This window comes from Catellatospora methionotrophica (assembly GCF_011297335.1).
GTDB lineage: Bacteria > Actinomycetota > Actinomycetes > Mycobacteriales > Micromonosporaceae > Catellatospora > Catellatospora methionotrophica.
Genome location: NZ_JAAOTJ010000031.1, coordinates 1 through 51933 on the forward strand (window position 1 = coordinate 1; position 51933 = coordinate 51933).

The 51933-nt window shown below is 72.4% G+C and carries 36 protein-coding genes; 17 read left to right on the forward strand and 19 right to left on the reverse strand.

All coding sequences use genetic code 11. From position 1 onward, the window contains the following. Positions 1–862 (reverse strand): ABC transporter substrate-binding protein (locus HAV40_RS35275; RefSeq protein WP_166388645.1); only part of this gene is annotated, 862 nt, incomplete at its 3' end. A 697-nt stretch (positions 863–1559) separates the two neighbouring features. Here HAV40_RS35275 and HAV40_RS35280 point away from each other — a divergent pair. The 3 genes from HAV40_RS35280 to HAV40_RS35290 all read left to right on the forward strand — a co-directional run bounded on the left by HAV40_RS35280 (position 1560) and on the right by HAV40_RS35290 (position 5842). Beyond that, on the forward strand, positions 1560–3752 hold the full coding sequence (locus HAV40_RS35280) for a discoidin domain-containing protein (protein ID WP_166388646.1): 2193 nt from the start codon (positions 1560–1562) through the stop codon (positions 3750–3752). Between the two features lie 178 nt (positions 3753–3930). Next, positions 3931–5133 (forward strand): DUF1996 domain-containing protein, encoded by a 1203-nt coding sequence (locus HAV40_RS35285; RefSeq protein ID WP_239087065.1) that lies wholly within the window; start codon positions 3931–3933, stop codon positions 5131–5133. A gap of 154 nt (positions 5134–5287) precedes the next feature. Beyond that, the gene (locus HAV40_RS35290; protein ID WP_166388648.1) at positions 5288–5842 is read left to right on the forward strand and encodes a DUF305 domain-containing protein; all 555 of its coding nucleotides are present in this window, start codon (positions 5288–5290) and stop codon (positions 5840–5842) included. Positions 5843–5981: 139 nt separating this feature from the next. Here the strand turns inward: HAV40_RS35290 and HAV40_RS35295 are convergent, their stop codons facing one another. Next, positions 5982–7034, reverse strand: a complete 1053-nt coding sequence (locus HAV40_RS35295) for a LacI family DNA-binding transcriptional regulator (RefSeq protein WP_166388649.1) — start codon at positions 7032–7034, stop codon at positions 5982–5984. A gap of 231 nt (positions 7035–7265) precedes the next feature. On the opposite strand from HAV40_RS35295, the gene HAV40_RS35300 reads away from it, so the two are divergent. Next, positions 7266–7769: a DUF2199 domain-containing protein gene (locus tag HAV40_RS35300; RefSeq protein WP_166388650.1), complete on the forward strand. Its 504-nt coding sequence runs from the start codon at positions 7266–7268 to the stop codon at positions 7767–7769. Positions 7770–7929: 160 nt separating this feature from the next. After that, positions 7930–12816: a diguanylate cyclase gene (locus HAV40_RS35305; RefSeq protein ID WP_166388651.1), complete on the forward strand. Its 4887-nt coding sequence runs from the start codon at positions 7930–7932 to the stop codon at positions 12814–12816. An 8-nt stretch (positions 12817–12824) separates the two neighbouring features. On the opposite strand, the gene HAV40_RS35310 is transcribed toward HAV40_RS35305, so the two are convergent. The 4 genes from HAV40_RS35310 to HAV40_RS35325 all read right to left on the reverse strand — a co-directional run bounded on the left by HAV40_RS35310 (position 12825) and on the right by HAV40_RS35325 (position 19828). Next, positions 12825–14150, reverse strand: a complete 1326-nt coding sequence (locus tag HAV40_RS35310; RefSeq protein ID WP_166388652.1) for a lactate 2-monooxygenase — start codon at positions 14148–14150, stop codon at positions 12825–12827. An 81-nt stretch (positions 14151–14231) separates the two neighbouring features. After that, positions 14232–15056 carry a hypothetical protein gene (locus tag HAV40_RS35315; RefSeq protein WP_166388653.1) on the reverse strand — a complete coding sequence of 275 codons (825 nt, stop codon included), beginning with the start codon at positions 15054–15056 and terminating at the stop codon, positions 14232–14234. 136 nt (positions 15057–15192) lie between these two features. Continuing rightward, entirely contained in the window at positions 15193–18057 is a 2865-nt protein-coding gene (locus HAV40_RS35320; RefSeq protein WP_166388654.1) for a hypothetical protein, read from the reverse strand. After that, on the reverse strand, positions 18044–19828 hold the full coding sequence (locus tag HAV40_RS35325) for an HSP90 family protein (RefSeq protein WP_166388655.1): 1785 nt from the start codon (positions 19826–19828) through the stop codon (positions 18044–18046). Before HAV40_RS35325 ends, HAV40_RS35320 begins: the two co-directional genes overlap by 14 nt. Before the next feature lie 133 nt (positions 19829–19961). Here HAV40_RS35325 and HAV40_RS35330 point away from each other — a divergent pair, with 133 nt between their 5' ends. Further along, positions 19962–21113 (forward strand): pyridoxal phosphate-dependent aminotransferase, encoded by a 1152-nt coding sequence (locus HAV40_RS35330; protein WP_166388656.1) that lies wholly within the window; start codon positions 19962–19964, stop codon positions 21111–21113. A gap of 16 nt (positions 21114–21129) precedes the next feature. Here HAV40_RS35330 and HAV40_RS35335 read toward each other — a convergent pair whose 3' ends face one another. The 3 genes from HAV40_RS35335 to HAV40_RS35345 form a co-directional block, all read right to left on the reverse strand. Further along, the gene (locus HAV40_RS35335; RefSeq protein WP_166388657.1) at positions 21130–21645 is read right to left on the reverse strand and encodes a mycothiol transferase; all 516 of its coding nucleotides are present in this window, start codon (positions 21643–21645) and stop codon (positions 21130–21132) included. Between the two features lie 82 nt (positions 21646–21727). Continuing rightward, positions 21728–23182 (reverse strand): Re/Si-specific NAD(P)(+) transhydrogenase subunit beta, encoded by a 1455-nt coding sequence (gene pntB, locus HAV40_RS35340; RefSeq protein WP_166388658.1) that lies wholly within the window; start codon positions 23180–23182, stop codon positions 21728–21730. A 2-nt stretch (positions 23183–23184) separates the two neighbouring features. Then, complete coding sequence (locus HAV40_RS35345; RefSeq protein ID WP_275413535.1) at positions 23185–24783, reverse strand: Re/Si-specific NAD(P)(+) transhydrogenase subunit alpha; 1599 nt, start codon at positions 24781–24783, stop codon at positions 23185–23187. 221 nt (positions 24784–25004) lie between these two features. Here HAV40_RS35345 and HAV40_RS35350 point away from each other — a divergent pair, with 221 nt between their 5' ends. Further along, on the forward strand, positions 25005–25910 hold the full coding sequence (locus HAV40_RS35350) for a DMT family transporter (RefSeq protein WP_166388660.1): 906 nt from the start codon (positions 25005–25007) through the stop codon (positions 25908–25910). Positions 25911–26319: 409 nt separating this feature from the next. Next, positions 26320–27621, forward strand: coding sequence for a fibronectin type III domain-containing protein (locus tag HAV40_RS35355; RefSeq protein ID WP_166388661.1), 1302 nt, complete (start codon positions 26320–26322; stop codon positions 27619–27621). A gap of 8 nt (positions 27622–27629) precedes the next feature. Here the strand turns inward: HAV40_RS35355 and HAV40_RS35360 are convergent, their stop codons facing one another. Then, complete coding sequence (locus tag HAV40_RS35360) at positions 27630–27812, reverse strand: hypothetical protein (protein WP_166388662.1); 183 nt, start codon at positions 27810–27812, stop codon at positions 27630–27632. Positions 27813–28117: 305 nt separating this feature from the next. On the opposite strand from HAV40_RS35360, the gene HAV40_RS35365 reads away from it, so the two are divergent. The 5 genes from HAV40_RS35365 (at position 28118) to HAV40_RS35385 (ending at position 34882) form a co-directional block, all read left to right on the forward strand. Beyond that, entirely contained in the window at positions 28118–29212 is a 1095-nt protein-coding gene (locus tag HAV40_RS35365; RefSeq protein ID WP_239087064.1) for an NsdA family TPR-like regulatory protein, read from the forward strand. Positions 29213–29311: 99 nt separating this feature from the next. Next, positions 29312–32440, forward strand: a complete 3129-nt coding sequence (locus HAV40_RS35370; protein WP_203672232.1) for a DEAD/DEAH box helicase — start codon at positions 29312–29314, stop codon at positions 32438–32440. Between the two features lie 71 nt (positions 32441–32511). Then, positions 32512–33378, forward strand: a complete 867-nt coding sequence (locus HAV40_RS35375) for a PAC2 family protein (protein ID WP_120315654.1) — start codon at positions 32512–32514, stop codon at positions 33376–33378. 253 nt (positions 33379–33631) lie between these two features. Next, positions 33632–34444 (forward strand): GntR family transcriptional regulator, encoded by an 813-nt coding sequence (locus HAV40_RS35380; protein ID WP_166388675.1) that lies wholly within the window; start codon positions 33632–33634, stop codon positions 34442–34444. Positions 34445–34513: 69 nt separating this feature from the next. Next, on the forward strand, positions 34514–34882 hold the full coding sequence (locus tag HAV40_RS35385; RefSeq protein WP_166388663.1) for a hypothetical protein: 369 nt from the start codon (positions 34514–34516) through the stop codon (positions 34880–34882). 66 nt (positions 34883–34948) lie between these two features. Here HAV40_RS35385 and mshC read toward each other — a convergent pair whose 3' ends face one another. Next, complete coding sequence (mshC, locus tag HAV40_RS35390) at positions 34949–36190, reverse strand: cysteine--1-D-myo-inosityl 2-amino-2-deoxy-alpha-D-glucopyranoside ligase (protein ID WP_166388664.1); 1242 nt, start codon at positions 36188–36190, stop codon at positions 34949–34951. A gap of 88 nt (positions 36191–36278) precedes the next feature. Between mshC and HAV40_RS35395 the strand changes: the two genes are divergently transcribed. Together HAV40_RS35395 and HAV40_RS35400 are read left to right on the forward strand one after the other, a co-directional pair. After that, the gene (locus HAV40_RS35395; protein WP_166388665.1) at positions 36279–36875 is read left to right on the forward strand and encodes a DUF3090 family protein; all 597 of its coding nucleotides are present in this window, start codon (positions 36279–36281) and stop codon (positions 36873–36875) included. Between the two features lie 112 nt (positions 36876–36987). Further along, entirely contained in the window at positions 36988–37764 is a 777-nt protein-coding gene (locus tag HAV40_RS35400; RefSeq protein ID WP_275413537.1) for an SCO1664 family protein, read from the forward strand. 204 nt (positions 37765–37968) lie between these two features. Here the strand turns inward: HAV40_RS35400 and HAV40_RS35405 are convergent, their stop codons facing one another. After that, positions 37969–38274 carry a GNAT family N-acetyltransferase gene (locus HAV40_RS35405; protein ID WP_166388667.1) on the reverse strand — a complete coding sequence of 102 codons (306 nt, stop codon included), beginning with the start codon at positions 38272–38274 and terminating at the stop codon, positions 37969–37971. 128 nt (positions 38275–38402) lie between these two features. On the opposite strand from HAV40_RS35405, the gene HAV40_RS35410 reads away from it, so the two are divergent. After that, positions 38403–41498 carry a DEAD/DEAH box helicase gene (locus HAV40_RS35410; protein WP_239087063.1) on the forward strand — a complete coding sequence of 1032 codons (3096 nt, stop codon included), beginning with the start codon at positions 38403–38405 and terminating at the stop codon, positions 41496–41498. A gap of 8 nt (positions 41499–41506) precedes the next feature. Next, complete coding sequence (locus HAV40_RS35415) at positions 41507–42703, forward strand: Lsr2 family DNA-binding protein (protein ID WP_166388668.1); 1197 nt, start codon at positions 41507–41509, stop codon at positions 42701–42703. A 4-nt stretch (positions 42704–42707) separates the two neighbouring features. Here HAV40_RS35415 and HAV40_RS35420 read toward each other — a convergent pair whose 3' ends face one another. Genes HAV40_RS35420 through pucD form a run of 7 tightly spaced genes read right to left on the reverse strand, consistent with a single transcriptional unit; the run spans position 42708 to position 51771 of the window. Continuing rightward, on the reverse strand, positions 42708–43841 hold the full coding sequence (locus tag HAV40_RS35420; RefSeq protein ID WP_166388669.1) for an XdhC family protein: 1134 nt from the start codon (positions 43839–43841) through the stop codon (positions 42708–42710). Next, positions 43834–44385, reverse strand: coding sequence for a nucleotidyltransferase family protein (locus HAV40_RS35425; RefSeq protein ID WP_166388670.1), 552 nt, complete (start codon positions 44383–44385; stop codon positions 43834–43836). Before HAV40_RS35425 ends, HAV40_RS35420 begins: the two co-directional genes overlap by 8 nt. A gap of 3 nt (positions 44386–44388) precedes the next feature. Next, complete coding sequence (gene alc / locus HAV40_RS35430) at positions 44389–45459, reverse strand: allantoicase (RefSeq protein WP_166388671.1); 1071 nt, start codon at positions 45457–45459, stop codon at positions 44389–44391. Then, on the reverse strand, positions 45456–46757 hold the full coding sequence (gene allB, locus HAV40_RS35435) for an allantoinase AllB (RefSeq protein WP_239087062.1): 1302 nt from the start codon (positions 46755–46757) through the stop codon (positions 45456–45458). The genes alc and allB overlap by 4 nt, the downstream gene beginning before the upstream one ends. Further along, on the reverse strand, positions 46754–47980 hold the full coding sequence (locus tag HAV40_RS35440; protein ID WP_239087061.1) for a DUF6986 family protein: 1227 nt from the start codon (positions 47978–47980) through the stop codon (positions 46754–46756). The genes allB and HAV40_RS35440 overlap by 4 nt, the downstream gene beginning before the upstream one ends. Further along, entirely contained in the window at positions 47980–49500 is a 1521-nt protein-coding gene (gene aceB, locus HAV40_RS35445; RefSeq protein ID WP_166388673.1) for a malate synthase A, read from the reverse strand. Before aceB ends, HAV40_RS35440 begins: the two co-directional genes overlap by 1 nt. Continuing rightward, the gene (gene pucD, locus HAV40_RS35450; protein ID WP_338076455.1) at positions 49501–51771 is read right to left on the reverse strand and encodes a xanthine dehydrogenase subunit D; all 2271 of its coding nucleotides are present in this window, start codon (positions 51769–51771) and stop codon (positions 49501–49503) included. Positions 51772–51933 lie beyond the last annotated feature (162 nt).

The window sequence follows — 51933 nt, forward strand, 5'->3', positions numbered from 1 at the left end:
TGTAGGCCATCATCCACGACGGGCACGCCAGGGTCACGAACGAACCCTTCGCCATACCGGCGTTCCAGTCAGCCGACCACGGAGCGATCTTCGCCGACAGACCCTTGTTGATCGCATCGATCGTCAGGTCCCAGGCCTTCTTCACACCGGGGTTCGTCTCCACGACGACCTTGTCGGCGTCGTAGATACCCACCGGCTGCTGGCCCAGAACGGACCGGTACATGATCGTCGGGCCGTCCATCCACGCGGAGCCCTTGATGTTGGCGTTCTTGAACTTCACACCCGTGGCGATGTACTCCTCCCACGTCGGCCACAGCTTCGACACGGCCTCGCGGTCGGTGGGCAGGCCCGCCTTCTCGAAGATGTCACGCCGGTAGCACATCGCCATACCGCCGACGTCGGTGCCGAGACCGACGACCTCACCCTTGGCCGAAGAGCCCTGCTGCCACTTCCACGCCGGCCACTGCGCCTTGATCTCAGCAGCACCGTAGTCGTTCCAGTTGTAGAACTTGCCCGGGTTGGCCGTGAACTGACCCGCCCAGCCCTCCTCGATCGCCTCGATGTCGGCGGCACCGGTGTTGGTCGCCAGATGCGCGGCCAGGTTCTTGTGGTGATCCTCGGCCTTGGTGATCCGCTCCACGATCTCCACATTCGGGTTCGCGGCCATGTACTCCTTGTACAGGTCCTTGTACCCGAACTCACCGAACGTCGCGATGGTGAGCTTGACCTTCTCACCCGGCTTCGCCGGATCGTCACTGCCACCACACGCGGCGGTGCCCAGCACCAGCGCGGCGGCGAGCAGCGGAGCGGCCACGGCCGCGAGACGGCGCCGTGGGCCGGCGCCGGATAGTGCTGAACGCATCGGAGCTCCTCCAGGAACAGGTATAAGGCACGTGCACGAGCAAGAACCGCTGGTCACTCAGAGTTGATCATCCAGAGAGCGCTCCCTGGTTATGGCCTCTGAATTTCGTCCCCCGCCGGGCGACTGTCAAGATGCCGTTGCCGTCTCGTTACAAAGCGCGACCCCCGCGGCAGCGCCGGACAGGCTGCCCGGCCTGCGGACGAGCCCGCTGGGCGGGCCACCGCCGAGTGTCGTGACCAGGCAGTCGTACCGCGACATCCGTTGCCCGGCATCGATCGTGCCGATTTGGCAGCCGCCCCCGGCCCGGCAGCAGGGTCTCCTAGCTGCCCATCCTGACGTCACCACCGCGTTTCGGGAACGTTAACGGCGCTTGCCGCGACGGCCTGGACAGTGACCGCCATTGACATCCGGCCGGTCCTGGACGATTCTGCTGAGAGAGCGCTCCCCCACATGTTTGTCCGACTTGACGCCCATTCGGGCAGCAGGTCGTTGCACGCGGCGACCCGCCGTCCTTCGGCGTCGCCATGCCACGGGACCGGGCATCAGCCCCGACACACCGGTCCCGCCGGCGGGCGGCGTCGCGTGCGTACCGGAAGCGCCGCCGCAGGTCATCGGATCCGCGATCGGCGGGAGCGCCTCCGGGCCTTCCGCGAGGAGCACGGCCCTCGCGGTCTCGAGCCATCCCACAGGAGATGACATGAGATCCGTCCCGAACGCGGCAGCCCCGCCGCGCTCCGTCCCCACCTCCCGCACGCGCTGGTACGCCGTACTGGCCACCTTCGGTGCGGTGCTCGCCTCGTCCTACCTGGCCGTGGTCGCCGGTTCGGCCAACGCGGCCGACCCGCTGATCTCCCAGGGCAAGACGGTCACCGCCTCGTCGGTCGAGAACGCCGTGTTCCCGGCCACCTCCGCGGTGGACGGCGACAACGGCACGCGCTGGTCCAGCGCGTCGTCCGACCCGCAGTGGATCCAGGTCGACCTGGGCGGCACCGCCACCATCAGCCAGGTCGTCCTGCGCTGGGAGGCGGCCTACGCCACCGGGTTCCAGATCCAGGTCTCGGCCACCGGCACGGGCGGCTGGACCAACATCTACAGCACCACGACCGGCACCGGCGGCGTGCAGACCCTCACCGTCAGCGGCTCCGGCCGCTACGTACGCATGAACGGCACCGCCCGCGCCACCATCCACGGCTACTCGCTCTACGAGTTCCAGGTGTACGGCGTCATCGGCGGCGGCACCGGCTGCTCGGGCAACGCCGCTCTGGGCCGCCCGGCCAGCGCCTCGTCGCAGGAGGGCGCGTTCGCCGCGGCCAACGCCGTCGACGGCAGCGCCGGCACCCGCTGGTCGAGCGCGTTCAGCGACCCGCAGTGGCTCCAGGTCGACCTGGGCAGCACGCAGAACATCTGCGGGGTGACCCTGACCTGGGAGGGCGCGTACGCGCGGGCCTTCCAGATCCAGGTCTCGAACGCGGCCACCGGGCCGTGGACGAACATCTACGCCACCACCACCGGCACCGGCGGCACGCAGACGCTGACCGTCTCCGGCTCGGGCCGCTACGTGCGCATGAACGGCACCGCGCGGGCCACCGCGTGGGGCTACTCGCTCTGGGAGTTCGCGGTGCGCACCGGTGGCACGCCGAGCAACCCGCCGTCGTCGCCGCCCCCGGCCTCGCCGTCGGCGTCGCCGTCCACCTCGCCGTCGCCCAACCCGGGCGGGGAGGTGCTGCTGTCGTACAACAAGCCTGGTTTCGCCTCGACCTCGCAGGACGACGGCGCGTGCTGGCAGTGCTTCCCGCTGCGGGCGTTCGACCTGGACCCGGCCTCGCGCTGGGCCACCTCGGCCTGGACCGACCCGGGCTGGATCTACGTCGACCTGGGCGCGACCGCGCAGATCAAGCGGGTCGTACTGCAGTGGGACCCGGCGTACGCCACCTCCTACCAGCTGCAGACCTCGGCTGACGCGGTGAACTGGACACCCATCTACACCACCACCACGAGCACCGGGTTCAAGCAGAACATCACCGTCAACGGCACCGGCCGCTACGTGCGCATGTACGGCACGGCCCGGTCCAACGGCTACGGCTACTCGCTCTGGGAGTTCCAGGTCTACGGCACCGGCGGCGCCCCGACCACGCCCCCGGCGCAACCGGCCAACCCGACGTTCCCGGCCACCAACCTGGTCTTCTCGGACGAGTTCAACGGGGCGGCGGGCAGCAAGCCGGACGGGTCCAAGTGGACCATCGACACCGGCACCGGCCAGAACGCCGAGCTGCAGTACTACACGAACAACAACAACGCGAACATGAACGGCGCGGGCCAGCTGGTGATGGAGGCCCGTCGCGAGGCCGCGGGCGGGATGCAGTACACCTCGCACCGGATGAACACCGGCGGCAAGTTCACGTTCCAGTACGGCCGGGTCGAGGCCCGGGTGAAGGTGCCCAAGGGCAACGGCTTCTGGCCGGCCTTCTGGATGATGGGCGCCGACTTCCTGCCGCCCACCAGCCGCCCGTGGCCGTACAACGGCGAGATCGACATCATGGAGATCCTCGGCCGGGACACCACCCGCAGCTACACCACGCTGCACGCGCCCGCCTACAACGGCGGCGCGGGCTACGGCCTCGAGAAGGTGTGGGGCATCGACCTGTCGGCCGATTACCACGTCTACGCGGCGCAGTGGGACAGCAACGGGATCCGCTTCTTCGTCGACAGCACGGAGGTGTTCTACGCGAGCAAGGCGACCGTGGAGGCGACCCGCGGACCGTGGGTCTACGACCACCCGCACTACATGATCCTGAACCTCGCCGTGGGCGGTGACTGGCCCGGCTCGCCCGACGCCAGCACGCCGTTCCCGGCTCAGATGCTGGTCGACTACGTCCGCGTCTACAAGTAGCAGACCGCCGGCAGGGGGCCCCGCAGCCCCGCAGGGCCCCCTGCCCCCAACGGAAACCCGTCCGTCCCATTCCCGTAGGGAGCTCACCATGAATCGTCTCGCACCGATTCCTGGCCGCCGGCGGCTACGTGCCGCTGGGCTAATCGCCACCGTCACGGCCGTCCTCGCAACTTACCTGGTGACCACCAGTGTTGGTGCGGCCGCGGCCGAGATCTCGCTCTCACAGGGCAAGCCGGTCACGGTCTCCTCGACCGAGAACGGCGGCACCCCCGGCTCGGCGGCCGTCGACGGCAACGCCGGCACCCGCTGGTCCAGCGCATTCTCCGACCCGCAATGGATCCGCATCGATCTCGGCAGCAGCCAGGCGATCACCCGGATCTTCCTGGACTGGGAGGGCGCGTACGCGCGCAACTTCCAGCTGCAGAGCTCGGCCGACGGCAACAACTGGAGCACGTTCCACACGACGACCAACCACAACGGGGCGGACCAGTCCCTCACCGTCAACGTGACGACCCGCTACGTCCGCCTGTACGCGACCGCCCGTGCCACCCAGTACGGCGTCTCGCTGTGGGAGTTCGGCGTGTTCGGGCAGTCCAGCGGCGGCGGTGGCGGCGGTGGCGGCCCCATCGTCCGGGTGTCGGAGTTCCTGGCCGACTGCCCGTTCACGCACCGGCTGCCCGACGACCCGATCGTCTTCCCGGGTCTGCCCGGCGGGTCGCACATGCACGACTTCATGGGCAACACGTCCACCAACGCGTTCTCGACGTACACGAGCCTGGCCAACGCGGGCACGAACTGCAACCCGATCGAGGACCTGTCGTCGTACTGGGTGCCCACCATGTACGTCGACAACGTGGCGGTCGCCCCGACCGGCACGACCTTCTACTACCTGGGTGAGGGCGTGCGCGACGACATCATCGCGCAGATCCAGTCCCTGCCCGTCGGCCTGCGCATCGTGGCCGGCAACGCCCAGGCCACCAGCGGCGACCAGTCCATCGCGCGCTGGTCCTGCCTGCACCACAACGAGATCCCACCGGGCAAGGACTTCGTCAACTGCCCCGCGGGCTCGATGCTGGAGTCGTACCTCGACTTCCCGCAGTGCTGGGACGGTGTCAACCTCGACTCCGCAAACCACAAGTCCCACATGGCGTACCCCGTCGCCGGGGCCTGCCCGTCCAGCCACCCCGTCCCGGTGCCGAAGCTCCGCCAGGTGCTCCGTTACCCCGTCTCCGGCGATCCCGCCCGGATCCGCCTGTCCTCGGGGCGCGGCTACACCATGCACGGCGACTTCTTCAACGCCTGGCCCGCCGCGGAGATGGACCGCCGGGTCCGCGACTGCATCCGCCCCATCATCAAGTGCGGCGCCAACGGTCGTCCCTGACCTGACCCGCACCTGAGACGACACCGGCCGGGGCGGAACCCCTCTCCCGCCCCGGCCGGTGCCACCCCCTCCCCCAAGTGCGACGATCTCGCGCGGACGTCGGGGGAACGACGACAGTTCCACAAGATCGCCGCTGGCAGCCGGGAGGTCCGCGATGAGATCGATGGTGTACGCGTGCGCGCTGGTGCTCCTGCTCGCGGGCTGTGGCAGCACCGCACCGGCTCCGGTCGTGGCGGTCAGCCCGCCCGCGGTCGCCGAGGCGGGCGCGATCAGCACCGACGTCGCCTGGACGCAGCTGATGATCGCGCTCGATCAGCGCATGCTGGCAGCCCTGGAACTGGCTCCGCAGCGTACGGCGAACCAGGCCCTGGAGACGTTCGCGGCGGACGTGGCCCGGCGGCACGAGGCCGAGGTGGTCCGGTTGCGCGAGCTGTTGCAGGCGACCGGCGCACCGGAGACCAACCCGCACGAGGGCCACGACATGCCCGGCATGATCACCAAGGAGAACCTGGACCTGCTGGCCGGCAAGTCCGGCGCGGCGTTCGACACGATGCTGGCCGACAGCCTGCGCGCCCACTTCGAGCAGTGCCGCATGCTGGCGGGCTCGGAGCAGTCCGCCGGGGCCGACCCGTCCGTCAAGGCACTGGCCGCCTCCGTCGAGACCACCCGCCAGGCCGACCTGGACCGCCTGTCGACCCTGGTCCCGTGACCGCCGCCGGGTCCGCCGCCGGGTCCGCCGCCGGGTCCGGCCGACGGTTCATGATCGCCGCTTCAGGTCAAGATCTGCGGTCTGACGCCAGATCATGACCCGAAACAGCGATCTCCCCTTCCACAGCGCCCCCCACGGATCAGGCGGACTCCCGCTTGATGAGCCGGGGGTGGAAGATGACGGAGCGGGGTTTGGGGTCGGCCTTGCCGATGCGGGACAGCAGCAGGCGCGCCATCTCGGCCGCCATCTCCTCCAGCGGCTGGTGGATGGTGGTCAGCTGGGGGCGGCACTGCAACGCGGCGATGCTGTTGTCGAAGCCGACCACCGCCACCTCGTCCGGCACCCGGCGGCCCAGGTCGCGCAGCGCCTGCAGGGCACCCTCGGCCATCAGGTCGTTGGCGACGAACAGCCCGTCGATCTCCGGGTGCGCGGCGAACAGCTCACGCGCGGCCTGCTCCCCGCTGGCGCGGGTGAAGTTGCCGGCCGCCGACGGCACGTACGCGTGCCCGTGCACGGCCAGCGCGGCCCGGAACCCGGCGAGGCGGTCCTGGCTCGACGGCATGTCCAGCGGGCCCGAGATGGTGGCCAGGTGGTGGCGGCCGATCGCGAGCAGGTGCTCGGCGGCGAGCTTCGCGCCGACCTGCTGCTCGACGTCGACGTAGCTCATCGGCAGCGGCTTGCCGGGCCGGGCCGACAGCACGGCGGGGATGCCCAGGTCGCACAGCTGCTGCGGGAGCGGATCCTCGTCGCTGCTGGAGATGAGCAGGACCCCGTCGACGTGCCCCTGGCGCAGGTAGCGCAGCACGTGGTGGTGGGCCGGGGACTCCGCGGGCATGATCACCAGGTGGATGCCCTCGGGCCGCAGCACCTCCAGCGCCCCGGCGGTGATCCGCCCCAGGAACGGGTCGGTGAATATCCGGTTCAGGAACGGCTCGCTCTGCTCGGTGCGGTCGTCCGGTTCGGACACCACCAGCGCGACCGAGTCGGTGCGCCGGGTGACCAGGGAACGCGCGGCGAGATTGGGCACATAGCCGGTGGCGTCGATCGCCCGCTGAACCAGTTCACGCAGATCGGGGTCGACGGTGGACACGCCATTGATCACGCGGGAGACCGTGGAGCGCGACACCCCCGCCCATTCGGCGACCTCTTCCAGCGTCGGGGAGCGCTGGCCGTCAGGTCGACTAATCGTCATGCTGTCATTTATAGCAGGTATTCCAGGGAGCGCTCTCTCCAAGGTCGTTTATAAATTCTTCGCAGGTCAGCGTCGAAATACAAGGCATGCGCATTGGGCTGGACTGAACCGGTTGACCTAGATCACGACAAGGCGTTCGGCGGCAGGCCTTTCGCCGTTGTCGCGGCGAAACGCGCCGCCGATCGGGCTTCGGTCGATGCCGCGCGGCGCGCCACCGCCTAGAGTCGCCGCATGCGCGACATCACGGGCCACACCTGCCCATCGTGCGGGGGGCGACACGACGACCCGCCGCTGGCCTACCGCACCGCGGCCCCCGCGCACTGGACGGACGCACTGGCCGAGGACCCGAACAGTGAACTCACCCCGGATCTGTGCGTCATCGGGGGACGGCACTTCTTCGTGCAGGGCAATCTGGAGATCCCGATCCTCGGCAGCGCCGACGTGTTCACCTGGGGCGTATGGGTGTCGCTGAGCCCCGCCAGCTTCGCCCGCACCACCGACCTGTGGGACGAACCCGGCCGCGAGTCCGAGCCGCCATACTTCGGCTGGCTGTCAACCGAACTGCCCGGCTACCCCGTCACCACCCTGAACCTGAAGACGAACGTGCACACCCGCCCCGTCGGCCACAAGCCGCTCGTCGAGGTCGAGCCCACCGACCACCCCCTGGCCGTCGACCAGCGCACCGGCATCCCCCTGACCCACGCCCACCACCTCGCCGACCTGATCCGCCACTGACCCCGGGTCGGGGGCGCAGGACGGGACCGGGGGACGGCCGAGGTGTGTCGGCGGGACGCGCGGTCCGGGCAAAGGTTCTATTCTGGTTGTCGAGGGCAATTCGGGTTTGTCGGTCATTTATCGGCGAGGCTGGGGCGTTTGACGGATTCCGGGGCGGACGATGGGCAGCAGCGGCGAGCATCCGGCAGGAGGCCCGCCGTTCGACGCCGACCGGGTCGAGATGCTGCACGACAGCGTCAGGACCTGGGCCTACCGGCTTCGCCTGCCCGCGAACCGGTCCGTGGTGGTCAAGCAGCCGCGCGGGCCTGACGCGCTCAAACGGCTCAAGCACGAGGCCTCGATCCTGCGCCGCCTGCGCGGCGCGCAGGGCGTCGTGCAGCTCGTGCCCGAACCCGTGATCGAGGGCGCGCTGGTGCTCCAGGACGCCGGCGGCACCACGCTGGACCGGCGTCCGATGCCGCTGCCGCTGCCCGAGGTGCTGGCCATCGCCGCGGGCCTCGCCGACGCCCTCGCCGCCGTGCACCACCGCCATGTCGTACACCGTGACGTCTGCCCCGCCAAGATCGTGGTCACCCCGTCCGGTGGTGTGCTCCTGATCGACTTCGAGCTGGCGTCGACGTTCGCCGAGATCCGGCCCGAGTTCGCGCACCACAACGAGATCGTCGGCACGCTGGCCTACCTGGCCCCCGAGCAGACCGGCCGCACCGGCCGACCCGTCGACCAGCGCGCCGACCTCTACGCCCTCGGCGCGACCATGTACGAGCTGGTCATCGGCGAACCGCCGTTCGGCAGCGGCGACCCGCTGCGGCTCAGCCACGCCCACCTGGCCCGGATGCCCGTGCCACCGGCCGAGGCCGACCCCGAGGTCCCCGCCGGGCTGTCCGACGTGATCATGCATCTGCTGGAGAAGGAGCCCGACAACCGTTACCAGACCGCTGAAGGGCTGGCCCACGACCTCGCGCTGCTCCGTGCCGCCGGGCCGGGCGAGTCGCCCCCGTTGCGGGTCGGCGCGGCGGACGTGCCGATGCGCCTGCTGCCGCAGTCGCGCATCATCGGCCGCGACCCGGAGATCCGGGCCCTGGGCGCGGCGTTCACCGACGCGATGACCGGGCTCAGCCATGGGCTGCTGGTCAGCGGCCCGGCCGGGGTCGGCAAGACGTCGCTGGTCGACGAGCTGCGCCCGATCGCGTCCGGCAGCGGCGGCTGGTTCGTGTCCGGCAAGTTCGACCAGCACCGCCGCGACCTGGAGTTCGACGGGGCGGGCCAGGCCGTCCGCGCACTGGGACGGCTACTGCTGGCCGAACCGGAGGAGGAGGTGGCCGACCTGCGGCAGCGGCTGCGCCAGGCGCTGGGGCGCAACGCCGGGCTGCTGGCCGCGGTGCAGCCGGAGTTCGCGCTGCTGATGGACGTCGAGCCGGATCCCACCATCGGCGACGCGCTCTACGCCCAGGCCCGGATGCAGCGCATCGGCGTGGACCTGCTGACCACGGTCGCGTCGCCGAAGCGTCCCATCGTCATGTTCGTCGACGACGTGCAGTGGGCCGCCCGCACCACGCTCGGCTTTCTCGACATGCTGGTCGCCGAGGGCCCGCCGGACGGGCTGCTGCTGGTGCTGGCGTACCGCGACGACGAGGTCGGCGCGACCCACCCGCTCACCGCGATGATCACCCGGTGGCGGCAGCAGGGCGTCGAGCCGCAGCGGATCGTGCTGGGCAACCTGCCCCGGGCCGGCACCGCCGAACTCGTCGGCGACCTGCTGCAGCTCGACCCGGCCGACGCCGAGGCGCTGGCCGAACCCGTCACGCAGCGCACCCGGGGCAACCCGTACGACACGGTCGAGCTGATCAACTCGCTGCGCCGGGCCGGGGTGCTGGTGCTCGGGGACGAGGGCTGGACCTGGGACACCGCCAACCTGTCGCGGCATCTGCGCCAGGCCAACGTCGTCGACCCGTGGACCACCCGGCTGCGCGGCCTGCCGACCCGCACCCGGCTGCTGGTCGAGATCATGGCCTGTCTCGGCGGGCGGGCCGACATGGACCAGCTGTCGATCGCCGACGGGCACCCCGAGCCCGACACCGAGGAACTGCTCGCGCCCGCGCTCGACGAGGGCCTGCTGGTGCTGGAGCCCGCCGAGCCGGCCGACGCGGTCCGGTTCCGCCACGACCGGGTGCACCAGGCGATCCTCGACGGGCTCACCGCGTCGGCGAAGTCGGCCCTGCACCTGGGCCTGGCCCGGCGACTGGCCCCGCATCCCGAGTACGCCGAGGTCGCCGCCCACCAGTACTACGCCGTCGCCGAGCACGTGCACGAGCCGCGGGAACGCCGCCGCGTCAGCGCCCTGCTGGCGTACGCCGCGGAGCAGTCCCTGGTGGTGAGCAACCACGCCATGGCCGAGCGCTACCTGGCCGTCGCCATCGACTTCGCGGACCCGGCCGATCGGGGCAACCTGATCACGCTGCAGACCCGGCGGCACGCCTCGCTCTACAGCCTGGGCCGCCTCGACGAGGCCGACGCGGTGTACGCGGCGATCGACCGGCTGTGCGACCATCCCGCCCAGCACGCCGACGCGACCCTGGTGCAGGTCAGTGGCCTGACGAACCAGGGCCGCGCCGCCGAGGCCGTGGCGCTGGGCCTGGAGATGCTGGGCCAGCTCGGCTTCGCCGCGCCACCGCCCGAACGGGTCGCCGCCGAGATCGACGAAGGGCTCCGCCTGCTGGACCGCTGGCTCGACGGCGACCCCGGCGACGACCTGCGCCGCCCCGAGGTGACCGACCCGGACCTGCTGGCCACCGCCGCGCTGATCAACCGCATGATGGCCCCGGCGTTCTTCAGCGACCAGGACACCCTGGGCTGGCTCACCCTGCAGGCGCTGCGCATGTGGCTGGTCCACGGTCCGATCACGACCCTGGTCGGGCCGCTCGCCCACCTCACCTTCGTGACCGTCGGCCGCCGCGGCGACTACCGCACCGGGCACCGGGCCCTGCGCCGGGTGATCGCCGTCGGCGAGGCCCGCTGCTACGAGCCCGACACCTCCCAGGCCCGCTTCCTGTACGCGCTGAGCACCGGCCACTGGTACGAGCCGCTGGAGGACAACGTGCGGCAGGCCCAGCTGGCCCGCGAGGGCCTGCTGCACGGCGGCGACCTGCAGAAGGCCTGCCACACCTACTACGTCTCGGTGTACGAGCTGCTCGACTACGCCCCGACCCTGGACGGCTACCTCGCCGAGGTCGACGCCGCGCTGGCGTTCGCCACCCGCACCGGCAACGACCAGTCCACCGACGTCTACCTGCCCTACCGGCGGCTGGCCGGCATGCTGCGCGGCGAGCCCAGCCCGGCCGACGACGCGGAGCCGCTGCCCGAAGCCCTCGCGGGCAACCCGGTCGCCGTGTCGAACGTGCACGTCACCAGGGCGCTGGGCGCGGCGCTGCTCGACGACCTGCCCGCCCTGCACCGCCACATCGAGGCCGCCACCGCGCTGCTGCCGGTGAACCCGTCGACCTACCCGGTCGCCCTCGCCCGCCTGCTGCGCGGCCTCGACCTGGCCGAGCAGGCCCGCACCGGGCCGCCGGACGGCCGCGCCGCCCGGCTGGCCGCCCTCGACGACACGGTGGCCTGGTTCGCCGCCCGTGCCGCGGACGCCCCGGTCAACTTCGCCCACACCCTGCTGCTCCTGCGGGCCGAGCGGGCCTGGGCGGGCGGTGACTTCCAGACCGCCGCGCAGTCCTACGACGCCGCCCAGCACGCGGTCGCCGCCCGGGGACGCCCCTGGCACCAGGCCCTGGCGCTGGAGCGCTCCGCCCGGTTCTACCTGGCCCACGGCATGCAGGTGGCCGGGACGAGCATCCTCAACGCGGCCCGGCAGGCGTACCACGCCTGGGGCGCCACCGCGAAGGTCGCCCAGCTCGACCGCACCCACCCGACGGCGCCGTGGCTGTCCGGCCTGCGGCCGCCGACGAGCGGGCAGGTCCCGGACGCCGGGCCGCAGGTCCCGCTGCTGTCGGGCACCATCGACCTGCTCGCCATCCTCGCCGCCTCCCAGGCGCTGAGCTCGCAGACCACCTTCGACGGCGTACGCGCCCGCGTCGTCGACGTGCTCAGCGAGATGACCGGCGCGACAGCGGTGCACCTGCTGCTCTGGGACGACGAGCGGCAGCGCTGGTCGGTGCCCGCGACGCCGCCGGACAGCGGGCGCCCGGCCGTGCCCGCCTCGGTGATCCGCTACGTCGAGCGCACCCGCGAACCCCTCGTCGTCGGCGACGCGACCCGCGACGACCGGTTCTCCCGCGACCCGTACTTCGCCGAGCTCGACTGCTGCTCGCTGCTGGTGGTGCCGATCGTCAACCGGGGCGAGCGGCAGGCGCTGCTGGTGCTGGAGAACCACCTCATCCGCGAGGCGTTCTCCGCCGAGCGCCTGGACGCGGTCCGGCTGGTCGCCGGGCAGCTCGCGGTGTCGCTGGACAACGCGTCGGTGTACGCGTCACTGGAGCGCAAGGTCGCCCAGCGCACCGAGGAGCTGACCACGGCCAACCGGCGGCTCGAGACGCTGTCCACCACCGACGCGCTCACCGCGCTGGCCAACCGGCGGCGGCTGGAGGACATCCTGCACGCCGAGTGGGACGGCGCGCTGCGCCACGGCAGGCCGCTGGCCCTGGCGATGGTCGACATCGACCACTTCAAGCTCTACAACGACCACTACGGCCATCCCGCCGGGGACGAGTGCCTGCAGCGCGTCGCCGCCGAGCTGACCCGCAACCTCCGCGACGGGGACCTGGTCGCCCGGTACGGCGGCGAGGAGTTCGCGGTGGTCATGCCCGGCCTGGACATCGAGGCCGCGCGCCGTACCGCCGAGCGGCTGCGGGCCGCGATCTCCGGGCTGCGCGAGCCGCACGTGCTGGCCCGCTCGGGCATCGTCACGGTCAGCATCGGCGTGGCCGCGATGACGCCGCGTGCCGACCGCGACCCCGACGACCTGGTCGGCCTCGCCGACGTCGAGCTGTACCGCGCCAAGCGCAACGGCCGCGACCAGGTCCGCGCCGCCGCCTCCTGATCGCCGCCTCAGGATGCGGCGAGCAGGTCCGGGGTGATGTCGGCGAGGCTCGCGCAGCCGGTCAGGGCCATGGTGAGGTCCAGCTCGGCGCGCAGGTTCTGGATCACCTGGCGTACGCCGTCCGCGCCCGCCAGGGCCAGCCCGTAGAAGTAGGGGCGGCCCACGCAGACCGCACGCGCGCCCAGGGCCAGTGCCTTGAACACGTCCGCGCCGCCGCGTACGCCGCTGTCGAACAGCACCGGCGCCCGCCCGCCTACCGCCTCGACGACGCCCGGCAGCGCGTCCAGCGCACCGGTCGCGCCGTCGACCTGGCGACCGCCGTGGTTGGACACGATCACCCCGTCGACGCCCGCGTCCAGCGCCCGGCGGGCGTCGTCGGGGTGCTGCAGGCCCTTGAGCAGGATCGGCAGCCGGGTCATGGTGCGCAGCCGGGCCAGGTCGCCCCAGGTCAGGTCCTGCCGCGAGAAGACGTCCAGGAACGTCTCGACGGCGGCGCGCGGCAGCGGCGAGCGCAGGTTGCGCAGCATCGGCCCGGGGTGGGTGCGCGCGATCGAGAACAGGGAGCGCACCGCCGCGGCCGTCACCTTCGGCTTGGGACCGGATCGCGGCTGCCCGGCCCGTTCGGCGGCCAGCCGCAGGAACACCGGGTCGCTGGTGTACTGCGCGATGCCCTGGCCCTGGCTGAACGGCAGCGAGCCCAGGTCCAGGTCGCGGGCCCGCCAGCCGAGCACCGTCGTGTCGAGGGTGACGACCAGCGCCTCGCAGCCGGCGGCCTCCGCGCGGGCCAGGAAGCTCGCGACCAGCTCGTCGGACCTGCTCCAGTAGAGCTGGAACCAGCGCGGGGCGTCGCCCATCGCGGCCGCGCACTGCTCCATCGACCGGGACGCCTGCGTGGACAGGATGTACGGCACACCCTCGGCTGCCGCCGCCCGCGCCACGGCCACGTCCGCCTCGGGGTGGGCCAGTTCCAGCACCCCGATCGGGGCCAGCAGCAGCGGCGACGTGAGCCGCCGGCCGAACAGCTCGACGGAGGTGTCGCGCGCCGACACGTCGCGCAGCATCCGGGGCACGATGCGGTGGCGGTCCAGGGCGCGGCGGTTGGCGTCGGCCGTGGCCTCCAGCCCGGCGCTGCCCGCTACGTACGCGTACGCCTTGGGCGACAGCACCCGCGCGGCGCGGCGCTCCAGCTCGGGAAACGCCGTCGGCACGGCCGGGCGGCCGCCGCTGACGCCGTCACGGTAGATCACGCCCTGGCGGAGTCGGCCCCAGCCGCCCGCGGCCCGCACGGCGGGGTCGAGATCGTCGGCGGAGTTCGGCTGGCCGGAATCGTTCATCGGGTCCTCGCAGGGGGTGCGTCAGCGGTCGCCACAGCCCGACGGCGCGCGGCGGTTCGCAGATCATGCCATCCCGGCCGGTCAGGCCGCGCCATGGCGGGCGAGCACGGCGACCGCGCCCCGGGCCGCCTGGACCGTCTCCGGACCCGCGTCGCCGGGCAGTTTGGGCAGGCCGGCGGTGATGGTCACCTGGTGCCGGAGAACGGGGTGGATCGGGGTGGTGGCGACGAACAGCGTCGCCATGCCGTCGTGGGCGGTGCCCTCGTCGAGGCGGAACACGTACGCCGGGTTCACCACCGGGGTGGCGTGGGTCGCGTGGGCGGCCAGGTCGTCGGCGACACACCACCACGGCTGCGGTTCGCGGCCGGTCCAGTGGTGGTCGCCGAACAGGCCGTGCACCGCCAGCCGGAACCGGTGGCACACCGTCACCGCCTCGCGCAGCCGCTGCTCCAGCTGCCCCAGCGTCTCCCCGGGCGGGGGCGGCGCGAGCAGGTCGTCCAGCCGCCCGGACAGCCACGTGGTCAGCACCTCGTGCAGCACGAACCGCCAGGCGTCGACGGCCGCGCCGGTGGCGAACGTCAGCGCCTCGCGCAGCAGCCGCAGCCGCTCGGCGCAGTCCGGCCACAGCTCCAGTGGCGGCGGGCCGGTACACGGCACCGTCGTCGCGTGGCGGCGGGCCGTGAAGTCGACGACGGCCCGCAGCGGGCCTCCCGCGATCAGGTTCACGTCCTGGCGGTTGTCCGACCACTCCCATTTGGACTGCCCGTCGAGCAGGCTCGTGTACAGCGGATCGGTCAGTCCGTCCTCGAACAGCCAGCCGCCCGGCGACCGGGTCGCGGCCCGGGTGACCTCGGTGACGAACAGCAGCGCGTCGGCGTAGCGCCGGGGCGCGTCGCGCACGTCCATCCGTGCTCCCTCCCTGGCAGACGACTCACACCGTACCCGCCGTCCGAACGCGACAGCGTCCCCGCGAACGGCTGACCCCGGTCAGCGGGCGGGATCCCCATGGTGGTGGACCGGAGGGGTCCACCACCGCGCCGGGTCACTCGGGTTCGGGCAGGTCGTGCTCCGCGCGCAGCTCGCGGGCCTGGCGGGTCTCGCCCTGCTCGTCGAGGGCGCGGGCCAGCCACGCCGCCGCGTCGCGCCGCGCGCCGTGATCGGCGGGCAGCGCGTCGAACGCCCGGCGCAGCTGCGCCTGGCCTTCGGCGTTGCGGCCGGACACGACCAGGACCTGCCCGTGGCGCAGCTCGGCGAGCGCGGCCTCCTCGAACGCGCCGATGGAGCGGAACAGCGCGGCCGACGGCGCGATCCGGGTCAGGGCGGCGTCGTGGTCGGGTTCGTCGTTGTTGGACAGCACCTGCGCCGCCTCGTACCCGGCCATGGCCCGCTCCCAGGCGAAGCCGGCCTGCTGCTCGACGGGCACCCCGGTGACCGCCATCAGCTCCGCGAGCTGCCCGGACAGGGCGACGGCGTCGTCCTTGCGGCCCGCGTGGAACAGGGCCATCACCTGGCGGCGGCGGGCGTGCACGGTGGCCAGGGCGAGGTCGGCCTGCCCGTACGCGGCGGCGGCGGCGCCGAACCGGTCGGCGGCCTCGCCGTCGCGGTCGACCTGCCACAGCAGTTCCCCGGCCCGCTCCAGCACGTCGCCCCGGTAAGCCAGCCGCTCGACGCCGCTGACCAGCTCCAGCAGCGCGTCGAGCTGCCCGATCGCGACGTGTGCCTCGCCGAGCTGCGCGTACGTGCGCGACAGGAGGTCACGCAGTTCCACGACCATGTCGGCGTGCTCGGGGTCGCGCTGGGCGAGGAACCACGACAGCGCCTCCTCGCCGACCTCCGCGGCCTCGGTGAACCGCCCCGTGGTGCCCAGCGCCAGGGCGAGCCGGTGCCGGGTGTACGCGGCGGCGCCCGGCGATCCCTCGGCCTCCATCAGGCACACGTGCTCGACGATGTCGTCGATGAACTCGCCCGCCCGCTCGGTCGTGACGAGCATGAACCCGGCGTTCGCGCGGGCGCTGCGGCGCAGCTCCGGGTCCTGCGCCACGGCCGCGGCCTCCTCGAACGCCGCGATCGCACCGCTGTTGTCGCCGAGGCGGCCGAGCAGGTCGGCCAGCGCCCGCAGCAGGTGCGCGAGCTGGTCGCGGTGCCCGGTGCCGCGCAGCAGTGCCGCGGCCGCACGGATCCGCTGCGCGGCCTCGTCCAGGCGCTCCTGCGCCTGGAGCACGCCCGCGCGCAGGTGCAGCAGGCTCGCGTGGCGGGCCGGGGGCAGCGCGCCCGGCTCGGCCTCGGCCCGGTCCAGCAACGACGAGGCCCGGTCGAGGTCGCCGGAGGCGGCGGCGACCCACGCTGCCCGCACCAGCGCGGCGCGGCGCTGCCGGGGGTCGGTGTTGGCGGCCACGGCCACCTCGGCGGCCTCGTACACGGCCGGGACCAGTTCGCCGTCGCCGGTGAGCTGGAGCACCGCGATCTGCCACTGCAGCCGGGCGGCGTGCTCGCGGGCGCTGTCCCCGGCGCGCGCGAACGCGTCGACGGCCTCGGCGAACGCGTCGGCGGTCGCCTGCAGTTCCTCGTCGGGCAGTGCCACCGCGCGCAGCCGGGCCAGCCGTCCGCGCTGCACGTCGGTCAGCGGCCCGGCGCTGTGCTCGGCGAGCAGCCGCCCGGTGAGCGCACGGCCCTTGGCCTGCTCCTCGGCGTGGAACAGGTCGTCGACGAGATCGAGCAGACCGTCCAGCGGCAGGTCAGCGGGCACGTCGGGCAGTTCGGCGGGCGGCTCGGTGACGGCGGGCACGGGGGCCACCGTCGCGGCGCGGGCGGCGGTCACCGACAGCGGCAGGTACGCCACCAGCGGCTTGGCGTCGAGCAGTTCGGCGATGCGGGTGCTCTGGTAGGAGTTGCCGTTGCGCTCGTCGAAGCGCAGCGACAGGGCGACCGCGCGCTCCCGCAGCTCCCGCCCGAGCGCGGCGACGGTGATCTCCCCGGTGGACCGGCGGACCGGCAGGTCGCCCTGCCCGGCCTCGGCCAGCAGGCGCAGCACCATTGCCGCGGACGCCGCGAACTCCATCTCGGTCTTCGGTGTCGGGGCCTGCGCCAGCCACGGCAGGTGCCGCTCGATCAGTTCCAGGCCGCGCTGGGCGTTGCCGGTCGCGCCGCAGAAGCTCACGTGCGTGGCGACCCGGCCCAGCTCGGCCTTGTTGTCGTCGAGCATCCGGTAGGCGCGCCGGTGCGCGTCGCGGGCCTCGTCGAGGCGACCGGTGCGCAGGTACGGGTACAGCAGCGTGGTCAGGATGCCGTGCGGCTGCTCCGAGCAGGTCAGCCGACCGCTGAGCGCGTCCTGTGCCAGGGCGATGGCGTCCTCGTCGCGCCCGCGCCAGGCCAGGTGGTACGCCTTCGACGACGGGTCGCAGCCCGCGCAGTCGGACAGGGCGTCGCGCGGCGCGGAGTCCCACAGCCGGTACCAGTGGTCGGCCTGCTGCTCGTCGCCCAGGTGCGCGGCGACGTCGTGGCGGTAGGCGTACACGGCCTGCATGCTGTGCCCGCCCGCCTGGTAGCGGCGCTGCATGTCGTCCAGCACGGCCATGGTGCGCTCCAGCGGCAGCTGCGGGAACAGCGTCATCGACGACACCATGTGCTTGAACTGCCACAGCAGCAGGTGCTCGTCGTGCTGGCTGCGCCGGCCGGGGTCGGCGTCGTAGTCGGCCACGCAGCGCGCGAACGTCATCATCGCCTTCATCGGCTCGCCGCTCTGGTGGTAGCCGCTGGTCGCCGCCGCGTGCGCCGCGTACAGCAGGTCGGGGTCGCCCAGCGCCTCGGCCTGGGCCAGCACCTGCTCCACGGCCGCGATCCGGGCGGGGCCGTCCGGGGTCTCCCAGGAGCGGTGGATCAGGTCGTGGACCTCGTCATAGGTCGTCATGGGTGCTCCCGGTGGCGGCATTGGGCAGGGCGAGGTCGATCAGGTCGAGGAACGAGCGGTTCAGCAGGGCCATGTCGGCGGGGCGCAGCGGGTGGTGGCCGTAGAGCAGCGCCTGGCCGTACAGCGAGGACACGGTGACGGCGATCAGGTCCGGGGCGGGCAGCGCGCTCATCCGGCGTACCAGCGGATTGCGGTGGTTGATCACCAGCTGTGGCCGCACCTGCGTCTCGGCGTGGGCGAACGTCGACAGCACGCCCGCCCACAGGTCGTCGGAGACCTCCGCGGTCTCGCGCAGCCGCCGCTGGAACGTGGCGTGCCGGTCGGTCAGGTACAGCGCGGGCATGCTCGGCGGGTCGAACGCGCGGACGACCACCTCGCAGCCCAGCGGGTCCATGGCCCGCTGGGCGGCCGACACGAACGGGCGCAGTCCCAGGTCGGTCACCGGGTCGAGGGTGTCGAAGCGGGTGGACAGGTCGCTCGGGTCGAGCCGGTCCACCATGATCGTGTTGTCGAGCAGCGGCAGCCGCTCGATCAGCTCCGCGTCGAAGGTGTAGCCCCCGTTGACCACGGCCAGCCCCTGCGCCGCGGCGACGGCCGCGAGCTGCCGGAACTCGTCGTTGTTGGCGCTGTAGCGCACGGTGCCGTGGCGGCGGCGGAACTCCTCCAGCGGCATCCGGCCCATGTTGGTCTCCATCGGCCACCACTGGTCGACGACCCGCAGCATCTGTTCGTCGTGCATGGCCAGCGCCTTGACGCCCAGGTGGTGCACGGCCAGGAAGCGGTGCATCCGGTCGGGGTCCTGGCGGGCCAGGTTGACCAGCCAGCCGCGCAGCTGCGCGCCGAGCTGCTCGCGCACCGACTCCAGCAGCCCGTCCTCGTACAGGGCCTCGCGGCTGGCGGTGGGGCGCAGCTCGGACGCGTCGACGATGCAGCGGGCGAAGAACGCCCACTCGGGCAGCAGGTCCTCGGCGCCCTCGGCCAGCAGCATGCGCTTGAGGTAGACGCGGTGGCCCGACTTCGCGGCCGGGTTCGCGGGCGTGGGCAGCACCAGGGCGACCCCGGTCAGCCCCGCCTCGGGCACGTTCAGCTCGATCACGTCGAACGGGGTGAACCCGAACGTCTGCTCGGCGGCGCGGATCTGCTCGGCGCGACCGGCCTGCCAGGGCAGCGTCTCGGCGGTGACCACCTCGCCGTCGACCCGCACCGGGTAGGGCAGCAGCTGGCCGAACAGTGTCGCGAGGTCGCGCACCCGGGCGGCGTCGAGCCAGTCGGTGGCGTCGCGGCGCGGGACCAGCGTGACGGTGGTGCCGATCTCCTGCCGCTCGGGGCCGGGTTTCGTCTCGTAGCGGCCGTCGGCGAAGCCGGTCCAGTACACCGTCGGGTGGCCCTCGTGGCGGGTCTGCACCCGGATCTCGTCGGCGACCAGGAAGCAGGACAGCAGCCCGATGCCGAACTGGCCCAGGAACTCGTGCCGGGAGAAGCCCAGCTCGTCGCGCTTGCCGCTGCGGCCGATGGTGGCCAGCAGCTCGTGCACCTGCTGCTCGGTCAGCCCCAGGCCGGTGTCGTGGATGCGCAGGGTGCCGTCGCCGGTGGTCTGCGGCGACTCCAGCCAGACCGACGCGGGCGCGTTCGGGGCCTGCGCGCGGCGGGCGGTGATCGCGTCCACGGCGTTCTGCATCAGCTCGCGCACGTACACCCGCGGGCTGCTGTACAGGTGGTGACTGAGCAGGTCGACGATGCCGCGCAGGTCGACCTGGAAGGACTGGTTCACCCGGCAGAGGCTACCGGCGCGGGCCCACCTGCGTGAACCGGCCATCAGGGGCGTCCCCGACGGCCGAGGACACGAGCCACGGGTCGCGTATTGGTCCTGTTCACCGTCGTGATGGGCGGGGATCATGGACGTCATGACGATCTCCCCCGGCCCGGAGGCCGCCCGCCCGGCGCGGTTTCCCGCCGCGTCGATGTCAGACCTGGTGGACCGGCCCGTCCGGTACGACCTGGCCGAGAGCACGTCGCCGCCGCTGCGGCTCGGTGAGCTGCTCGACGGCGACGCCTCGGCCCGGCTGCGCGCGCTGGAGATCGGCTACGGCACCAGCCAGGGCGACGCGGACCTGCGCGCCCTCATCGCGGCGGGCGCGGGCGTGACGCCGGACGAGGTGCTGGTCACCGCGGGCGGCAGCGCGGGCATGTTCCTGCTGGCGTTCACGCTGTGCCGGCCCGAGGACCACGCGGTGGTCCTGACGCCGTGCTTCCCGCCGGCACGGGCCGCCCTGGACGCCATCGGCTGCCGGGTGACGCCGGTGGCGCTGAGCTTCGACGACGGGTACCGGCTCGACGTCGACGCGGTCGCAGCCGCGCTCACGCCGCAGACCCGGCTGGTGTCGCTGGCCTCGCCGCAGAACCCGTCCGGGGTGAGCTTCACCGACCAGGAGCTGGCCGACCTGCTCGACCGCATGCGAGGCCTGACCCCGCGGGCGGTGCTGCTGGTCGACGAGACCTACCGGCAGGCCGTCTACGGTGCGGTGACGCCGCGCTCGGCCGCGGCCGTCTCGCCTCGGGTGGTGACGTGCTCGTCGGTGTCCAAGGCGCACGGCGCGCCCGGCATCCGGATCGGCTGGCTGACCGTCACCGACCCCGCGCTGTACGAGGCGCTGCGGTCGGCGAAGTTCCACACCCTGATCACCGGTTCCGGGGTCGACGAGCTGCTGGCTGCCGAGGTGCTGCGCCGCGAGGGGCGGATCCTCGGCGAGCGCCGCGAAGCGCTGGCCGCAGCCCTGGACACCCTCGACCGGTGGGCGGCCGAGCACGCGGACGCGGTCGAGTACGTGCGCCCCGACGGCGGCGCGCTGTGCTGCCTGCGGCTGCGCGCCGACCGCTTCGACGACCAGGCCGTGCAGCGCTTCCACGACGCGCTCGCGGCACGGGAGACCCGGGTCGGGCGGGGCGGCTGGTTCGGCGAGGCCGACCGGGTGTTCCGGCTCGGCTTCGGCCACCTGCCCGCCGACGACTTCCGCACCGCCCTGGACCGGCTGGCCGAGGCGCTGTCCGCTGCCTGAGCGGGACGGGCGGCCGTCAGCGCTTGGCGGCCCGCATGAGGCCGCGCAGGTAGGCGGCCTGGCCGACGTGGGCGACGTCGTCGTTGGCGATGCTGACCAGCCGCGCGCCCAGGGTCACCGGCGGGTCCCAGCGCTCGTCGACGATCCGGTCCAGGTCCTTGGGCTTGAGCCCGATCAACATGTCGCGGGTGCGGGCGGCGACCGCGTCGAAGTACGCGATCAGCAGCTCCGGGCTGTCCGGCCGGACGGCGGCGACCTGCTTGGCGGTATGGCCGTAGCCGGTGTCACCGGGATTGGCCCGCAGCCCGAACCGCTGCGCCCACGGGCCGGTGGCCCACAGCTGCTCCTCGCCGAGCAGGTCGGCGACGTGGTCGTCCTGGATGCGGGTGAGGTGCCAGACGAGCCAGCCGATGGTGTTCACACCCGCCGCCGGGGCCCAGTGCAGCTGCTCGGCGGTCAGCCCGTCGACGGCCTCGTGGACCATCTCCGGAATCCGGTCGTACAGCTCGACGAGCAGGCCGTCCACATTCACCGCGTCAGCCCTTCACCGTCTGCGTCCGCCACCTTCGCACAGTATCGCGAGAGTGGCGGACGCAGACGGTGAAGCGGGAACCTCAGACCGCGACCGGCACCCGCGCGTCGCCGGACTCGCGCTGCGCGCCGACGACCGGGCCGAGCGCGCCGACGATGTCCTCGACCCGGGCCTTGGCGTCGCCGAACAGCATCCGGGTGTTGTCCCGGAAGAACAGCGGGTTCTGCACCCCGGCGTAGCCCGCCGCCATGGACCGCTTGAAGACGATGACGTGCTCGGCCTCCCACACCCGCAGCACCGGCATGCCCGCGATCGGGCTGCCCGGATCGGCGGCGGCCGGGTTGACGGTGTCGTTGGCCCCGATCACCAGGACCACGGACGTGCCCGCGAAGTCGTCGTTGATCTCGTCCATCTCCAGCACGATGTCGTACGGCACGTCCGCCTCGGCGAGCAGCACGTTCATGTGCCCCGGCAGCCGCCCGGCCACCGGGTGGATGCCGAACCGCACCCGTACGCCCCGCGCCCGCAGCCGCCGGGTCAGTTCGGCCACCGGTGCCTGCGCCTGCGCCACGGCCATGCCGTACCCCGGCGTGATGATGACCGAGGTCGCGTCGCTCAGCAGCGCGGCGACGTCGGCGGCCGAGGTCTCCCGGTGCTCGCCGAGGTCGACGTCGGGCCCGGCGGCCTGCTCGGTGCCGAACCCGCCCGCGATGACCGACACGAACGAGCGGTTCATCGCCTGGCACATGATGTACGACAGGTACGCCCCCGACGAGCCGACCAGCGCACCGGTGACGATCAGCAGGTCGTTGTCGAGCAGGAAGCCCGACGCGGCCGCCGCCCAACCGGAGTAGCTGTTCAGCATCGACACGACCACGGGCATGTCGCCGCCGCCGATCGAGGCGACCAGGTGCCAGCCCAGCGCCAGCGCGACCGCGGTGACCGCGACCAGCAGCCCGAGCTGCGGCGCGATCACGAACCACACGGTCAGTGCCACGAACGCGACCAGCGCGCCCAGGTTGAGCACGTGCCGTCCGGGCAGCATCAGCGGCCGCGACGCGATCCGCGCCGACAGCTTCAGGTACGCCACGATCGAGCCGGTGAACGTGACCGCGCCGATGAAGACGCCGACGAACACCTCCGCGTGGTGGATGTGCAGCAGCGACCCGGTCAGCCCGGCCGGGGCCGCGTGCTCGACCTCCAGGTAGCCGTTCCAGCCGACCAGCACGGCGGCCAGCCCGACGAGGCTGTGCAGGATGGCGATCAGCTCGGGCATGCCGGTCATCTGCACGACGCGGGCCCGCCACAGCCCGATCCCGCCACCGACTGCCATGGCGATGACCAGCAGCGCGGCTCCGGCGGCGGTGATGTCGCGGGCGGCCAGCGCGACGGTGGCGGCCAGCGCGACGGTCATGCCGCAGATGCCGTAGACGACACCCGACCGGGCGGTCTCGTGCTTGGACAGCCCGGCCAGGCTCAGGACGAACAGCAGCGCGGCGACGATGTACGCGGCCTGCACGGCGGTGACAGCAGTCATGATCAGCCCTTCGAGAACATGCCGAGCATGCGCCGGGTGACGGCGAACCCGCCGATGATGTTGACGGTGGCCAGCAGGATCGCCGCCGACGCGAGCACGGTCACGGCGAGACTGCCGCCCTGCCCGATCTGCAGCAGCGCGCCGACCACGATGATCCCGGAGATCGCGTTGGTGACCGACATCAGCGGCGTGTGCAGCGCGTGGTGCACCTTGCCGACGACGTAGTAGCCGATGACCACGGCCAGCGCGAACACGGTGAAGTTGCCGACGAACTCCTTCGGCGCGTACGCGGTCAGCCCGAACAGCACCGCCGCGCCCAGCCCCACGTAGGCGAACGTGCGCCCCGGCGACGCGGGACGCTTCACCGCGACCGGCGCGGGCACGGGCGCGGCAGCCGACGGCGCGGCCGACACCTGCACCGGCGGCGGAGGCCAGGTCACCTCGCCGTCGCGGGCCACGGTCATGGACCGCTGCACGACGTCGTCGAAGTCGAGCGTCAGGCGGCCGTCCCGGCCCGGGGTGAGCAGCTTCATCAGGTTCAGCAGGTTCGTCGCGTACAGCTGCGAGGCCTGCGCGGGCAGCCGCGCGGGCAGGTCGGTGTACCCGATGATGGACACCCCGTTGTCGGTGACGACCAGCTCACCGGGCACCGTGCCCTCGACGTTGCCGCCCTGCGCCGCGCCCATGTCGACGATGACGCTGCCGGGGCGCATGCTCGCCACGTGCTCGGCGGTCAGCAGCCGGGGTGCGGGACGGCCCGGGATCAGCGCCGTGGTGATGATGATGTCGACCTCGGCGGCCTGCCCGGCGTACAGCTCGGCGGCGCGCCGGTCGTAGTCGGCCGAGGTCTGCTTGGCGTACCCGTCGCCGCCGCCCTGCTGCTCGGCGGCCACGGCCAGGAACTCCCCGCCCATCGAGCGCACCTGCTCGGCGACCTCCGGGCGGGGGTCGGTGGCCCGTACGATCGCGCCCAGGCTCTTGGCCGCGCCGATCGCGGCCAGCCCCGCGACCCCGGCACCGGCGATCAGCACCTTCGCCGGTGGGACCTTGCCCGCAGCGGTGACCTGCCCGGCGAAGAAACGGCCGAAGGTGTGCGCCGCCTCGACCACCGCGCGGTAGCCCGCGATGTTCGCCATCGAGCTGAGCACGTCCATCGACTGGGCCCGGGAAATGCGCGGCACCGCGTCCATCGCCAGCACGCTGACGCCCCGTGCCGCCAGCGCGGCGACCAGGTCCGGGTTGACGGCCGGTCCGATCAGGCTGATCAGCGTCGTGCCCGCGCGCAGCGTCTCGACCTCCGCCGCCGACGGCGCGTTGACCTTCAGCACGACGTCGGCCTGCCAGCAGTCCTCGCGGCTGCAGATCTTCGCGCCCGCCGCCTCGTACGCGTCGTCGGAGAAGCTCGATCCCCGACCCGCCCCGGACTCCACCTCGACCTCGTAGCCGAGGTCGACGAGCTGGCGCACCACCGTCGGCGTCACCGCCACCCGCGTCTCCGCGGCGGCCGACTCGGCCGCGACACCGAGTCGCTGCGTCGTGGCCGGACCTTCCCTCGTACCCGTGAGCCCGTCCGGCTCCCCCAGGCCATGTTGCTGTCCCACCACGACTCCTGTCGGCATTGACTAGATCAATCGAGATGACAGTCATCGTGTGGCCACGACACAGCGGTCGTCAATGAACGCGCCGAGTAATCGAAGCCACACTTGCCCCCGGCACCCGCCCGGCGAGCAGCGATTCCGCAGCCGAGTTACCAAATCCACACCGCGCGATGCCCGGCACGGTTCGGTCTTCGCCGAACCGTCGCGGACATACCGTTGCGCCCATGACTGCTGCGCGCACTGAGAACCGGCTCCTGCCACTGGCCGCCGCACTGGTGACGGTGCTGCTGTGGGCGTCGGCGTTCGTGGCCATCCGGTACGTCGGGCGCGAGCTGTCCCCCGGCGCCCTGTCCCTGGGACGGCTGGTCGTGGCCGCGCTCGTGCTCGGGCTGATGATGCTGGTCGACGACCGGCGCGCCGCCGTCCCCACGCCCTGGCCGAGCCGCCGTCACTGGCCCCGGCTGCTGATCGTCGGCGTCGTCTGGTTCGGCCTCTACAACATCGTGCTCAACCAGGCCGAACGGCTCGTCGACGCGGGCACTGCCGCGATGCTGGTCAACGTCGGGCCGCTGCTCATCGCGATCCTGGCCGGGCTGCTGCTCGGCGAGGGCTTCCCGCGCTCGCTGATCGGCGGCAGCCTGGTCGCGTTCGCCGGAGTCGTGCTGATCGGCACGGCCACGTCCACGACGGCCGGGGTGGACACGTGGGGCGTGGTGCTGTGCCTGGTCGCCGCGGTGTCGTACGCGGTCGGCGTCGTCGCGCAGAAGCCGCTGCTCGGGGAGCTGTCCGGGCTGCGGGTGACGTGGCTGGCGTGCGTGATCGGGGCGGTGTGCTGCCTGCCGTACGCGCCGGAGCTGGTGCGTGAGCTGGGCGCGGCGCAGCCGTCGACGGTCGGCTGGCTGGTCTACCTCGGCGTGTTCCCGACCGCGCTCGGCTTCACCACCTGGGCGTACGCCCTGGCGCGCACCACGGCGGGCAAGCTGGGCGCGACGACGTACCTGGTGCCGGCGGTCGCGATCGTGATGGCGTGGGTGCTGCTCGGCGAGGTGCCGCCGGGGCTCGCGCTCGCGGGCGGCGCCCTGTGCCTGGTCGGCGTGGCCGTCTCCCGCCGCACCACCCGAACCCGCTGACCGCCACGCCGCCGCTCACCGCACTTTCCATAGACACTGGCCTATCTGATCGAGTTCGATCTACGAAAACTCGATCAGATAGGCCAGCGTCTATCAAAACTAACCGATCGCGAGGGGTGACGAGTTCGGCATGGCGGAAGTCGGCCGGTAACGCAGCGGCGGCGGAATCGGCGCATGGTCCTACATCGCCCCACTTGGCCCCTAAGCCGTTTGTACTTTCCTGCAAACCGTTCGCCGTGGCCTGCCACACCACCAGGCCCCCCGCCATGGGTCGCGAGGTTCGTTCACGACCCGAGGTTTCCTTTCCGCCGAACTGTCGCATATGTTGGTGCCGCTGGCCCCTGACCGGCTCAGCGCTGTTTCCGGCTGGGCTCAACCCTGCCGCGGCACCGATCAGGGGGAGACACGGGTGGCACAGCCACAACCCGGGCAGGTAGCTCAAGCACGCAAACTGGTCGTCCAGTTAGGGCAGTTGCTGACCGACATCACGGCGGGGCGACCCGTCGCCAAGGTGCACCAGCTCCTGCTCGACCAGTTCGACGCCGCCGTGCACGACTACCGCATCGACGCGATGGAGGTCGGCGCACCGGAGTTCGCCGCGACCTGGGACGCGCTGCAGTACGGCCGTGACCTGCCCGTAGGCACCTGGGAGCAGCTGGTGCTGCCCACCGTCGTCGGCTTCAGCAACATCCAGAAGCTGAAACTGAACCTCGAACTGGCCACCTCCTACTGGCTGGCCGCCCGCGCCGCCGTCGACGCGGTCCCGGGCTACCCGGCGGCAGTCGCCGCCCTGCCCGACCTGTCGACCACCGACGACAGCCTGCCCGCCGTTACCGCCGACACGCTCCACCCGAACACGCCACGACGGCCCTGGTCCGGCGACCCCGTCGCGATGCCGGAGCCGTACGCCGTCGAGCACCCCCCGGCCCGGACCGGCCCCGACCGCCGGGTGCTGGTCGCGATCGGGGTCGCCGTACTGGCCACCGTCGCCGTCATGCTGGTCCTGGTCATCAAGCCATCCGGGGACAACCAGCCGGTGTCGCAGCAGGACGGGCTGCCGTCCCCGATGCTGTCGGCGGGAGTCGTGGCCGACGAGAGCGGATCGCCGATCGCCCTGCCGACCGCCCCGCCGTCGGCCAGCCCGCAGCCCTCCCCCATGATCACCAACGAGCCGACGCCGACGCCGAGCTGGACCCCGCCGGCACCGCCCACCACGAAACCGGGCACGACACCGCCGCCGCCCGCCCAGCCGGTCGCCCCGTCAGCACCCACCTCCCTGACCGCGGTCGCCGCCGACGAGCACAAGATCTGGCTGTCCTGGTCCGCGCCCGCCAACGGCGGATCAGGTGGCGTGTCGTACTACCGCCTCCTGCGCGACGGGCAGTTCCTCGGCTGGACCCCGTACACCAGCGCGACCGTCACCGGGCTCTCGTCCGGGACGTCGTACACGTTCGTCGTCATCGCGGTCAACGCCGCCGGACTGGCCTCCGGCAACAGCAACCAGATCACCGCGATGACCGCGTCTCCGCCGCCGCCCCCGTCGCCCTCCTCGATCCCGCCGTCGCCGGTCGACCCGCCGACGCAGTCACCGACACCGGTGGAGACGACAGCCGCGCCCACACCGTCGGCGACCGAGCCGGAGACCCCGCCGACGCTGGAGCCGTCGTCACCAGCCCCGGAGTCCCCGGTAGACCCTGCGGAAGCGGAGTAGGCCCACCTTCACGACACCTGCGGCACCTCTGCGGCGATGGCGGTCGTCGCAGAGGTGCCGTGGCGCGGATGCATCGCGGAAAGACGTACGGTCGCCTTCATGCCATGGTGCTGCGGGCGACCGGGTCGCACGACCGGAAGCCGTACGGTGGCCTCGACGAGTGTCAACCTGGCCAGGAAGCGTTCACGCATCTGCATGCACGTAGCCGCGACCGAACAGCGGCGTGGGTCGATACGACGACGCGATGTGCCGACTGTTCGGCGCGGTCCTTCGGCAGCTACGGGAGCAGACCAGCATCTCCCTGCGCGAACTCCCGAAAGCTGCCTGTACGGCTACAGCCGAATCTCCCGGGTGGAACGCGGCGAACACCTCGTCGACGCAGCCCTGGTCCCGGTCTTGGACCGAGCACTGGACGCGGGCGGGCTGCTGACCGCGCTGCGATCGCTGCTGCCCGGAGGCCGGATCGGCGGCTACCAGTACCGCGAATCTCAAAACCGTGCTGCACCACGGTGGTGGCGATACGGTGACATTGGACCTCAGCTCACCAGCCGGGAGAACGATCAGGGTGAAACTTCCCCGGCGCGACTTCCACGGTCTGCTGGCCGCAGGTGCACTCCGCACGATGCTGCCCGACGGCATCTGCTCCGACGTGACTGAGCGCGTCCATGGCGCGATCGGCAACCCGAGACGTACTGACCTGCCAGTTCTCGACTATTTCCGTACGCTTCTTGCCCAGCACTACATGGCTGACAAGGTGCTCGGACCGCGTCACCTGGTCGAGGTCGTGCGCGCCCAGATCGCAGTGCTGGACAAACTGCGATACGGCAGCAAGCCGGGCACGGCCGAACCCGCGATGCGGCTGCTGGCTCAGTATGCGGAGTTCGCGGGTTGGCTGTATCAGGACCTCGGAGATGTCACCGCCGCCAAGTACTGGACCGATCGGGCAGCACAGCGGGCACAGGCTGTCGGCGACCATCAACTGGCGGCCTACCTGCTGGTGCGCAGGAGCAACATCGCGCTGCTCGATGACGATGCCGTCGACGTGATCGAACTGGCCGCAGCAGCGCGGCGCATGGCGGGCCCGATCAGCCCCAAGCTGGCGGCACTGGCCACGCAGCAGGAGGCGCGCGGCTGGGCGCTTCGCGCCGAACCTGACCGCTTCCGCCGTCTGATCGACTCCGCAGCGGACCTACTGCTCGATCACTCCGACGAGGTGGACGACGATGCCCCTGTCTACCTGCACAGCTACGACATGGACACCTTGGAGGAGCAGTCTGCGAGCGGCTATCGCAGCTGCGGTCAGGCCGACACCGCGATCGCGATTCTCGAACGCCGGGTCGCCGCCGTCCCCGCCGACCATCACCGGGACCGAGCCCACCAGCTCGCCAAACTAGCCAACGCCGTGCTGCAGACCGCACAGCCCGACCCAGAGCGGGCTGCCGAGATCGGGCTGAGCTGCGTCGATGCCGTCCGGTCCACCGGGTCGGCCCGCATCAACGGTGAACTGCTGGTGCTAGATCAAACGCTGCGACAGCGCTGGCCGGGTCTTCGTGGCACGGGAGAACTCCACGAAGCACTGTCGGTGGCCTGAACGCTCCCGGCACCGGCTGTCCGACCTTGCGGATGCACCGTTCGGGCGATATGTCATCGACGCCCCCTGGCGAGCTTCGACGTGTGTTTATGATCCGGGGTGACCGACTCCCCCATCATCGGGCTCTACGACAGTCTGCTCACCCAGCCTCTCCTGGAGCAGGTCACCCGCTGGCGGGACGCCGGTCACGTGGTCGATCTCGGCGACATCGGCGAAGCCGATGTCGCCCACCTTCTCGGCCGGTTCGTCGGTGAGGCCGCAGCACGGGCACTGTCCGCCGTTCGCGGCACGGATGCCCAGGTGGAGCTGGCCAATCAACTGCTGCGCGCGCTCGACGACGCCGCGCTCGTCGAAGCCGGGCCGCAACGGCTGCTCTCCATCATGGCCGGTGAGCCCGGAACTGAGCCGCTCACCCGCCCGCTGACCTCCCTGTCCGAGGCCGCGCTGCTGACCAACGCGCGGGAGGACCCGCACCTCGCCCACGAACTCGCCGCCGAGCTGACCAGCGCCGACCACGTCGACCTGCTCTGCGCGTTCGTCAAATGGTCGGGCTTGCGCATCCTGGAGCGACGGCTCGAGGACCTGCAACGGCGCGGCGTGCCCCTGCGGGTGATCACCACGACCTACATGGGCGCCACCGAGCGGCGGGCCCTGGATCGCCTCGTCACCGACTTCGGTGCCCAGGTGAAGATCAGCTACGAGCAGAGCTCCACCCGGCTGCACGCCAAGGCCTGGCTGCTGCGCCGCGAGACCGGCTTCGACACGGCGTACGTCGGCAGCTCCAACCTGTCCAAAGCGGCCCTGCTCGACGGGCTGGAGTGGAACGTACGGCTGTCGTCGGTCACTACTCCCCGCCTGCTGGACAAGTTCCGGGCGACCTTCGACTCCTACTGGGATCGCGCCGAGTTCGAGCTCTACGACCCGGCAGAAGACGGTGACCGGCTGGATCAGGCGCTCGCCTCGACTTCCTCCGGCAAGCGGCTGTTCGAGGTGCCCGCGCTCGTCCCCCACCCCTTCCCGCATCAGCGTGAAATGCTCGAAGACCTCGACCTGCAACGGACCGCCTACGATCGGCACCGCAACCTGCTGGTCGCGGCCACCGGCACCGGCAAGACCGTCACCGCGGCCTTCGACTACCGCAACCTCCAGCAGCGGCTGGGGCGGCTGCCGAGCCTGCTGTTCGTAGCCCACCGGCAGGAGATCCTCGCCCAGGCCCTGCACACGTACCGCCAGATCCTGGCCGTTCCCGACTTCGGGGAGATGCACGTCGGCGAGGACCGTACGAAACGATGGCGGCACGTCTTCGCCTCGGTGCAGTCGCTGCACCGCACCGTCGGCAATCTGGCGGAGGACCACTTCGACGTGGTGGTCATCGACGAGTTCCACCACGCGGAGGCCATGACCTACCGCCGGATCCTCGACCACTTGCAACCACAGGAGCTGCTGGGACTCACCGCCACGCCCGAGCGGGCCGACGGCAAGTGGGTGCAGGACGAGTTCTTCGACGGGCGTATCGCCTCCGAACTGCGCCTATGGGACGCGCTGCACGCCGATCTGCTCTGCCCGTTCCACTACTTCGGCGTCAACGACGAGACCGACCTCACCGGTATCGCCTGGACTCGCGGGGCCTACGACAAGGAGGGCCTCGAAGCCGCCTTCACCGGCAACGAGCAGCGGGCGAGGCTCGTCTTCAACGCGCTGCGCGACAAGGTCGGCAACCTCGACGAGGTACACGGCCTGGGTTTCTGCGTATCGGTGGCACACGCGCACTACATGGCGGAGTTCTTCGACAAGCACGGCATTCCGGCGCGGGCCGTCGACGGGTCTACGCCGCCCGAGCAGCGCAAAACCGCACTGGCCGCGTTGCGCAGCGGCGAGGTGAAGTTCCTGTTCGCCGTCGACCTGTTCAACGAGGGCCTGGACATCCCCGACATCAACACGATCCTGATGCTGCGCCCGACCGAGAGTGCGACCATCTTCCTGCAGCAGCTCGGCCGTGGCCTGCGCCGTACGCCGGACAAGGCTGTGCTGACCGTGCTGGACTTCGTCGGCCTGCACCGGGCCGAGTTCCGGTTGGAGAACCGGTTCCAGGCACTGACGGGGTTCGCCCGCGGACGGTTGAGGGACCAGGCCGAGGCGGACTTCCCGCTGCTGCCACCAGGCTGTCAGGTCGTGCTGGACCGGGTGGCGAAGGAACGGCTCCTCGGCAGCCTCCGCGAGCACCTGAGCGTCAAGGTGAACGTGCTCGCGCAGGAGGTCCGCACCTACGACCAGCCGACGCTTGCCGGCTACCTGGAGGCCAGCGGCCGGGACATCACCGACGTCTACCGCAGTAACCGGTCCTGGACTTCGCTACTGCGCAAGGCCGGCCGACTCGACCAGGAGCCATCGCCCCTCGAGTCCGCGGTCGGCAAGCGGATGCGGGCATTCCTGCACGTCGACGACGCGCGCCGGGCCACCGCGTACGCGCGGCTGGTAGCCGTGGACGGACCCGCCTACGGGAACCTTTCACCTGCCGAGCAGGCGTACGCCCGGATGCTCGTCTTCTCCGTCTGGCGGGATGGCGGCGGCTTCGCCGACTATGACGAGGGGCTGGCGCGGCTGCGCGGTGAGCCGCACCTGCGCGACGAGATCCGCCAGATCGTCGAGTACGGGGTCGAACGGCCGCGGCGGCTGGCCAAGCCGCTGCCGGACGTGCTCTCGCGGGTGCCGCTCGCGATCAACGCCCGCTACTCCGCCGATGAGATCCTGGCCGCACTCGGCTGGGCGGAGCTGGGCGGCGGCCGGGTGCCGGAGAACATGCGCGAGGGCGTGGCCTGGTCTCCGGCGACGCGGTGTGACGCCCTGCTGGTCACGCTCCGCAAGAACGAGAAGGAGTTCTCCCCGCAGACCATGTACCGCGACTACGCGCTGACCCCGGAGCTGTTCCACTGGGAGTCACAGAACCGCACCGGCGCGAACTCGTCACCGGGCAGCGGTATCGCGCGCACGCCCGCGAAGGCAGCCATGTGCTGCTGTTCACCCGGGAGAGCACCTCCACCGAGCACGGCTATCCCGAGGCGTACGTGTTTCACGGGACGGCTCAGTACGTCGAGCACCGGGGCGAACGGCCGATGGCCGTCACCTGGCGGCTCGACGAGCCGATGCCGGAGGACCTGTTCCGCCGCGCGGCCGTGGCGGCTTGACGGAGTGTCCCCCGCCACAGCTGGTGATCATCGCCCTGCGTAGCGCCCTGTTGCGACACGCTCGCTGACCCGACCCGCCTGGACGATCCGGCGCAGCGCCGTAGGCTGACAGGCGTGACCGAGTTCGACGGCCTTCCTGTCCTGCGTTCCCCCGTCGCCATCGCCGCCTTCGAGGGGTGGAACGACGCCGCTGACGCGTCCACTGCCGTGGTCGAGCACCTGGAGCAGGTGTGGGACGCGCGTGAGGTGGCGTCGGTGGACCCGGAGGAGTTCTACGACTTCCAGGTGAACCGGCCGCTGATCACCCTGGTCGACGACACGCGCCGCATCGAGTGGCCGAGTACCAAGTTCATGGTCGCCTCGCCGCCCGGCGCGCAGCACGACGTGGTGCTGATCAGGGGCATCGAGCCGAGCCTGCGCTGGCGTACGTTCTGCAACGAGATCCTGGAGATCTGTCACAGCCTCGGCATCGAGAAGATCGTCCTGCTGGGGGCGCTGCTGGCCGATGTGCCCTACAGCCGCCCGCTGCCCATCAGCGGCACGGTGACCGGCAAGCACGCCGGCGAGGAGAAGATCGAACTAACCCCCACGCGGTACGAGGGTCCGACGGGCATCGTCGGGGTGCTCCAGGACAGCGCCTCCCGCGCGGAGATCGACGCTATGTCGTTCTGGGTGCACGTGCCGCACTACGCGAACAACCCGCCGTGCCCGAAGGCGACGCTGGCCCTGCTGCACCGCATCGAGGAGGTCCTGGACCTGCCGGTGCCGATGCTGGACCTGGCCGAGGAGTCCGCCGAATGGGAGGACCGGGTCCGTGCCGCCGCCGCCCAGGACGCCGAACTGGCCGAGTACCTCCGCGACCTCGAAGAGCGCGCCGGTGATGTCGCCAAGCCCCTGTCCGGCGACGAGATCGCCGTCGAGTTCGAAAAGTACCTCCGCCGCCGCGGCGGCTCCCCCGGCCCCACCCACGGCACCTGGTAACCCACCCCACCCCGGGGGCCTCACCGTTCCACGCCCCTCACTTTCCATAGACGCTGGCCTATGACATCGAAAATGATCGCGATTTTTTCGATGTCATAGGCCAGCGTCTATCAAAGACCAACGTGGCCGCCACGGCCGTGGGGCGGGTGTCACAGCCGGTGACACGGCACGTGGGGGGCGACACCGCGCCTAGCGGCGTCCTAGGTCGCTAGGTATTCGGACAGTGGTGCGGCATGATCGCTTCATGACCGAGATGGGCATCGGCGGGATCAATCCGGGCGCGGCGGAGCATCCGCACCGGCAGATCGCCGCGCAGCTGCGGGCCAAGATCAGGCGGGGCGACTGGGCTGCCGGGGAGCAGCTGCCCTCGATTCCGGCGCTGGCGCAGTTGTTCGGGGTGGCGAAGCAGACCGTGCAGCGCACCATCGACCAGTTGCGGGTCGAGGGGCTGCTGATCACCAAGCCGGGCTCGGGGACGTACGTGCGGGGCACCCGGCGGCGGCTCAACCGGCTGTCCCGCGGCCGTTACGGCGCGCACCGGGGTTATCACGCGGACCTCGCGGACCGGTACCGCCAGCAGCTCACCGAGGTCACTCGGGCCACTCCGCCGGCCGAGGTCGCCGACGCGTTCGGGGTGCCGGATGCGACGCTGCTGGTGGTCCGGCGGCATCTGGTGCGTACCCAGGACGCGGTGGTCGAGGTGGGTGCGGCCTGGCTGCGGCCGCAGGACACCGCGGGCACCGGGCTGGAGCGCCTGGAGTCGTTCGGCCGTCCGCTGTATCAGGAGGTCGAGGAGGTCACCGGCCGCCGGTATGCGACCGCCACCGACACGATCACCGCCCGGCTCCCGACCCGGGAGGAGGCCGAGCAGCTGCAGATCCGGCCGGACACGCCGGTGCTGCACCTACTGCACGTGGCGTACGACGGCGAGCACAAGGTGATCGAGGTCGCGCAGGCGACGTGGCCGGGACCGATGACGACACTGACGGAGGAATACCGGGTGCCCGCGCCACGCCCGGACGCCGACCTGGACGGAGATCCCGATCCTGGCCTTGTCCTGGGCTAATCTGCGGACTGTCGGGTGCCCGACACCTTTTCGCCTGCGCACCCGCGCGTTCGCCGCAAGGATGGTTGCATGACCCTTCGCCGATTCTCCAACGGAGCGCAGGCAGGTGCCGGGAATCGGCCGGACGGCGCGGCTCCGCAGTCCCCGCAGGCGCTGGTGGCCCTGCTGGGCGCGCTCGTCGTGCTCGTGATCGGAGTAGCGCTGCTGGCGGTGCTGGTGGTCGGCATCGCCGACGGGGTGCCGAGCACCGGCGTGCTGCTGCTGGGCGCTCTGACCGTCGGGGTTTTCGCCCTGGCCGCCCGGCTGGGTCATGTGGCGCTGACGCTGCGTCGGCAGGCTCGGCAGCCGGTCCGCCCGGCGCGCGCCCGGCAGGCCCCGCCGCAGCGCCCGTCCCGGGTCGCCGTGCGGCCCCGGCCGCAGCCCCGCCCGCGAGCCTGATCTCCTGAGCCGGGATCGCGGCGATCCGCGGGGTTCCGCGAGATCGCCGCGCCGGTCGTATCGAGGTCAGAGCTTGATGCCCAGGAGGGCGTCGAGGGCCTGGGTCATGAGGGCGGGGGCCTGGGGGTCGTTGCCCACCCCGGCGAGGGTGTCGTCGGCCCAGGCGTCGATGAGGGCCAGGGCGCCGGGGGTGTCGAGGTCTTCGGCGAGCTTCGCGCGTACGCCGGCGAGCAGTTCCGCGCCCGAGGGGGCGGTGGCGGCGCGAGCGGCGCGACGCCAGCGGCCGAGGCGGTGTTCGGCGGTCTTGAACACCTCGTCGGTCCACTGGCGGTCGGCGCGGTAGTGGTCGCCGAGCAGGGCCAGCCGTACGGCCATCGGGTCGACCCTGTCCGAGCGCAGGCGGGACACGAAGACCAGGTTGCCGCGGGACTTGCTCATCTTCTCGCCGTCCAGGCCGATCATGCCCGCGTGCACGTAGTGCGCCGCGAACGGGGCCTTGCCGGTCAGCACCTCGGCGTGCGCGGCGCTGCACTCGTGGTGCGGGAACAGCAGGTCGTTGCCGCCGCCCTGCACGTCGATGGTCTCGCCGAGCAGTTCCAGGGCGATGACGGTGCACTCGATGTGCCAGCCGGGGCGGCCCGCGCCGAGCGCGCCGCCGGGCCACGAGGGCTCGCCGTCGCGGCGGCCGCGCCACAGCAGCGGGTCGAGCGGGTCGCGCTTGCCGGCGCGTTCGGGGTCGCCGCCGCGCTCGGCGAAGAAGGCCAGCATCTGCTTGCGGGACAGGTTCGACTCGTATCCGAACCGGGGCGCGGCGCTGACGTCGAAGTACACGTCGCCGGTGCCGTCCTCCAGCCGGTATGCCGCGCCGCGGTCGAGCAGCTCGGCGACCTTCCCGGCGATGACGGGGATCGACTCGACCGCGCCGACGTAGTGGCTCGGCGGGATGATCCGCAGGGCCTCCATGTCCTCGCGGAACAGGGCCGTCTCGCGCATGGCCAGGACCTTCCAGTCCTCGCCGTCGCGGGCGGCGCGTTCCAGCAGCGGGTCGTCGATGTCGGTGACGTTCTGGACGTAGGCGACGTCGTGCCCGGCGTCGCGCCACATCCGGTTCACCAGGTCGAATGTGATCATGGTCGCCGCGTGGCCGAGGTGGGTCGCGTCGTACGGCGTGATGCCGCAGACGTACATCGTCGCGCGCCCGCCCACCGGGCGGCTGGGGAAGGCGCCCTGGCGTGCGGAGTCGAACAGAGCCAGCGGCTGGCCGGCGCCAGGCAGGCGCGGGACGTCAAGACCGGACCACGTTTCCATGGCGCCAGCCTAACCAGCTTTATGCCGAGAGCGGATCTCCCCTGGCGCGGTTACCCGCTTGCGCGGGCGTGACGCTAGGGTCGAAGGCATGACCCATCAGGTGTACGCATTCGAGCCGCCGGAGCGGTTCGTCGCCGGAACGGTGGGTCCGCCGGGCGAGCGTACGTTCTATCTGCAGGCTCGCGGCGGCGGCCGCCTGGTCAGCGTGGCGCTGGAGAAGATGCAGGTCGCGCTGTTGGCGGAGAAGCTCGAGGAGCTGCTCGCCGAGGCGCACCAGCGGTTCGGGGCCGAACTGCCCACCACCGCCGAGGGTCCTGGCGACAACGAGCCGCTGGACACCCCCGTCGACGAGGAGTTCCGGGTCGGCACGCTGGGGCTGGCGTTCGACGTCGAGACCAGCACGGTCATCATCGAGGCGATCGCGGCCGAGGAGGTCGAGTTCGACGCCGAGGCCGAGACCGCCGAGGACGACGACGATGAGGACGACGACGAGGACGCGACCCCGGAGATCTCCGATGATCTCGACCGGCTGCGGGTGCGGCTGACCCCGGCGGAGGTGCGGCACTTCATCGACCGCGCCAAGCGGGTGGTCAACGCGGGCCGGCCGCCGTGCCCGCTGTGCGGGCAGCCGCTGGACCCGGCCGGGCACCTGTGCCCCCGGCACAACGGCTATCACCGCAGGTGAGTACGCCGGTGGCGGAGTAGCGTCACCCGGATAGCCCGCAGTCACACCCAGGAGGTCCGCCATCCCTCCCATCGGCGACCAGACACCCACCGGCCACACCGGTGATCAGGACCTGTCCGAAGCTCCCGGCCGGGCCGAGCTCGGCCTGCTGCTGCGCGACGCCGAGATGGAGATCGAGGGCCGCCTGGTCGAGGCCTCGAACACGACGCTGCGGGTGATCCTGTCCGCCGGTGGGCTTTCGGTGCGGGCGGTCTACAAGCCGGTACGCGGCGAGCGGCCGCTGTGGGACTTCCCACACGGGACCCTGGCCGCCCGCGAGGTCGCCGCGTACGCGGTGAGCGAGTCGCTGGGCTGGGACCTGGTGCCGCCGACGGTGATGCGGGACGGGCCGCTCGGGCCGGGCTCGTGCCAGCTGTGGCTGGACGAGACGGTGGAGCCGCCGGTCGACTTCGTGCCCGCCGGCGAGCTGCCGCAGGGCTGGCTGCCGATCGCCGCCGCCGAGGACGAGGAGGGGCGGCCGTACCTGCTGGCGCACGCCGACGATCCGCGGCTGGCCCGGCTGGCCGCCTTCGACGCTGTGATCAACAACGCGGACCGCAAGGGCGGGCACGTGCTGGCCACCCCGGATCAGCGGCTGTACGGCGTCGACCACGGCATCTGCTTCCACACCGAGGACAAGCTGCGTACGGTGCTGTGGGGGTTCGCGGGTCGCGTGGTGCCGCCGGAGGTCGCCGCGGCGCTGCGCGCGTTCGACCCCAGCGTGCTCGACGACCTGCTGACGACGGCCGAGGTCGAAGCGGTCGGCACCCGGATCAAGCAACTCGTGGCCGACGGCCGCCTGCCCAAGCCGCCCGAGGACCGCCACGCCATCCCGTGGCCCCCGATCTGACCGCAGACCGCCCGGGGTCGGGGCAGCACCGGTGAGGACGCGGTGGCGGGGCAGCCCGCTGCCCTGTGCCGTGCTGCCGCTCATCGCCGCCGCGTCCTCGCCGGGTGCCTGTGCGGGGCACGCTAGGCAGCGGCGGCCGGTGGCACAATGCCGCCATCACCTTTCGGACAGTGACGACTGCCGATGGACGATCGCCGGATCGGATTACTTGATCTTCTTGGTGCCGTGGGCGGTGATGTCGGCGAACTCGGGGTGCTTGTCCAGCCAGCCGGCCAGGAACGGGCAGATCGGCACCACGGTGCGGCCCTTGGCCCGGGAGTCCTCCATCACGGTGCGGGCCAGCTTGCTCCCCACGCCCTGGCCCTCGTAGGCCGGGGCGACCTCGGTGTGGGTGAACACGATCACCTTGCCGGTGAGCTGGTACGTCATGAACCCGGCCACGGTCTGCTCGGCGCTGTCCCGGGCCTCGAACCGCTCGCGCTCGGGCGCGTCAGTCACGTCGATCGACATCCGATCATCGTAGCCGCGCGCCCGGTGGCGGGGTTCACGCACGGGTGGCGGCGGCGATGTGCGACGCGGTGCGGGCGGGCGGACGTGAGAGGATCTGCGGCGGTCGGCAAGAGGCGGGAGGTGCGCACGTGCTGGTCGCACACTGCGTGTACACCGCCGACGGCAGCTGGGAGTTCTGGGCCGAGGACGCGGCCCTGCAGGCGGCGCTGCCGGTCCAGCGGGGACGGGGCAAGGCGCGGCCGCACCCGTTCGCGGTGCCCGCCGAGCGCCTGCGCGCGGCCCTGGGCGCGACCGCCGGGCGCGACGACGAGCCGCCGGGCTGGTCGGTGCTGGCCCTGCCCGCGTACGCGGGTCGGCCGACCCCGTCCCCGGAACTCGGACCGGGACCCGAACCCGATCAGCTCGCCCCGTTCATCGTGCCCACGCTGCGCATGGACGCCACGGCCGCGCTGCGGCTGCTGCCCGTGCTCGCCCCGTACGGCGGGGCGACCGTGCGCTTCGCGGCCGCACTGGCCCGCAGCGCCGCGCAGCTGGTCGGCAGCGGGCTGGTGACCCCGGCGCTGACCTGGGACGAGGAGCAGGAGTACTGGTTCGCCGACTGGCGGGCGGCGTCCTCGCTCCAGGTCGCGGCCGTACGCATCCCGCTGCTCGCGGCGATGCCGCCCGCCCTGCGGTGCTGGCTGTACGACGAGCACGTCGACCTCGCCCCCGCCGACGCGGTGCTCGACGCGGCCCTGGACTCGATGGTGGACGCGCTGGCCAGCCAGGCGGTGTCCGGGCTGGGCGCGACGCTGCTGCCGGGACGGCGGGGCCGGGTCCCCCGCCTGCGGCCGGTCGCCGAGCAACTGCTCACGGCGCTGACCGCGGACGACAACGTGCTGGAAGGCGACCAGGTCAACCCGTACGACGCCGAGCGGTTGTCGCAGGCCCTGGCCGCCTGGCGTACGGGCGGCGCGCGGTCCGGTGGGCTGGTGCGCACCTGCCTGCGCCTGGTCGCCCCGGAGGACACCGTCGGGGAGACCGACCTCGACGAGACCGACGTCGACGATCCGGGCGGCTGGCGGCTCGACCTGCTGCTCCAGTCACACGAGGACCCGTCGCTGGTCGCCGGGGCCGACGAGGTGTGGCGGTGGGACGGCAACGCGCTGCTGTTCGCCGAGGCGGGACTCGACCCGCAGGCCGAGCTGCTGGCCGGGCTGGGCCGCGCCGCACAGCACTACCCGCCGCTGGCCAGGACGCTGCGCCAGGCGGCGCCGGTCGGGGTGCCGCTGGACGCCGAGGGCGCGCTGATCTTCCTGCGCCAGCACGCGTCGTCACTGGCCGCCGAGGGCATCGGGGTGCTGCTGCCCGCGTGGTGGAGCGGCCCGCGACCGCAGCTCGGGCTGCGCCTGACCGCGCAGACGCCGCCGCAGCCGGGCATCGTGGCCAAGGAGTCGCAGCTCGGCATGGACCAGCTCGTCGACTACTCCTGGCAGGTCGCCCTCGGCGACGAGGTGCTCACCGCGCAGGAGCTGGCGGCGCTGGCCGAGGCGAAGTCGCCGCTGGTCCGGATCCGCGGGCGGTGGGTGGAGGTGGACCAGGTCCGCCTGGCGGCCGGGCTCCGGCAGCTCGGCAGGGCGACCCGGCGGCCGATGACCGCCCGCGACGTGCTGCGCGCGGGGCTGCTCGGCGAGGGTGCCGAGACCGGGCTCCCGATGGTCGGGGTCACCGCCACAGGGTGGCTCGGCGAGCTGATGAGCGGCGGGGCCGCCGGCAGCTTCGCGCCGCTGCCGACGCCGGACGGGTTCGGTGCGCAGCTGCGCCCCTACCAGGAGCGCGGGCTGGGCTGGCTGTCGTTCATGGATACGCTGGGGCTGGGTGCGGTGCTGGCCGACGACATGGGCCTGGGCAAGACCATCCAGGTGCTGGCCCTGCTGGAGAACGAACGCCGCCAGGCTTGCGGGCTGGGCCCGACACTGCTGGTATGCCCGATGTCGCTGGTCGCGAACTGGCAGCGGGAGGCGGCGAGGTTCGCGCCGAAGCTGGCCGTGCACGTGCACCACGGCGCGGAGCGGCTGACCGGCGAGCAGTTCCGGGAGGCGGTCGCGGGTGTGGACCTGGTGCTGACCACGTACAGCCTGGCGCTGCGGGACCAGCGGGAGCTGGCCGAGGTCGGCTGGCGGCGGATCGTGGTCGACGAGGCGCAGGCCATCAAGAACGCGGCGGCCAAGCAGTCGCGGGCGATCCGTGCGCTGCCCGCGCCACGGCGGATCGCGCTGACCGGCACCCCGGTCGAGAACCGGCTCGCCGACCTGCACTCGATCATGGAGTTCGCCAGCCCCGGCCTTCTGGGCAGCGCGGAGACGTTCAAGCGGCGGTTCTCGGTGCCGATCGAGCGCGACGGCGACGAGCAGGCCGCCGCCCGGCTGCGCCGGGTGACCGGGGCGTTCATGCTGCGCCGGGTCAAGACCGACCCGAGCATCATCTCCGACCTGCCCGACAAGATCGAGATGACGGTGGCCTGCAACCTGACCCGCGAGCAGGCCTCGCTCTACCAGGCGGTGCTCGACGACATGCTGCGCCAGGTCGAGCAGGCCGACGGCATCGACCGGCGCGGGCTGATCCTGGCCACCCTGACCAAGCTCAAGCAGGTCTGCAACCATCCCGCCCAGCTGCTCAAGGACGGTTCGCGGCTGGCCGGGCGGTCGGGCAAGCTGGCGCGGGTCGAGGAGATCTGCGAGGAGGTGCTCGCCGCCGGGGAGAAGGCGCTGCTGTTCACGCAGTTCGCCGAGTTCGGCGGGATGCTGTCGGACCACCTGGCGGCGGTGTTCGGCCAGCAGGTGCCGTTCCTGCACGGCGGCGTCGACCGTAAGACGCGCGACGGCATGGTCGCCGCGTTCCAGGGCGAGGGCGGGCCGGGACTGTTCGTGCTGTCCCTCAAGGCCGGTGGCGTCGGGCTCAACCTGACCGCGGCCAACCACGTCATCCACGTCGACCGCTGGTGGAACCCGGCCGTCGAGGCCCAGGCCACCGACCGGGCGTTCCGCATCGGGCAGCGCCGCGACGTCCAGGTGCGCAAGCTGATGTGCGCGGGCACCCTGGAGGAGCGCATCGATGCGGTCCTGGAGCAGAAGAAGGCCCTGGCCGAGGCGACCGTCGGCAGCGGCGAGGCCTGGCTGACCGAGCTGTCCACCGACGCGCTGCGCGACCTCGTGACGCTGACCCGCGACGCGGTCGCCGAGTAGGGGCGGGCATGGCAGCATTCAAACGCGCCGAACCATGGTGGAAGCGCGCCGAAGCCGACGGCGGCACCGCACCCGGAACACCCGACGTTCCCGGCCACGACGCCTCCGATCACGACCTGCCCGACTACGAGGTCCATGACGAGGGCAGCCCCGCCGATGCGGACCTCGACGGGCGGGCCACGGACGAACGCGAACGGTGGCGGGGGTTCCCGTCCGCCAAGCCGAGGCTGGCCGCCGACGGGATCCGGGCGCTGAGCAGGCGCGGGGACATCGCCACGAGCTGGTGGTCGCGGCGGTTCCTGAAGGCGATCGAGTCGCCGGAGACCGCGAGCAGGCTCAGCCGGGGCAAGTCGTACGCCCGCTCCGGGCAGGTGCTGTCGCTCGCGGTCGCGCCGGGCACGGTGACGGCTCAGGTGCAGGGCTCGCGGCACCAGCCCTACGCGGTGACCGTCGGTGTGGCGGTGTTCAGCGCGGCCGACTGGCGGCGGGCCGTCGGGGCGCTGGCGCAGCAGGCCGCGTACAGCGCCGAACTGCTCGCCGGGCGGATGCCCGAGGACGTCGAGCAGGTGCTGGAGCCGCTGGGCCTGTCGCTGTTCCCCGGCATCCGGCAGCTGGACCTGGAGTGCTCGTGCCCCGACTGGGGCAACCCGTGCAAGCACGCGGCGGCAGTGTGTTTCCTGCTGGCCGAGCAGTTCGACGCGGACCCGTTCACCATCCTGCGCTGGCGCGGCATGGCCCGCGAGGACCTGCTCAAGGCCCTGCGGGCGCAACGCGCACGGCAGACGGTCGGCGAAGCGCCCGAGGCGACCGGCGAACGCGACGAGCTGCGTGGCTTCTGGACCGGCGCGGCGCTGCCCGCCCCGCCGCCCGCCGACCCGGACGCGGCATCCCGGCTGCTGGCGCGTCTCGGCCCGGTCGGCGTCGCCGTCGCCGGCAGGGACTTCGCCAAGGCGCTGGCACCCGCCTACGAGGCTATGGTGCGGCACTCCTGGACGTCGCCACTGCTGACCGGCGAGCTGCCGCCACGGCCGACGTCCGCGGCCGCCGAGCCGTACGTGCCCTCGGACGTGCCCCGAGACACGGCACCGCCCATGGCGTCCCTGGTGCGGGCGTGGGCGCGGGAGCAGGGCATCGAGGTCAACGAGCGCGGTCGGCTGCGTGCCGACCTGATCCGGGCGTATCGGGACGCGAACCCGCTCGACTGAGCCGTCAGCGTCCCACCGCCGCGCGGTGGATGGGGCCGTCCACCTCGGACAGGACCGCGCCGGTGCCGCCCCAGCGCAGCGCGACGATCTCCGCGGCGATGCTGACCGCGGTCTCCTCGGGGGTGCGCGCCCCGAGGTCCAGGCCGATCGGCGAGCGCAGCCGGGCCAGTTCGGTGTCGGTGAGGCCCTCCTCGCGCAGCCGGGTCACCCGGTCGTCGTGGGTGCGGCGGGAGCCCATCGCGCCGACGTACGCCACGGGCAGGCGCAGGGCCAGTTCCAGCAGCGGCACGTCGAACTTCGGGTCGTGGGTGAGCACGCACAGCACGGTGCGCGCGTCGACGTGCCCCGCGGCGGCCTCGGCCGCCAGGTAGCGGTGCGGCCAGTCGACGACGACCTCGTCGGCGTACGGGAAGCGCTTCGCGGTGGCGAACACGGGCCGGGCGTCGCAGACCGTCACGTGGTAACCCATGAACGACCCGATCCGGGCCACCGCCGCGGCGAAGTCGATCGCCCCGAACACGATCATCCGGGCGGGCGGGGCGTACGCGTTGACGAACACGGCCAGCTCGTCGCCGCGGCGCTCGCCGTCGGGGCCGTAGTGCAGCATCCCGGTGCGCCCGGCGGCCAGCAGCCCGCGCGCGTCGTCGGCGACGGCGTCGTCGAGCCGCGCGGAGCCGAACGTGCCCTGCGCCGCCCCGTCGAACACCACGATCCGCCGCCCGAAACGCGGCGAGTCGGCGGGGGCGACGACCGTCGCCACGGCCACCGGGCGGCCGCCACGGACCGCCGCCACGACGTCGCCGAGCTGCGGGAAAGTCTCCCGCGACACCTGCTCGACGAACACCTCGATGATGCCGCCGCAGGTCAGGCCGATGGCGTACGCGTCATCGTCGCTGACGCCGTAACGCTGCAGCACCGGCCGCCCGCCCGGAGCGGCGGCGACTTCGGTGGCCAGCTCGTACACCGCGCCCTCGACGCACCCGCCGGACACGCTGCCGACGGCCTCCCCGCCCGGTCCGACGAGCATCGACGCGCCGGGCCGCCGTGGTGCGGACTGCCAGGTGCGCACCACGGTCGCCACGCCCGCGACCGCACCGGACGTCCAGGCCCGGAACAGGTCGTCGAGCACGTCACGCACGGGGGACGTCCAGGTCAGTGCCGTCGGCGACGTCGTCGCAGGGCACCGTCTCCACGTCGTGCCGGGCCAGGTAGGGCCGGGCCCCGACGTCGCCGACGGCGAGCTCGGCCGCCCCGGCCCAGTGCTCGCGACCGAGCAGCACCGGGTGCCCCCCGTCCCCGCCGTACGTCGCGACGCGCAGCGTGTCCGGTTTCGCTCCCGCGCCGACCCGGCGCACCGCCTCGGCGGTGATCCCCGGCGTGTCCACCAGCAGCACCACTACAGCGTCCACCTGCGGTGGCAGGGCCGCCAAACCGGCGCGCAGCGACGAGCCCATGCCGGTGCGCCACTCCTTGTTGACCACCACGAGCGCGCCGGGCAGCGCCGGGGCGCGCCCGGCTCCCGCGCCGAGCACGACCACGACCGGATCGCACTGTCCGTCGCGCAGCGTCCGCAGCGCGTGTTGCACCATCAGCTCCCCGTCGCCCGGCACCTGGGCCAGTGCCTTGGGCATCCCGTACCGCCGCCCGGCTCCCGCGGCCAGCAGTAATCCCCCGACAGCCATATGTCAGCCTCCCCCAGCCTCCCGACCCGTCCACGGTGCGGTGAGCGTGTCCCGCGCGGCGGCGGTGAGGCTGCCGTACAGGCGCAGCCGGGCCATGCCGCCGTCGGGGTAGATGTCCAGGCGTGCCCCGTCGACCGGGCCGTCGTGGGACAGCCGGAACCGGTGGCGGGTGTCGGGCTGCAGCCGGGTGCGCGCCAGCAGCGGTTCGCCGCCGGGCCCGGTCAGCGCCGCCCAGCCGGGGGCGTTGCCTTTGAAGTGCGAGGTGTCCAGCTCGGCGAGCGTGAGCACGCCCGGCGCGGCGAGCCGCACCTGCACCCAGTCGTTGCCGCCGCCGCGCCGCCGCCGGGTCTCCCAGCCCTCGCCCATGCTGGCGGCCAGGCCGGGCAGCAGCAGGTTGCCGGGTGAGCCGTAGAAGCGGTCGCTGCAGTCGGTGATCCGGCCGCCCAGTTCGGCGGCGGCCAGGTCGACGGTGCCGGGCAGCAGGCGCGGGTCGGGGGCGGGCACGCCGTGCACCCGCAGCCGGGCCACGCCGCCGTCGGGGTGGATGGTCAGCCGGACGTGGGTGACCAGCGGCCCGGCGTCGACCGGGAAGCGGTTGCGGGTGTCGCCCTCCAGCGGCGAGCGCTCGACCAGCGGGAACCAGTCGGCGTCGGCCAGTTCGGCGGGCGAGGGGTAGCCGTCGGCGCGGCAGCCGTCGACGGACGCCTCGGGCGGGTAGTTGCCGGTGAAGAACGCGGTGTCGACCACGACGCCGTGGACGCGGCCGGGCGCGCCGAGCCGGATCACGGCGTGGTCGTCGCCGGGTTCGCGGCGGCGGCGGGTCTCCCAGCCGTCGTACACCTGTCCCTTCGCGCCGAACGTGCGCGGGGTGAAGCCGGGCGCCCACGGGTTGACCAGGTTGTCGCGCTCGGCGAAGAACTCGTCGTTGGCGGACACGACGCTGCCGCCGACGGCCCGCGAGGCGAGGTCGAGCAGCTCCTCGAAGCTCACCGCGTCTCCTCTCCGGGCGGCGGGCAGCGCGCCGTCCGGGGCCGGGGCGCTCGGGGACCCGGCCCGCACGGTGTCCGCGCTCATGCGCCGCCGCCGGGGCGCAGCAGGCGGCCGATCGGCTCGACCCCGGCCAGGCGGCCGCGCAGCCAGGTGTCGCGGACCAGGCCGCGCAGCTTCTGGCCGTCGTACGGCGAGACGTGGTGCCGGTGCAGCAGCCGGGTCGCGTCCACGGTGAACTCGGCGTCGGCGTCGAAGGCGACCAGGTCGGCGTCCGCGCCCACCGCGATGCGGCCCTTGCCGGGCAGATCGACCAGGTCGGCGGTGTTGCCGGCCATCCAGCGGACCACGTCGGACAGGGTGTGGCCGCGTTCGGCGGCGGCGGTCCACATCAGCGGCAGCCCGAGCTGCACGGACGCGATGCCACCCCAGGCGGTGCCGAAGTCGCCCTCCTTCAGCTCGGGCGGGCACGGCGAGTGGTCGGACACCACGCAGTCGATGACCCCGTCGGCGAGCGCCTGCCACAGTGCGTCCTGGTGGGACCGGTCGCGGATCGGCGGGCAGCACTTGAACTGGGTCGCGCCGTCGGGCACCTGGTCGGCGTCCAGGACCAGGTAGTGCGGGCAGGTCTCGGCGGTGATGCGTACGCCGTCGCGGCGGGCCGCGGCGATCAGCGGGATCGCGTCGGCGGCGGCCAGGTGCAGGATGTGCACCCGCGCCCCGGTGCGTTCGGCCGCCTCGATCACGGCGGCGACCGCGCGGCGCTCGGAGCGCGGCGGGCGGGAGGCCACGAAGTCGGCGAAGTGCTCGCCGTGCGCGGCGGTGACCAGCGACGGGTCCTCGGCGTGCAGGACGAACAGGGCGTCGACCGCGCCCAACGCCTCCTCCAGCCCGGCCGGGTCCAGCGGCGGGAACTCGGGCACACCCGAGTCGATGAGGAACGCCTTGAACCCGAACACGCCCTGGTGGTGCAGCGGCCGCAGCTGGGCGGTGTTGCCGGGCACCGCGCCGCCCCAGAAGCCGACGTCGACGAAGCACTGCTCGACCGCGGCGGCCCGCTTGACGTGCAGGGCCTGCACGTCGACGGTCGGCGGGACCGCGTTCAGCGGCATGTCGATGACAGTGGTCACGCCGCCCGCGGCGGCGGCCCGGGTGGCGCTGTCGAAGCCCTCCCACTGGGTGCGCCCCGGCTCGTTGACGTGTACGTGCGTGTCGACGAGGCCGGGCAGCAGCGCGCAGTCGCCCAGGTCGATGACGTCGTCACCGGCGAGCGCCTGGAATCCGGCGACCGCGGCGATGACGCCGTCGCGGATGCCGACGTCGGCGGGCCGTTCGCCGTCCGGGGTGAGCGTCCGGTGCGAGCGCAGGATGAGGTCGTAGTTCACAGCGGCTCCAGCATAGATCGATCGGTGCCGAATTCGCCGACATCCAGCGCGCCGCATGCCACGGCGCGCCGCAGGAATCCGGACAGGGCCCGCGCGGTCGCGGGTTCGTCGAGGTAACCGGTGCCGCGCGCGGCACTGTCGCGCTGCGCGGCGCTGTCCCGGCCGTCCAGCCAGGCCCGCAGCCGGGTCGCGGCCGAGGCCGCGCCGTCGCGGAAGAAGGTGTACGCGGCCGCGTAGCGCGTCGGCAGCTGCGCCGGATGCAGGTCCCAGCCCTGGTAGAAGCCGCGTTCCAGGCTCCGGCGGACCAGCCGCAGGTGCAGCGCCCAGGCCGCCCGCACGGCGTCGGTGTCGCCGACCGGCAACACGTTGGTGGACCCGTCGACCACGTGCACTCCCGTCCCCGCTGCCGCGACCTGCATGACCTGCTTGGCGTGGTCGGCGGCCGGATGCTCCATCGACTGGTACGCCGCCGCGACGCCCAGCGCCGCCGAGTAGTCGTAGGTCCCGTAGTGCAGTCCCACGCAGCGGCCCTGCGACGCGTGGATCATCGCGGGCAGCGGGCAGCCGCCGTCCGGGCCGAGGATCGCCTGCGGCATCTCGACCTGGAGTTCGAAGCGGAGCTGCCCGGCGGCCGGTTCGAGGTGGCGGCACAGCCAGACCAGAGCCTCGACCTGCGCCACCGAGCTGACCTTCGGCAACGTGATGACGAAGTTCGGCGGGATCGTGCCCAGCGCGTCGAGCAGCCGGTCCAGGGTGCGCAGGGCGCGGGGCCGGGTGTCGGGCTCCAGGCTCTTGATGCGTACGCCGAGAAAAGGCGCCGGGCGCGCGGCCAGGAACGCGGCGACGCTGCGCGCGTGGGCGTCCTCGGTGGTGTCCTCGCGGCGGCCGTAGCCGTCCTCGAAGTCGACCCGCAGGTCCTCGATCGGCTCGGTGGCCAGCTTGCGGCTGATCCGCTCGTGCAGCTGCTCGGGGTACGGCAGCCCGTGCTCGGCCACCGCCGCGAGCGCCTGCTCACCCCACTGCTGCGCGAGACCGGTGCGCACCCGGTCGGCGGGCACGTACACGGTGTGCAGCGGCTGGCGGCCGGGCCGCTCGCCGGGGTAGCGGTCGCGGAGCAGCCCGTCGGCGGCGGCCAGCCTGCGGTCCAGCTCGGACGCGGCGACGCGGGCCCCGTCGCGAGGCTCGCGGGGCACGCCGAGGAACTCTCCGGTCGGCTGCTGCACTAGTCGATCAGCTCACCGGCGGGCAGGGTCATGAACTCCACGAAGTCGTCGGCGAGCGCGACCTGCTCGAAGATCCTGCGGGCCGGTTCGTAGTCCGGGCCGAGCATGGCCATCTCGCCCTCGATGAGCTGTTCCAGCAGCTCACGGGTGACCGGGGTGGTGCCGCCGTCGAGCAGCGCGCCGTTGTGCAGCCACTGCCACAGCTGCGAGCGGGAGATCTCGGCGGTGGCGGCATCCTCCATCAGGTTGTCGATCGCGGCCGCGCCGTTGCCGTTCAGCCACGACTGGATGTAGCGGATGCCGACGTGAATGTTGGCGCGGGCACCGGCCATCGTCGGCTCGCCCTCGGTGGTCCGCACGTCGAGCAGGTCGTGGGCGTCGACGCGTACGTCCGGGCGCTGCCGGGTGAGCTGGTTCGGGGCCCCGTCCAGGGCCTTGTCGAACACCTCCAGGCAGATCGGCACCAGGTCGGGGTGGGCCACCCAGGAGCCGTCGAAGCCGTCGGCCGCCTCGCGTTCCTTGTCCTGACGGACCTTGGCCAGCGCCGTCGCGGTCACCCCGGGGTCGCGCCGGTTCGGGATGAACGCCGCCATGCCCCCCATCGCGTACGCCCCGCGCCGGTGACACGTCTTGACCAGCAGCTGCGCGTACGCCCGCAGGAACGGCGCGGCCATCGTCACCTGCCCCCGGTCGGGCAGCGTGTACGCCGGGAACGCGCGGAACTTCTTGATCAGGCTGAACAGGTAGTCCCAGCGCCCCGCGTTGAGGCCGCTGGCGTGGTCGCGCAGCTCCCACAGGATCTCGTCCATCTCGAACGCGGCCGTGATCGTCTCGATCAGCACCGTCGCCCGGATACTGCCGTAGCCGATGCCCAGCAGCTCCTGCGCGGTCGTGAACACGTCCTGCCAGAGCCGCGCCTCCCGATGGCTCTCCATCTTCGGCAGGTAGAAGTACGGGCCGCTGCCCCGGGCCAGCAGCTCGGCCGCGTTGTGGAAGAAGTGCAGCCCGAAGTCGACCAGCGCCGCGACACCGGGCGACCCGTCGACGGCGAAGTGCCGCTCGTCGAGGTGCCAGCCGCGCGGGCGCACCACGATCGTCGGCAGCGGACCGGGGTGCAGCGCGTACAGCTTGTCGCCCTGCTGGAGGGTGATCGTGCGGCGGACCGCCTCGTACAGGCTCTGCTGGCCGCCGATCACGTTGGCCCAGTGCGGGGTGTTGGCGTCCTCCAGGTCGGCCAGCCACACCTTCGCGCCCGAGTTCAGCGCGTTGATCGTCATCTTGCGCTCGGTCGGGCCGGTGATCTCGACCCGGCGGTCGACCAGGTCGGCCGGGGCCGGGGCGACGGTCCACTCGCTCTGGCGGATCGACGCGGTCTCCGGCAGGAAGTCCAGCGTGCCCGTCCGGTCGATCTCGGCCTGCCGGGCCCGGCGCGCCGCGAGCAGTTCGTCGCGCCGGGGGCGGAAACGCCGCTGCAGCTCGGTGACGAACGCGACCGCGTCCGGGGTCAGGATCTCGGTCACTCATACCCCCACGATGTGTTCGGGCCGGACCGGCACCCTGGTCAGCGCGGCACCGGTGGCCGCCCGGATCGCCGCGACGACGGCCGGTGTGGACGAGATCGTAGGCGGCTCGCCGACCCCGCGCAGCCCGTAGGGCGCGTGCGGGTCGGCCAGTTCGAGCACGTCCACGGTCATCGGCGGCATGTCCATGATCGTAGGGAGTAGATAGTCGGTGAAGGAGGGATTGCGCACCTTCCCGTCCACGATCTGAATCTCCTCCATCAGCGCCAGGCCGAGCCCCTGGGCGGTGCCGCCGTGGATCTGGCCCACGACCGCCCCCGGGTTGACGGCCTTGCCGACGTCCTGCGCGGTGACGATCTCGACGACTTTGACCAGGCCGAGGTCGAGGTCGACGTCGACGGTGGCCCGGTGCGCGGCGAAGGCGTACTGCACGTGCGCGTCGCCCTGGCCGGTCTGCGGATCGAGCGGGAACGTCGGCCGGTGCCGCCACTGCACCGTCTGTTCGATCGCCTCCTCGCCGAGCACGTCCGCGAGATCGGCGACGGCCTCCCCCTCGGCGTCGAGCACCCGGCCGTCGACCAGCCGCAGCTCGCCCGCGAGGCCGTCGAGCCGGTCCAGCAGCCGGGCCCGGATCGCCTGGCAGGCGGCCCGGACCGCGCCGCCGGTCATGTACGTCTGCCGGGACGCCGACGACGACCCCGCGCTGCCGACGCCGGTGTCGGCCGGGGCGATGGTGACCTGGTCGACGCCGAGTTCGGTACGCACGATCTGTGCCTGCACGGTGACCAGGCCCTGGCCGACCTCGGCGGCGGCGGTGTGCACCAGCACCGCCGGGCGGCCGCCGACCAGCTCCAGGCGCACCCGGGCGGTCGCGAAGTCGTCGAAGCCCTCGGAGAAGCACACGTTCTTGATGCCGATCCCGTAGCCGACGCCACGGACAACGCCCTCGCCGCGCGTGGTGTTCGCGGTGCCGCCCGGCGGGAAGTCCGCCGGACCGGCCGGTGGCTTGGACTGCACCAGCCGGAGCAGCTCGGCGACAGGCGCGGGGCCCTCGACGACCTGGCCGGTCGGCATCCGGTCACCGGTGTGCAGCGCGTTGCGCACCCGCACCTCGACCGGGTCCAGCCCCAGCGCCGCCGCGAGTTTGTCCATCTGCGACTCGTACGCGAAGCAGGCCTGCACCGCCCCGAAGCCGCGCATCGCCCCGCACGGCGGGTTGTTCGTGTAGAGCCCGTACGCGTCGATGACCACGTTCGGCACGTCGTACGGGCCGACGCCCAGCGTCGCCGCGTTCGCCACGACCGCGCCGGAGCTGGACGCGTACGCGCCGCCGTCGAGCAGGATGCGGGCCTTCACGTAGACGAGGCGGCCGTGCTCGTCCGCGCCGTGCTCGTAGCGCAGCCGGGCCGGGTGCCGGTGCACGTGCCCGAAGAACGACTCCTCCCGGCCGTACACCATCTTGACCGGACGCCCGGTGCGCAGCGCCAGCAGGCACGCGTGGACCTGCATGGACAGGTCCTCCCGCGCGCCGAACGCCCCGCCGACCCCGGCCAGGGTCAGCCGGACCTTGTCGGCGGCCAGGCCCAGGCACGCCGCGACCTGCTGCTGGTCGACGTGCAGCCACTGGGTGGCGATGTACAGGTCGACACCGCCGTCCTCGGCGGGCACCGCCAGCCCCGACTCGGGACCGAGGAACGCCTGGTCCTGCATGCCGACCTCGTACTCCCCGGTGATGACGACGGCGGCGCTCGCCTCCGGGTCGCCGCGCCGGATCGGCACGTGCCGCAGCAGGTTCGGCCGGTCGGCGTGCACCCGGGGCGCCCCGCCGTCGTGCAGCGCCGCCTCGGGATCGGTGACCGCGTCCAGCACCTCGTACCCGATCCCGATCGCCCGCACCGCCCGGCGCGCGGTCTCCGGATGGTCGGCGGCCACGATCACGATCGGCTCGCCCTGATAACGGACCTCGTCGGCGGCCAGCACCGGCTGATCGACGTGCTCCAGCCCGTACAGCCGCCGCCCCGGCACGTCCTCATGCGTGAGCACCGCGTACACCCCCGGAATCCGCAGTGCCGGACCGAGATCCAGCTCCGTGATCCGCGCCCGGGGATGCGGGCTGCGCAGCGTCGCCCCCCACAGCATGTCGTCGGCCCACAGATCCGACGAGAACGCGAACTCCCCCGTGACCTTCAACCGCCCATCCGGCCTGACCGCCGAGGCCCCCACCCCACCGGTCACCGCCGCCGCCAACCCGACATGCGCCGCCGTCGTCACCCCGCCACCCCCGCCCCGCCCCTGTCGCAACTCTTAGAGGGTGACTGGTTCAGATCGGTGAGGTTGTATCCGTTTTGGGTGCGGGATCGCGCCAAGACGGGACAGCTTCACCGGTCAACCGCCTGCTCATGGTGCCGATCATCGCCCAGTGGATCAGCGAAG

Coding starts and splice junctions, on each gene's coding strand:
- HAV40_RS35280 (WP_166388646.1), top strand. CDS start 1,560: ATGAGATCCGTCCCGAACGCGGCAGCCCCGCCGCGCTCCGTCCCCACC.
- HAV40_RS35290 (WP_166388648.1), top strand. CDS start 5,288: ATGAGATCGATGGTGTACGCGTGCGCGCTGGTGCTCCTGCTCGCGGGC.
- HAV40_RS35295 (WP_166388649.1), bottom strand. CDS start 7,034: ATGACGATTAGTCGACCTGACGGCCAGCGCTCCCCGACGCTGGAAGAG.
- HAV40_RS35300 (WP_166388650.1), top strand. CDS start 7,266: ATGCGCGACATCACGGGCCACACCTGCCCATCGTGCGGGGGGCGACAC.
- HAV40_RS35305 (WP_166388651.1), top strand. CDS start 7,930: ATGGGCAGCAGCGGCGAGCATCCGGCAGGAGGCCCGCCGTTCGACGCC.
- HAV40_RS35310 (WP_166388652.1), bottom strand. CDS start 14,150: ATGAACGATTCCGGCCAGCCGAACTCCGCCGACGATCTCGACCCCGCC.
- HAV40_RS35315 (WP_166388653.1), bottom strand. CDS start 15,056: ATGGACGTGCGCGACGCGCCCCGGCGCTACGCCGACGCGCTGCTGTTC.
- HAV40_RS35320 (WP_166388654.1), bottom strand. CDS start 18,057: ATGACGACCTATGACGAGGTCCACGACCTGATCCACCGCTCCTGGGAG.
- HAV40_RS35330 (WP_166388656.1), top strand. CDS start 19,962: ATGACGATCTCCCCCGGCCCGGAGGCCGCCCGCCCGGCGCGGTTTCCC.
- pntB (WP_166388658.1), bottom strand. CDS start 23,182: ATGACTGCTGTCACCGCCGTGCAGGCCGCGTACATCGTCGCCGCGCTG.
- HAV40_RS35350 (WP_166388660.1), top strand. CDS start 25,005: ATGACTGCTGCGCGCACTGAGAACCGGCTCCTGCCACTGGCCGCCGCA.
- HAV40_RS35360 (WP_166388662.1), bottom strand. CDS start 27,812: ATGCGTGAACGCTTCCTGGCCAGGTTGACACTCGTCGAGGCCACCGTA.
- HAV40_RS35380 (WP_166388675.1), top strand. CDS start 33,632: ATGGGCATCGGCGGGATCAATCCGGGCGCGGCGGAGCATCCGCACCGG.
- HAV40_RS35385 (WP_166388663.1), top strand. CDS start 34,514: ATGACCCTTCGCCGATTCTCCAACGGAGCGCAGGCAGGTGCCGGGAAT.
- mshC (WP_166388664.1), bottom strand. CDS start 36,190: ATGGAAACGTGGTCCGGTCTTGACGTCCCGCGCCTGCCTGGCGCCGGC.
- HAV40_RS35395 (WP_166388665.1), top strand. CDS start 36,279: ATGACCCATCAGGTGTACGCATTCGAGCCGCCGGAGCGGTTCGTCGCC.
- HAV40_RS35405 (WP_166388667.1), bottom strand. CDS start 38,274: ATGTCGATCGACGTGACTGACGCGCCCGAGCGCGAGCGGTTCGAGGCC.
- HAV40_RS35415 (WP_166388668.1), top strand. CDS start 41,507: ATGGCAGCATTCAAACGCGCCGAACCATGGTGGAAGCGCGCCGAAGCC.
- HAV40_RS35425 (WP_166388670.1), bottom strand. CDS start 44,385: ATGGCTGTCGGGGGATTACTGCTGGCCGCGGGAGCCGGGCGGCGGTAC.
- alc (WP_166388671.1), bottom strand. CDS start 45,459: ATGAGCGCGGACACCGTGCGGGCCGGGTCCCCGAGCGCCCCGGCCCCG.